The sequence below is a fragment of the Lentzea rhizosphaerae genome (genome assembly GCF_042649515.1).
In the GTDB taxonomy this organism is placed as follows: Bacteria; Actinomycetota; Actinomycetes; order Mycobacteriales; family Pseudonocardiaceae; genus Lentzea; species Lentzea aerocolonigenes.
In genome coordinates this window covers 613,102-668,665 of the sequence record NZ_JBHRZI010000015.1, presented here as the reverse complement: position 1 = coordinate 668,665, position 55,564 = coordinate 613,102, and the positions used below count along the sequence as shown (strand labels likewise).

General features: G+C 69.0%; 55 protein-coding genes (1 of these 55 cut by a window edge). 29 read left to right on the top strand and 26 right to left on the bottom strand.

Annotation, left to right across the window (positions count from 1 at the left end):
- From glgB to ACFOWZ_RS20175, 4 genes are all read right to left on the bottom strand, one after another.
- Nucleotides 1–1,433 carry the 5' portion of a 1,4-alpha-glucan branching protein GlgB gene (gene glgB, locus ACFOWZ_RS20190; protein ID WP_382374614.1) on the bottom strand. The gene continues 742 nt to the left of window position 1, outside the view, so 1,433 of the gene's 2,175 nt are visible here — the first part of the coding sequence; its start codon is at nt 1,431–1,433; its stop codon lies off the left edge, out of view.
- A gap of 3 nt (nt 1,434–1,436) precedes the next feature.
- Nucleotides 1,437–2,747: a maltokinase N-terminal cap-like domain-containing protein gene (locus tag ACFOWZ_RS20185; protein WP_382374612.1), complete on the bottom strand. Its 1,311-nt coding sequence runs from the start codon at nt 2,745–2,747 to the stop codon at nt 1,437–1,439.
- A gap of 7 nt (nt 2,748–2,754) precedes the next feature.
- The gene (treS, locus tag ACFOWZ_RS20180; RefSeq protein WP_382374610.1) at nt 2,755–4,563 is read right to left on the bottom strand and encodes a maltose alpha-D-glucosyltransferase; all 1,809 of its coding nucleotides are present in this window, start codon (nt 4,561–4,563) and stop codon (nt 2,755–2,757) included.
- Between the two features lie 80 nt (nt 4,564–4,643).
- Nucleotides 4,644–6,620 (bottom strand): alpha-1,4-glucan--maltose-1-phosphate maltosyltransferase, encoded by a 1,977-nt coding sequence (locus ACFOWZ_RS20175; RefSeq protein WP_382374608.1) that lies wholly within the window; start codon nt 6,618–6,620, stop codon nt 4,644–4,646.
- A 228-nt stretch (nt 6,621–6,848) separates the two neighbouring features.
- Between ACFOWZ_RS20175 and ACFOWZ_RS20170 the strand changes: the two genes are divergently transcribed.
- The 4 genes from ACFOWZ_RS20170 (at nt 6,849) to ACFOWZ_RS20155 (ending at nt 13,267) form a co-directional block, all read left to right on the top strand.
- Nucleotides 6,849–8,408 (top strand): serine/threonine-protein kinase, encoded by a 1,560-nt coding sequence (locus tag ACFOWZ_RS20170; RefSeq protein ID WP_382374606.1) that lies wholly within the window; start codon nt 6,849–6,851, stop codon nt 8,406–8,408.
- Between the two features lies 1 nt (nt 8,409).
- Nucleotides 8,410–9,753: a serine/threonine-protein kinase gene (locus ACFOWZ_RS20165; RefSeq protein ID WP_382374604.1), complete on the top strand. Its 1,344-nt coding sequence runs from the start codon at nt 8,410–8,412 to the stop codon at nt 9,751–9,753.
- Nucleotides 9,754–9,824: 71 nt separating this feature from the next.
- A complete protein-coding gene (gene glgP, locus ACFOWZ_RS20160; RefSeq protein ID WP_382374602.1) occupies nt 9,825–12,416 on the top strand; it encodes an alpha-glucan family phosphorylase in 2,592 nt (863 codons plus the stop codon).
- Between the two features lie 302 nt (nt 12,417–12,718).
- On the top strand, nt 12,719–13,267 hold the full coding sequence (locus ACFOWZ_RS20155) for a hypothetical protein (protein WP_382374600.1): 549 nt from the start codon (nt 12,719–12,721) through the stop codon (nt 13,265–13,267).
- Between the two features lie 231 nt (nt 13,268–13,498).
- Here the strand turns inward: ACFOWZ_RS20155 and ACFOWZ_RS20150 are convergent, their stop codons facing one another.
- From ACFOWZ_RS20150 to ACFOWZ_RS20140, 3 genes are read right to left on the bottom strand one after another with little or no spacing between them, the layout of a single operon-like run.
- Nucleotides 13,499–14,620 (bottom strand): hypothetical protein, encoded by a 1,122-nt coding sequence (locus ACFOWZ_RS20150; RefSeq protein ID WP_382374598.1) that lies wholly within the window; start codon nt 14,618–14,620, stop codon nt 13,499–13,501.
- Nucleotides 14,621–14,658: 38 nt separating this feature from the next.
- Nucleotides 14,659–15,048 carry a rhodanese-like domain-containing protein gene (locus tag ACFOWZ_RS20145; RefSeq protein WP_382374596.1) on the bottom strand — a complete coding sequence of 130 codons (390 nt, stop codon included), beginning with the start codon at nt 15,046–15,048 and terminating at the stop codon, nt 14,659–14,661.
- A complete protein-coding gene (locus ACFOWZ_RS20140) occupies nt 15,045–15,632 on the bottom strand; it encodes a cysteine dioxygenase (RefSeq protein WP_382374594.1) in 588 nt (195 codons plus the stop codon). The genes ACFOWZ_RS20145 and ACFOWZ_RS20140 overlap by 4 nt, the downstream gene beginning before the upstream one ends.
- 315 nt (nt 15,633–15,947) lie before the next feature.
- Between ACFOWZ_RS20140 and ACFOWZ_RS20135 the strand changes: the two genes are divergently transcribed.
- Nucleotides 15,948–16,178, top strand: a complete 231-nt coding sequence (locus ACFOWZ_RS20135) for a PIG-L deacetylase family protein (RefSeq protein ID WP_382374592.1) — start codon at nt 15,948–15,950, stop codon at nt 16,176–16,178.
- 117 nt (nt 16,179–16,295) lie between these two features.
- Nucleotides 16,296–16,469 (top strand): hypothetical protein, encoded by a 174-nt coding sequence (locus ACFOWZ_RS20130; protein ID WP_382374590.1) that lies wholly within the window; start codon nt 16,296–16,298, stop codon nt 16,467–16,469.
- On the opposite strand, the gene glgX is transcribed toward ACFOWZ_RS20130, so the two are convergent.
- Nucleotides 16,446–18,560, bottom strand: coding sequence for a glycogen debranching protein GlgX (gene glgX / locus ACFOWZ_RS20125; RefSeq protein ID WP_382374588.1), 2,115 nt, complete (start codon nt 18,558–18,560; stop codon nt 16,446–16,448). The two genes, ACFOWZ_RS20130 and glgX, sit on opposite strands and share 24 nt — an antisense overlap.
- A 135-nt stretch (nt 18,561–18,695) precedes the next feature.
- Between glgX and ACFOWZ_RS20120 the strand changes: the two genes are divergently transcribed.
- From ACFOWZ_RS20120 to ACFOWZ_RS20105, 4 genes are all read left to right on the top strand, one after another.
- Nucleotides 18,696–19,538 carry an ABC transporter ATP-binding protein gene (locus ACFOWZ_RS20120; protein WP_382374586.1) on the top strand — a complete coding sequence of 281 codons (843 nt, stop codon included), beginning with the start codon at nt 18,696–18,698 and terminating at the stop codon, nt 19,536–19,538.
- A 179-nt stretch (nt 19,539–19,717) separates the two neighbouring features.
- Complete coding sequence (locus ACFOWZ_RS20115) at nt 19,718–20,497, top strand: enoyl-CoA hydratase/isomerase family protein (RefSeq protein WP_030467818.1); 780 nt, start codon at nt 19,718–19,720, stop codon at nt 20,495–20,497.
- Nucleotides 20,487–21,443: a class I SAM-dependent methyltransferase gene (locus tag ACFOWZ_RS20110; RefSeq protein WP_382374584.1), complete on the top strand. Its 957-nt coding sequence runs from the start codon at nt 20,487–20,489 to the stop codon at nt 21,441–21,443. The genes ACFOWZ_RS20115 and ACFOWZ_RS20110 overlap by 11 nt, the downstream gene beginning before the upstream one ends.
- 1 nt (nt 21,444) lies before the next feature.
- Nucleotides 21,445–22,605 carry a THUMP-like domain-containing protein gene (locus ACFOWZ_RS20105; protein ID WP_382374582.1) on the top strand — a complete coding sequence of 387 codons (1,161 nt, stop codon included), beginning with the start codon at nt 21,445–21,447 and terminating at the stop codon, nt 22,603–22,605.
- Here the strand turns inward: ACFOWZ_RS20105 and ACFOWZ_RS20100 are convergent.
- Nucleotides 22,564–23,151 carry a TetR/AcrR family transcriptional regulator gene (locus ACFOWZ_RS20100; RefSeq protein ID WP_382374580.1) on the bottom strand — a complete coding sequence of 196 codons (588 nt, stop codon included), beginning with the start codon at nt 23,149–23,151 and terminating at the stop codon, nt 22,564–22,566. The genes ACFOWZ_RS20105 and ACFOWZ_RS20100 overlap by 42 nt on opposite strands.
- A gap of 91 nt (nt 23,152–23,242) precedes the next feature.
- Between ACFOWZ_RS20100 and ACFOWZ_RS20095 the strand changes: the two genes are divergently transcribed.
- Nucleotides 23,243–23,632: a DUF4267 domain-containing protein gene (locus ACFOWZ_RS20095; RefSeq protein ID WP_382374578.1), complete on the top strand. Its 390-nt coding sequence runs from the start codon at nt 23,243–23,245 to the stop codon at nt 23,630–23,632.
- A gap of 224 nt (nt 23,633–23,856) precedes the next feature.
- Here ACFOWZ_RS20095 and ACFOWZ_RS20090 read toward each other — a convergent pair whose 3' ends face one another.
- From ACFOWZ_RS20090 to ACFOWZ_RS20070, 5 genes are all read right to left on the bottom strand, one after another.
- Nucleotides 23,857–24,582: a nucleotidyltransferase domain-containing protein gene (locus ACFOWZ_RS20090; RefSeq protein ID WP_382374576.1), complete on the bottom strand. Its 726-nt coding sequence runs from the start codon at nt 24,580–24,582 to the stop codon at nt 23,857–23,859.
- 265 nt (nt 24,583–24,847) lie between these two features.
- The gene (locus tag ACFOWZ_RS20085) at nt 24,848–26,695 is read right to left on the bottom strand and encodes a hypothetical protein (RefSeq protein ID WP_382374574.1); all 1,848 of its coding nucleotides are present in this window, start codon (nt 26,693–26,695) and stop codon (nt 24,848–24,850) included.
- A gap of 41 nt (nt 26,696–26,736) precedes the next feature.
- On the bottom strand, nt 26,737–29,994 hold the full coding sequence (locus ACFOWZ_RS20080) for a GH92 family glycosyl hydrolase (RefSeq protein ID WP_382374572.1): 3,258 nt from the start codon (nt 29,992–29,994) through the stop codon (nt 26,737–26,739).
- Nucleotides 29,995–30,052: 58 nt separating this feature from the next.
- Nucleotides 30,053–30,889 (bottom strand): nucleoside hydrolase, encoded by an 837-nt coding sequence (locus ACFOWZ_RS20075; RefSeq protein ID WP_382374570.1) that lies wholly within the window; start codon nt 30,887–30,889, stop codon nt 30,053–30,055.
- Nucleotides 30,890–30,903: 14 nt separating this feature from the next.
- Nucleotides 30,904–31,179 (bottom strand): hypothetical protein, encoded by a 276-nt coding sequence (locus ACFOWZ_RS20070; protein ID WP_382374568.1) that lies wholly within the window; start codon nt 31,177–31,179, stop codon nt 30,904–30,906.
- A gap of 55 nt (nt 31,180–31,234) precedes the next feature.
- Between ACFOWZ_RS20070 and ACFOWZ_RS20065 the strand changes: the two genes are divergently transcribed.
- Nucleotides 31,235–31,996, top strand: a complete 762-nt coding sequence (locus tag ACFOWZ_RS20065) for an acyltransferase (protein ID WP_382374566.1) — start codon at nt 31,235–31,237, stop codon at nt 31,994–31,996.
- On the opposite strand, the gene ACFOWZ_RS20060 is transcribed toward ACFOWZ_RS20065, so the two are convergent.
- Genes ACFOWZ_RS20060 through ACFOWZ_RS20040 form a run of 5 tightly spaced genes read right to left on the bottom strand, consistent with a single transcriptional unit; the run spans nt 31,959 to nt 36,560 of the window.
- Nucleotides 31,959–32,714, bottom strand: a complete 756-nt coding sequence (locus tag ACFOWZ_RS20060) for an SGNH/GDSL hydrolase family protein (RefSeq protein WP_382374564.1) — start codon at nt 32,712–32,714, stop codon at nt 31,959–31,961. The genes ACFOWZ_RS20065 and ACFOWZ_RS20060 overlap by 38 nt on opposite strands.
- 48 nt (nt 32,715–32,762) lie before the next feature.
- Nucleotides 32,763–34,010 carry a glycosyltransferase family 4 protein gene (locus ACFOWZ_RS20055; RefSeq protein ID WP_382374562.1) on the bottom strand — a complete coding sequence of 416 codons (1,248 nt, stop codon included), beginning with the start codon at nt 34,008–34,010 and terminating at the stop codon, nt 32,763–32,765.
- Nucleotides 34,011–34,014: 4 nt separating this feature from the next.
- Nucleotides 34,015–35,478, bottom strand: coding sequence for a 1,4-alpha-glucan branching protein domain-containing protein (locus ACFOWZ_RS20050; protein ID WP_382374560.1), 1,464 nt, complete (start codon nt 35,476–35,478; stop codon nt 34,015–34,017).
- On the bottom strand, nt 35,475–36,203 hold the full coding sequence (locus ACFOWZ_RS20045) for a class I SAM-dependent methyltransferase (protein ID WP_382374558.1): 729 nt from the start codon (nt 36,201–36,203) through the stop codon (nt 35,475–35,477). The genes ACFOWZ_RS20050 and ACFOWZ_RS20045 overlap by 4 nt, the downstream gene beginning before the upstream one ends.
- Nucleotides 36,204–36,212: 9 nt before the next feature.
- Nucleotides 36,213–36,560 carry a hypothetical protein gene (locus tag ACFOWZ_RS20040; protein WP_382374556.1) on the bottom strand — a complete coding sequence of 116 codons (348 nt, stop codon included), beginning with the start codon at nt 36,558–36,560 and terminating at the stop codon, nt 36,213–36,215.
- A 115-nt stretch (nt 36,561–36,675) separates the two neighbouring features.
- Between ACFOWZ_RS20040 and ACFOWZ_RS20035 the strand changes: the two genes are divergently transcribed.
- Complete coding sequence (locus ACFOWZ_RS20035; protein WP_382374554.1) at nt 36,676–37,344, top strand: TetR/AcrR family transcriptional regulator; 669 nt, start codon at nt 36,676–36,678, stop codon at nt 37,342–37,344.
- Here ACFOWZ_RS20035 and ACFOWZ_RS20030 read toward each other — a convergent pair whose 3' ends face one another.
- A complete protein-coding gene (locus ACFOWZ_RS20030; RefSeq protein ID WP_382374552.1) occupies nt 37,345–38,187 on the bottom strand; it encodes a DegV family protein in 843 nt (280 codons plus the stop codon). It lies immediately after the preceding gene.
- 336 nt (nt 38,188–38,523) lie between these two features.
- Nucleotides 38,524–38,775, bottom strand: coding sequence for a hypothetical protein (locus ACFOWZ_RS20025; RefSeq protein WP_382374550.1), 252 nt, complete (start codon nt 38,773–38,775; stop codon nt 38,524–38,526).
- A gap of 3 nt (nt 38,776–38,778) precedes the next feature.
- Between ACFOWZ_RS20025 and ACFOWZ_RS20020 the strand changes: the two genes are divergently transcribed.
- The 4 genes from ACFOWZ_RS20020 (at nt 38,779) to ACFOWZ_RS20005 (ending at nt 41,447) form a co-directional block, all read left to right on the top strand.
- Nucleotides 38,779–39,453 carry a hypothetical protein gene (locus tag ACFOWZ_RS20020; protein ID WP_382374548.1) on the top strand — a complete coding sequence of 225 codons (675 nt, stop codon included), beginning with the start codon at nt 38,779–38,781 and terminating at the stop codon, nt 39,451–39,453.
- A complete protein-coding gene (locus ACFOWZ_RS20015) occupies nt 39,450–40,007 on the top strand; it encodes a hypothetical protein (RefSeq protein ID WP_382374546.1) in 558 nt (185 codons plus the stop codon). The genes ACFOWZ_RS20020 and ACFOWZ_RS20015 overlap by 4 nt, the downstream gene beginning before the upstream one ends.
- Before the next feature lie 10 nt (nt 40,008–40,017).
- Nucleotides 40,018–40,572, top strand: coding sequence for a hypothetical protein (locus ACFOWZ_RS20010; protein ID WP_382374544.1), 555 nt, complete (start codon nt 40,018–40,020; stop codon nt 40,570–40,572).
- Nucleotides 40,573–40,643: 71 nt separating this feature from the next.
- Nucleotides 40,644–41,447, top strand: a complete 804-nt coding sequence (locus ACFOWZ_RS20005; RefSeq protein WP_382374542.1) for an isocitrate lyase/PEP mutase family protein — start codon at nt 40,644–40,646, stop codon at nt 41,445–41,447.
- On the opposite strand, the gene ACFOWZ_RS20000 is transcribed toward ACFOWZ_RS20005, so the two are convergent.
- Together ACFOWZ_RS20000 and ACFOWZ_RS19995 are read right to left on the bottom strand one after the other, a co-directional pair.
- Nucleotides 41,444–41,593 carry a hypothetical protein gene (locus tag ACFOWZ_RS20000; protein ID WP_382374540.1) on the bottom strand — a complete coding sequence of 50 codons (150 nt, stop codon included), beginning with the start codon at nt 41,591–41,593 and terminating at the stop codon, nt 41,444–41,446. The genes ACFOWZ_RS20005 and ACFOWZ_RS20000 overlap by 4 nt on opposite strands.
- Nucleotides 41,594–41,661: 68 nt before the next feature.
- Nucleotides 41,662–42,504, bottom strand: a complete 843-nt coding sequence (locus ACFOWZ_RS19995; protein WP_382374538.1) for a DegV family protein — start codon at nt 42,502–42,504, stop codon at nt 41,662–41,664.
- 216 nt (nt 42,505–42,720) lie between these two features.
- Between ACFOWZ_RS19995 and ACFOWZ_RS19990 the strand changes: the two genes are divergently transcribed.
- The 9 genes from ACFOWZ_RS19990 (at nt 42,721) to mnmA (ending at nt 51,311) form a co-directional block, all read left to right on the top strand.
- A complete protein-coding gene (locus ACFOWZ_RS19990; RefSeq protein ID WP_030467843.1) occupies nt 42,721–43,503 on the top strand; it encodes an electron transfer flavoprotein subunit beta/FixA family protein in 783 nt (260 codons plus the stop codon).
- A 13-nt stretch (nt 43,504–43,516) separates the two neighbouring features.
- Nucleotides 43,517–44,470 carry an electron transfer flavoprotein subunit alpha/FixB family protein gene (locus ACFOWZ_RS19985; protein ID WP_382374536.1) on the top strand — a complete coding sequence of 318 codons (954 nt, stop codon included), beginning with the start codon at nt 43,517–43,519 and terminating at the stop codon, nt 44,468–44,470.
- Between the two features lie 254 nt (nt 44,471–44,724).
- Nucleotides 44,725–45,249, top strand: coding sequence for a hypothetical protein (locus ACFOWZ_RS19980; RefSeq protein WP_382374534.1), 525 nt, complete (start codon nt 44,725–44,727; stop codon nt 45,247–45,249).
- 243 nt (nt 45,250–45,492) lie between these two features.
- Complete coding sequence (locus ACFOWZ_RS19975) at nt 45,493–46,062, top strand: hypothetical protein (RefSeq protein ID WP_382374532.1); 570 nt, start codon at nt 45,493–45,495, stop codon at nt 46,060–46,062.
- A gap of 70 nt (nt 46,063–46,132) precedes the next feature.
- On the top strand, nt 46,133–46,906 hold the full coding sequence (locus ACFOWZ_RS19970) for a GNAT family N-acetyltransferase (protein WP_382374530.1): 774 nt from the start codon (nt 46,133–46,135) through the stop codon (nt 46,904–46,906).
- The gene (locus ACFOWZ_RS19965; protein ID WP_382374528.1) at nt 46,903–47,775 is read left to right on the top strand and encodes a lysophospholipid acyltransferase family protein; all 873 of its coding nucleotides are present in this window, start codon (nt 46,903–46,905) and stop codon (nt 47,773–47,775) included. The genes ACFOWZ_RS19970 and ACFOWZ_RS19965 overlap by 4 nt, the downstream gene beginning before the upstream one ends.
- Complete coding sequence (locus ACFOWZ_RS19960; RefSeq protein ID WP_382374526.1) at nt 47,732–49,075, top strand: MFS transporter; 1,344 nt, start codon at nt 47,732–47,734, stop codon at nt 49,073–49,075. The genes ACFOWZ_RS19965 and ACFOWZ_RS19960 overlap by 44 nt, the downstream gene beginning before the upstream one ends.
- The gene (locus ACFOWZ_RS19955; RefSeq protein ID WP_382374524.1) at nt 49,075–50,244 is read left to right on the top strand and encodes a cysteine desulfurase family protein; all 1,170 of its coding nucleotides are present in this window, start codon (nt 49,075–49,077) and stop codon (nt 50,242–50,244) included. Before ACFOWZ_RS19960 ends, ACFOWZ_RS19955 begins: the two co-directional genes overlap by 1 nt.
- The gene (mnmA, locus tag ACFOWZ_RS19950) at nt 50,241–51,311 is read left to right on the top strand and encodes a tRNA 2-thiouridine(34) synthase MnmA (RefSeq protein WP_382374522.1); all 1,071 of its coding nucleotides are present in this window, start codon (nt 50,241–50,243) and stop codon (nt 51,309–51,311) included. Before ACFOWZ_RS19955 ends, mnmA begins: the two co-directional genes overlap by 4 nt.
- Nucleotides 51,312–51,567: 256 nt before the next feature.
- Here mnmA and ACFOWZ_RS19945 read toward each other — a convergent pair whose 3' ends face one another.
- Nucleotides 51,568–52,419, bottom strand: a complete 852-nt coding sequence (locus ACFOWZ_RS19945; protein ID WP_382374520.1) for a serine/threonine dehydratase — start codon at nt 52,417–52,419, stop codon at nt 51,568–51,570.
- Nucleotides 52,416–52,919 (bottom strand): DUF6584 family protein, encoded by a 504-nt coding sequence (locus ACFOWZ_RS19940; RefSeq protein ID WP_382374518.1) that lies wholly within the window; start codon nt 52,917–52,919, stop codon nt 52,416–52,418. The genes ACFOWZ_RS19945 and ACFOWZ_RS19940 overlap by 4 nt, the downstream gene beginning before the upstream one ends.
- Nucleotides 52,920–52,955: 36 nt before the next feature.
- On the opposite strand from ACFOWZ_RS19940, the gene ACFOWZ_RS19935 reads away from it, so the two are divergent.
- Both ACFOWZ_RS19935 and ACFOWZ_RS19930 read left to right on the top strand, forming a co-directional pair.
- On the top strand, nt 52,956–54,098 hold the full coding sequence (locus ACFOWZ_RS19935) for a hypothetical protein (protein WP_382374516.1): 1,143 nt from the start codon (nt 52,956–52,958) through the stop codon (nt 54,096–54,098).
- Nucleotides 54,095–54,532 (top strand): hypothetical protein, encoded by a 438-nt coding sequence (locus tag ACFOWZ_RS19930; protein WP_382374514.1) that lies wholly within the window; start codon nt 54,095–54,097, stop codon nt 54,530–54,532. Before ACFOWZ_RS19935 ends, ACFOWZ_RS19930 begins: the two co-directional genes overlap by 4 nt.
- On the opposite strand, the gene paaI is transcribed toward ACFOWZ_RS19930, so the two are convergent.
- Nucleotides 54,465–54,857, bottom strand: a complete 393-nt coding sequence (paaI, locus tag ACFOWZ_RS19925) for a hydroxyphenylacetyl-CoA thioesterase PaaI (RefSeq protein ID WP_382374512.1) — start codon at nt 54,855–54,857, stop codon at nt 54,465–54,467. The two genes, ACFOWZ_RS19930 and paaI, sit on opposite strands and share 68 nt — an antisense overlap.
- A gap of 318 nt (nt 54,858–55,175) precedes the next feature.
- Here paaI and ACFOWZ_RS19920 point away from each other — a divergent pair, with 318 nt between their 5' ends.
- The gene (locus ACFOWZ_RS19920) at nt 55,176–55,343 is read left to right on the top strand and encodes a hypothetical protein (RefSeq protein ID WP_382374510.1); all 168 of its coding nucleotides are present in this window, start codon (nt 55,176–55,178) and stop codon (nt 55,341–55,343) included.
- Nucleotides 55,344–55,564: the final 221 nt, after the last annotated feature.

Below are 55,564 nucleotides of genomic sequence, written 5' to 3'. Positions count from 1 at the left end.
TCGTGCATCCAGCCCATGTTCCACTTGAACCCGAACCCGAGCCCGCCCAGGTGCGTCGGCCGCGTGACGCCGGGCCACGCCGTCGACTCCTCGGCGATCATCACCACGCCGGGGTGACGGCGGTACACGGTGGCGTTGAGCTCCTGCAGGAACCGCACCGCGTCGAGGTTCTCGCGCCCGCCGAACTCATTCGGCAGCCACTGGCCCTCCGGCCGCGAGTAGTCGAGGTAGAGCATCGACGCGACGGCGTCCACCCGCAGTCCGTCGAGGTGGAACTCCTCGATCCAGTACAGCGCGTTCGCGACCAGGAAGTTGCGGACCTCGTTGCGCCCGAAGTCGAAGACGTACGTGCCCCAGTCGAGCTGCTCACCGCGGCGCGGGTCGGCGTGCTCGTACAGCGGCGTGCCGTCGAACTTCGCGAGCGCCCAGGCGTCCTTCGGGAAGTGCGCGGGCACCCAGTCGACCAGCACGCCGATGCCGCGCTGGTGCAGCGTGTCGACGAAGTACCGGAAGTCGTCCGGCGAACCGAACCGCGAGGTCGGCGCGTAGTACGAGGTGACCTGGTAGCCCCACGAGCCGCCGAACGGGTGCTCCGCCACGGGAAGCATCTCGACGTGCGTGAAGCCCATGTCCTCGCAGTAGTCCGCGAGCTCCGTGGCCAGCTCCCGGTAGCCGAGACCCGGCTTCCACGAACCGAGGTGCACCTCGTAGATCGACATCGGCGCGTTCGCCCACTGCGTCGCCTCGCGCCGGGCCTCCCACTCCGCGTCGTTCCACTGGTACTCGGACCGCGTGACGACGGAAGCGGTCTGCGGCGGGGTCTCCGTGGCGAACGCCATCGGGTCGGCCTTCTCGTGCCACACGCCGTCCTGGCCGAGGATGCGGAACTTGTACCGCGACCCCACGGGAACGTTCGGCAGGAAGACTTCCCAGACACCGCTGGAACCCATGGAGCGCAACGGGTTCGCCCGCCCGTCCCAGCCGTCGAAGTCACCCGTGACGCGCACGCCGCGCGCGTTCGGCGCCCACACCGCGAACGAGACACCGGTGATGTCGCCGGTGATCGTTTCGTAGCAACGGACGTGCGCGCCCAGCACGTCCCAGAGCCGTTCGTGCCTGCCCTCACCGATCAGGTGCAGGTCCAGCTCGCCGACCGTGGGCAGCCACCGGTACGGGTCGTCGACCTCGACCGTGTGATCGCCGTAGGACACCAGCAGCCGGTAGTCGCCGGGAGCTTCCGGCAGCTCGCCCTCGAACAACGCGTCGGCGATGCGTGGCAGCTCGACCTGCTTGTCACCCCACGACACCGCCACCGAGGTCGCGCCGGGCCGCAGCGCCCGCGCGATCACCTGATCGCCGACGGTGTGCACACCCAGCACCGAGTGCGGGTCGTGGTGCGCACCTGACAGGAGCCGGTCCAGGTCGGCCTTCACGGCTTACTCTCCTCCGCTGGTCATCCGGGCGATCGACGACAGCGGAACCGTCAACCACTCCGGCCTGTTGGCGTGCTCGTAAGCGACCTCGTAGACCGCCTTGTCCAGCTCGAACGCGCGCAGCAGGTGCGTGTTGTCCCGCGGGTCGGCCGCCACCTCGGCGTAGCCGTCGCAGAACGCCGCACGGTTGCGCTTCGTCCACTCCATCGCGCGGTAGGCGAGCTGGTCGTCGTCGGGCTGACCGATCAGCAGCTGCCGTGCCGCGTAGTCGAACGACCTCAGCATCCCCGCCACGTCGCGCAACGGCGACCGCAGTGCGTTGCGTTCGGCGACACCGGCGGCCGGCTCGCCCTCGAAGTCGATCAGCAGCCAGCCGTGCACGGTCCGCAGCACCTGACCGAGGTGCAGGTCGCCGTGGATGTGCTGGATCGGGATCTTCCCGATGTGCTGGCGGGCTTCGTCGAACGCGGCGCGCAACGGTTCCTCGTACCGGGTCAGCTCCGGCACCGCCTCCAGCACGGTGTCGAGCCGCCGCTGCATGCCCGCGATGGCCTGGGCGATCGCGTCGTCGTCGGCGAGCCGCGTGCCCAGCGCTTCGGCGAGGTCGGCGTGCACCTTCGCCACGGCGTGGCCGAGCCGTTGGGCCTCACCGGCGAAGTCGCCGCCCACCTCGAACGCGTGCAGGTCGGCTTCCGCCATCAGGTCGCGCACCGAGGTCTTGGCCATGTCCCAGCCCTCGACGGCGTCCGGCAGGAACTCCTGCAGCATCGCGAGCGTCACCGGTTCGCCGTCGAGCTCGGTCGAGATCGAGCCGAGCGGCAGCGCGATGTGCTCGCAGCCGACGGACCGCAACGCCCGGTGCAGCACCAGGTCGCGGTTCTCGCCGCGGGAGAGCTTGCGGAAGATCTTGAGGATGTACTGCTGGCCGTAGATCAGCGAGGTGTTCGACTGCTCGACGCCGATCGGCCGGCCGCGCAACGATGTGCGCAGCTCGACGCCCGGCTCGTGGGCGAACGTGATGCCGCCGACCTGTTCGCCGGCGGCGATCTTGGTCAGCAGCAGGCCGTTCCGCTCGGGATCGGACGTGGCGTCGTAGCCGTCCGAGTGCTCGCTGATGATCAGCTGGTAGGCCTCGGTGCGGCCGGGCTGCTCGACCTCGACGATCGCGTGCGCGATGTCCTCGGCGAGCGGCGTCGTCCGCAGTGGACGGACAGCGGTGATCGGACGGTCCTTGCCTCCGAACCAGCGCAGGGTCGGGAGGACGTCGGGCAGGGTGGTGACCAGCTTGTCGGTGAGCTCGTCGGGGTCGATCACGCGCGATTCACCTCATTTCGCTGTCGTCGCCCGCCTCTACCAGCTGGAACCAGTAGAAACCGTGACCGGGAAGGGTCAGCAGGTAAGGGAGTTCCCCGATCGCGGGGAATTTGACACCTCCGGTGAGCTCCAGCGGCGTGTAGTCGCGGTGCTCGGAGAGGTCAAGCTCGACCGGTTGCGGGAAGCGTGACAGGTTGTTCACGCAGAGCACGATGTCCTCGCGCCCGTCCGGCCGCTTCCACAGTCGCTTGTAGGCGAGCACGCTGGGGTTCGAGCCGCCGAGCTCGCTGAAGTCGCCCTCGGCGAACGCGTGGTGCTGCTTGCGCACCTCGATCATGCGGCGGGTCCAGTTGAGCAGCGACGACGAGTTGTTGAGCTGCGCCTCGACGTTCAGGCCCTGGTAGCCGTAGACCGGGTCCATGATCACCGGCAGGTAGATCCGGCCGGGATCGCACGCGGAGAAGCCCGCGTTGCGGTCGGGAGTCCACTGCATCGGCGTGCGCACGGCGTCGCGGTCGGCGAGCCAGATGTTGTCGCCCATGCCGATCTCGTCGCCGTAGTACAGAACCGGAGAGCCGGGCAGCGACAGCAGCAGCGCGGTGAACAGCTCGTGCTGGTTGCGGTCGTTCTCCAGCAACGGGGCCAAACGCCTGCGGATGCCGATGTTCGCCTTCATCCGCGGGTCCTTGGCGTACTCCGCGTACATGTAGTCACGTTCTTCGTCCGTGACCATTTCCAGCGTCAGCTCGTCGTGGTTGCGCAGGAAGATGCCCCACTGCGCGTTCTCGGGGATCGACGGCGTCTGCGCCAGGATCTCCGAGATCGGGAACCGCGACTCGCGCCGCACCGCCATGAAGATGCGCGGCATCAGCGGGAAGTGGAACGCCATGTGGCACTCGTCGCCGCCGATCTCCGGGTCACCGAAGTACTCGACCACGTCCGACGGCCACTGGTTCGCCTCGGCGAGCAGCACCCGGCCGGGGAACTCGTCGTCGACGACCTTGCGGCAGCGCTTGAGGAACTCGTGCGTGCGCGGCAGGTTCTCGCAGTTCGTGCCTTCCTCCTCGAAGAGGTACGGCACGGCGTCGAGGCGGAACCCGTCGATGCCGAGGTCGAGCCAGAACCGCAGGACGTCGAGCATCGCCTCCTGCACTTCCGGGTTCTCGTAGTTGAGGTCCGGCTGGTGGCTGAAGAAGCGGTGCCAGAAGAACTGCCCGCGCACCGGGTCGTACGTCCAGTTCGACGACTCCGTGTCGACGAAGATGATCCGCGCGTCGCTGTAACGCGAGTCGTCGTCGCTCCACACGTAGTAGTCGCCGTACGGACCCTCTGGGTTCTGCCGCGACTCCTGGAACCACGGGTGCGCGTCGGAGGTGTGGTTGAGGACCAGGTCGGTGATCACGCGGATCCCGCGCCGGTGCGCTTCCTCCAGCAGGTACACGAAGTCGTCGACGGTGCCGAACTCCGGCAGCACCGCGCGGAAGTCGCTGATGTCGTACCCGCCGTCGCGCAGCGGAGAGGCGTAGAACGGCGGCAGCCAGAGGCAGTCGACGCCGAGCCACTCCAGGTAGTCCAGCCGGGAGGCGAGTCCTCTGAGGTCACCCGTCCCGTCGCCGTTCGAGTCGCTGAACGCGCGCACCAGCACCTCGTAGAACACGGCGCCCTTGAACCAGCTCGGGTTCGCCGACGCCGGCTTCGCCGACTTGAAGTCCTCTGACTGGGGTTCGACGAGCATTCCCTGGGCGTCGACGGCCTCACCGGTGTGCGGGACGCCTTCCAGCCCCAGCGCCGCGTCCGGACGGGTGTCTTCGTTCATGATCTCCCACCTCGTCGGGGGTTGGTCTCGATGAACGGCGCTTTCGTTCACCTCAGGTGGACAAATGCGCCGTTCATCGATCAGCTGAAGCGGCGCTGCAGGCTCACCACGTGTGCGGTGGCGCGCCACGGTTCGAGGCGGACGTAGTTGGCCTGTCCCCAGTCCCAGGTCTCGCCGGTGACCTCGTCGTGCGCGATCACCCGCTCGTGCCAGTCGAACCCGAGCTCCGGCAGGTCGAGGTACAACGTCCCCTCCTGCGCGTTGTGCGGGTCGAGGCTGACCACGACCACGACGGTGTCGCCGGTCTCCGGATCGCGCTTGGAGAAGGCGAGCATCGCGTCGTTGTCGGTGTGCTGGAACTTCAGCGTGCGCATCTGCTGGAGTGCCGGGTGCGCCTTGCGGATGTGGTTCAGCTTGCGCAGCCACGGTTCGAGCGAACGCCCGTCCGCGAGGGCACGGGCGTAGTCACGAGGCCGCAACTGGTACTTCTCGGAGTTGAGGTACTCCTCGCTGCCGGGCTTCACGGCCTCGTGCTCGAAGAGCTCGTAGCCGCTGTAGACACCCCAGCTCGGCGCGAGCGTGGCCGCGAGCGCCGCACGAAGCCCGAACATACCGGGACCTCCGTGCTGCAGCGACTCGTGGAGGATGTCGGGGGTGTTCACGAAGAGGTTCGGGCGCGCCTCGTCCCAGTGGTCGCGCAGGTCCTCGCCGAACTCGATCAGCTCCTGCTTGCCCGTCCGCCACGTGAAGTACGTGTAGGACTGGGTGAAGCCGAGCTTCGCCAGCCCGTAGAGACGGGCGGGCCGGGTGAAGGCCTCGGACAGGAACAGCGTGTCCGGGTAGACCTCCTTGACCTTCCAGATCAGCCACTGCCAGAAGTCCGGCGGCTTGGTGTGCGGGTTGTCGACCCGGAAGATCCGCACCCCGTGCTCGGCCCAGTGCAGCATCACGCGCAGCACCTCGTGGTAGAGGCCCTGCGGGTCGAGGTCGAAGTTGATCGGGTAGATGTCCTGGTACTTCTTGGGCGGGTTCTCCGCGTACGCGATCGTGCCGTCCGGCCGGGTGGTGAACCACTCCGGGTGCTTGAGCACCCACGGGTGGTCCGGCGCGCACTGCAGCGCGAAGTCGAGCGCGACCTCCAGGCCGAGCTCGTGCGCACGCTCCACGAGCGCGTCGAAGTCCTCGATCGTGCCGAGCTGCGGGTGGATCGCGTCGTGCCCGCCCTCGTCCGCGCCGATCGCCCACGGCGAGCCGGTGTCGTCGGGACCGGCGACGAGCGTGTTGTTGGGGCCCTTGCGGTTGACCCGCCCGATCGGGTGGATCGGCGGGAAGTAGACGACGTCGAAGCCCATCGCCGCGACCCGGTCGAGCTCCTTGGTGGCCGTGGCGAACGTGCCGTGCACCGCCTGGCCGGTCTCGTCGATCCCGCCGGTGCTGCGCGGGAAGAACTCGTACCACGAGCCGTACGCGGCCTTCTTGCGGTCGCACCAGATCTTGTGCGTCTTGCCCTTGGTGATCAGCTCGCGCACCGGGTGCTCGAACATGACCTTCTGCACTTCGTCGGCGAAGGCCTGCGCGACGCGTTCGGTCAGCGGCCGGTCCTCGTCCCGCAGCGCTTCCGCGGCGGACGTGAGCAGTGCTCGCTCTTGCCTTCGATCGGGTCGACGTGCCACCCGATCGAGTAGCTGCGCACCGATTTCGAGGTCGTTTGCGAGATCACCGGGGCCTTGGCCGGCCGCGATCTTCACCTCAACGGCGTGGTTCCAGGTGCCCCAGGGGTCACTCCACGCATCGATCCGGAACGTCCACGCGCCCTGGTGGTCGGGAACGATGGTCGCTCCCCACCGGTCGAGGCCGATGCCGACCTCGTGCATGCGTGTCTGGCGAGCGACTCGGTCGTTCGGCCCGCGCCACGTGACTGTGGCCGCGAGTTTGTCGTGTCCCTCGCGCCACACCGTGGCCTGAACCGGAATGTGTTCTCCCACAACGGCTTTGGCTGGATACCGTCCAGCCGAGACCACCGGGGATACGTCGTCGATACCGAGCCGTCCACTCATCGGCAGCGCCTTTCCGCCGTGTCGCTCCGCGTAGCTCGCAATCCTGCCTTGCTCGATCAAGCACCCTGTCAGCGGGTTACCCCATCCAGATCCGTACCCCTTCGGTGTCGATCGCACACCTTGAGCCGCACGTGTGTCCAGGGTCTCGGCCCACGAGGTGTCGAAAGCATTGGACCGTTCCCAGGCAACTCACATCGTTGCGAACGTGCTACAGGTAGCCTCCCGCGCGTGAACAAGCTTGGCGACCGTTACGTCCTGCTCGACCAGCTCGGCGCCGGAGCGATGGGCGTCGTGTGGCGAGCACGCGACGAACTCCTCCACCGGGACGTCGCGGTCAAGCAGCTGCTCCTCAACGAAGTGCAGCCGAACGAGTTCCACGAGGCCGTCCAGCGCGCCATGCGCGAGGGCCGCATCGCCGCGCGCCTGCAGCACCCGAACGCGATCGCGGTCTACGACGTCGTCGTCGACAACGGCAAGCCGTGCCTGGTCATGGAGTACCTGCCGTCCCGCAACCTCTCGGCCGTGCTGGACGAGCGCGGTCCGATGCCGCCGATGGAGGCCGCGCGGATCGGTTCGCTCGCGGCGTCGGCGCTGGCCGCCGCCCACGGCGCGGGGATCGTCCACCGCGACATCAAGCCCGGCAACGTCCTGATTGGACGTGACGGCGCCGTCAAGATCACCGATTTCGGAATTTCGCGTGCTTTGGGCGATGTGGCCGTGACGAAGACCGGCATGCTCGCCGGCACGCCCGCGTACCTCGCGCCGGAACTCGCCCGCGGTGCCGAGCCCGCGTCGCCCTCGGACGTGTTCTCGCTCGGCGCGACGATCTACGCGATGACCGAGGGCGAGCCGCCGTTCGGCAAGAGCACCAACGACCTCGGCCTGCTGTACAAGGTCGCGCGGGGCGAGACGCGCCCGCCGATGCGCTCCGGTCCGCTCACCGGGTTGCTGGTCCGCATGCTCGCCAACGAGCCGTCGCAGCGCCCGACGGCGGCCCAGGCGGTGGAGGAGCTCAAGGCGATCGCGTCCGGCGCCCCGGTCCCGGTCACCAGGGTGATCCCGCCGCGGCCGATGACGCCGCCGTCCGGCACGGCCGTGATGGGAGCGTCGGGACCGGGCACGCAGGGGCCTCGCCCGGTGCCGCCCCCGCCGCCGCGCACCCGGCCGCCCGCGCCGTTGATGGAGCCGGAGCCGTACGAGCCGGAGCCGGAGCCGAAGAAGAACCGCGGCCTCGCGATCGCCGCGGCCGTCCTCGCGGTGCTGCTGGTCTCGGGCATCGCGTACGCGATCATCGACCGCAACCGCGACGACACCAGCGCGAACCCCGGCACCTCGACGCCGGAGACCTCGTCCCAGACGCAGGACCCCAGCCCCACGAAGGACACCAGCGCCCCCACGACGACGACTCAGAAGCCGACGCAGTCGCAGACCTACCAGAGCCCGCCGCCGTCGTCGAAGCCCGCCGGCAGCAAGTTCACGACCGCCCAGGTCACCCAGTTCGTGAAGCAGCACTACGGGAAGTTGCCGCAGAACCTCGACGCCGCCCGCGCGGACTGGGACCCGGACCAGGCACCCAGCCCGTCCACCGACAAGGAGTACTGGGGCAACTACACCAAGGTCGCGATCAAGGGCACGCCGCTGGTCAAGGCCAACGGTGACAGCTTCACCGTCACGACGGCGCTGCAGCTGACCGAGGCGGAGACGAACAACAACACGACCGAGGAACACACGCTCACGATCTCCGGCAAGGGTGAGCAGCTGCGGATCATCGGCGAGGAGAAGGGCTGACGTGCAGACCTTCGCCGGCCGGTACGCCCTGCTCGAACGCCTCGGCAGCGGCGCCATGGGTGTCGTGTGGCGCGCACGCGACGAGCTGCTCCACCGCGAGGTCGCGATCAAGCAGCTGCTCCTGCCCGAACTGGAGCCGAAGCAGGTCGAGGAGGCCTGCCAGCGGGCGATGCGCGAGGGCAGGATCGCCGCTCGGTTGCAGCACCCGAACGCGATCGGGGTCTTCGACGTCGTGGTCGAGGACGGCCGACCGTGCCTGGTGATGGAGTACCTGCCGTCCAGGAGCCTATCGGCGGTGCTGGCCGAGCGCGGCACGCTGCCGCCGGAGGAGACCGCGCGGATCGGAGCGGAGGTCGTCGCCGCGCTCGCCGCGGCGCACGAGGCGGGGATCGTCCACCGGGACGTCAAGCCCGGCAACGTCCTGATCGGACACAACGGCAAGGTCAAGATCACGGACTTCGGCATCTCGCGTGCGGCCGGGGACGTGGCGGTCACCAGGACCGGGATGCTGGCGGGCACGCTCGCCTACCTCGCGCCGGAGCTGGCTCGCGGCGCGGACCCCGATCCGGCGGCGGACATGTTCTCGTTCGGGGCCACGCTCTACGCGATGATGGAGGGGCAGCCGCCGTTCGGGCGCAGCGCGAACGAGTTCGGCCTGCTCTACAAGATCTCGACCGGGCAGCTCGTGCCGCCGACCAGGTCCGGACCGCTGACGCCGCTGCTGACCCGGCTGCTGGCCATCGAGCCGGCGGAGAGGCCGACCGCCGCGCAGGTCGCCGAGGAGCTGGCGGCTCTCACCGGTCCTGCGTCCGCCACCGTGTCCGCCACCGCGATCCAACCCGTCCGCCGAGCGCGCCGGGCCGGGGCCCTGGCCGCTGCGGCCGTGTTGCTCGTCGCGATGGTCGTGACCGCGTCCTTCCTGGTCAACCGCTACCAGGCCGTCGGATCGGGCACCCCGTCGACGAGTCAGAGCACGACGGCATCCCCCGCCGCCCTCACCACCAAGGACGTGGACGCCTTCGTCCAGCGGCACTTCGCCAAGCTGCCGAAGGACCCCGCGGGTGCGCGCCAGGACTGGGCTCCCGAGTTCCGGCCCGCCGAGCAGGCCGACGACCAGTACTGGAAGCAGTACGAGGTGGTCGCGATCTACGGCGAGCCCCGGATCAGCGGCACCGCGCAGGACGACGAGAGGTTCGCCGTCGAGCTCGACCTCACGCTGCGCAAGCACGGCGCCCCCACGAGCGACTTCCCGGGGAAGAACGTGTCGATCGTGGGTTTCCGGCTGGACCTGGTGGTCCGGGACGGCGAGTTGTTCATCGCCCACTCGCGCGAACTGGCCAATTGAGCCGCAAGTCGTTGCAGGTGTGACCGGGAACGTTGTCAGGCCCTCGGGGGTGGCAGGTAAGTTCGCTCGTCATGCGAGCACTTCGCCGGTTCACCGTCCGAGCCAGCCTGCCGGAGCCCCTGTCCGCGCTGAGCACGCTCGCCACCAACCTGCGCTGGACGTGGCACCCGCCCACGCAGGACCTCTTCGCCTCGATCGACTCGCGCGTCTGGTCCGAGGTGGGTGGCGACCCCCTGCGCCTGCTCTCCGTCGTCGACGCCGGGAAGCTGGAGTCACTCGCGAGAGACGAACAGTTCCTGCTCAAACTCCACGCCCTCGCTTCCGACCTGGAGCGATACGTCAACGGGCCGCGCTGGTACCAGCGGCGCCAGGACGAGATCTCCGGTCGCAGGGAGCGCGGGTCGAGCGACACACCACTGCCCACGAGCGTCGCGTACTTCTCGATGGAGTTCGGCGTGCACGAGGCGCTGCCGAACTACTCCGGCGGTCTCGGCATCCTCGCCGGCGACCATCTCAAGGCAGCCTCTGACCTGGGCGTTCCGCTGATCGCGGTCGGTCTGCTCTACCGGTCCGGGTACTTCCGCCAGTCGCTGTCGCTCGACGGCTGGCAGGTCGAGCACTACCCGGTGCTCGACCCGCGCGGCCTGCCGCTGGAACTGCTGACCGAGCCGTCCGGGCTGCCGCTGCTGGTCCACGTGGCCATGCCGGGTGACCGGATGCTGCGCGCGAAGATCTGGAAGGCGCAGGTCGGGCGCGTCCCGTTGCTCCTGCTCGACTCCGACGTGGAGCAGAACGACGACGACCTGCGCGGCGTCACCGACCGGCTCTACGGCGGCGACCAGAACCACCGGATCCGCCAGGAGATCCTCGCGGGCATCGGCGGCGTGCGGGCCGTCCGCACGTTCTGCGAGCTGACCGGGCACGCGCAGCCCGAGGTGTTCCACACGAACGAGGGCCACGCGGGCTTCCTCGGACTGGAGCGGATCCGCGAGTACATCACCAACGACGGCCTCGACTTCGACCAGGCGCTCACGGCGGCCCGCGCCGGTGCCGTGTTCACCACGCACACGCCGGTGCCCGCCGGCATCGACAGGTTCCCGGTCGACCTGGTCCAGCACTACTTCGGCGCCGAGAACCTGGTGCCGGGCGTGAACACCCAGCGCATCCTCGCGCTGGGCGCCGAGGACAACCCCGGCATGTTCAACATGGCCCACATGGGCCTGCGGCTCGCCCAGCGCGCGAACGGTGTGTCCAAACTGCACGGTGAGGTCAGCAGGGACATGTTCCGCGGCCTCTGGCCGGGCTTCGACGCCACCGAGGTGCCGATCGGCTCGGTCACCAACGGCGTGCACGGGCCGACCTGGGCGGCGACCGAGATGAGCAAGCTGCTCGGAGCGTCCGAATCAGACGCAGTGGACAACAAGATCGGACTCGGCATCGGCGCGTTCGAGCCGGTCACCGACGCGGGCCTGTGGGAGCTGCGGTCGACGTTGCGCGGTCGCCTCGTGCAGGAGGTGCGCAGGCGTTTGCGCGAGTCGTGGCTGCAACGCGGTGCGTCCGCGCTGGAGCTGGGCTGGACCGACTCGGTGTTCGACCCGAGCGTGCTGACCGTGGGCTTCGCACGGCGCGTGCCGACGTACAAGCGCCTCACGCTGATGCTGCGCGACCCGGAACGGCTGCGTTCGCTGCTGCTGCACCCCGAACGGCCCGTGCAGCTCGTTGTGGCGGGCAAGTCGCACCCCGCCGACGACGGTGGCAAGGCGCTGATCCAGCAGATCGTGCGCTACGCCGACGACGCGGGCGTGCGGCACCGGATCGTGTTCCTGCCCGACTACGACATGTCCATGGCCCGGTACCTGTACTGGGGCTGTGACGTGTGGCTGAACAACCCGATGCGCCCGCTGGAGGCCTGCGGCACGTCCGGCATGAAGGCGGCGCTGAACGGCGGCCTCAACCTGTCCATCCGCGACGGCTGGTGGGACGAGCTGTACGACGGGTCGAACGGCTGGGCCATCCCGACCGCGGACGGCGTCAACGACCCGATCCGCCGGGACGACCTCGAGGCCAACGCCCTGTACGAGCTGCTCGGCTCGCAGGTGGCGCCGTTGTTCTACGACCGCGGGGAGGACGGCGTGCCGACCCGCTGGATGTCGATGGTCCGGCACACGCTGGCCTCGCTCGGGCCGGTCGTGCAGGCGTCCCGGATGGTCCGCGAGTACGTGGAGACGTACTACGCGCCGGCCGCCGCGTCCGCGCAGAACGTCGTCGGTGAGGGCTACCGGGGTGCGAAGGAGCTGTCCTCGTACCGGCACCGGCTGCGCGCGTCGTGGACGCGGGTGCGGGTGCTCGACAGCGACCTCGTGCTCGGTGGCTCGTCCGTGCCGGTGCTGGGCGCGCCGGTCATCGTGCGGGCACGGGTGGAGCTGGCCGGGCTGGAGCCGTCCGAAGTGGACGTTCAGGTCGTGCTCGGCAAGGTGTCCCACGACTCCGACGAGCTCAAGGACGTCGTGACGGCGCCGATGAACTACGCGGGCAACGGCAACTACGAGGCGGAGGTGCCGCTGCCGCACGCCGGTGCGCTCGGTTACACCGTGCGCGTGCTGCCCCGGCACGGCCTGCTGGCCTCTCCCGCCGAGCTCGGCAGGGTCGTTCTGGCCAGCTGACCAGGTCAGTTGGATCAACACAGGGCATCCAGTTCGCCTTCAAACGGCGGGCTGGATGCCCTGATGTGTTCGTCTTCTTTGTTTCCTGTTAACTGCTCGTGACCTCGCTCAGGCGCGTGCACGATTCAGGGCCTTCCCTCATTCGAATGAGCACTTTTTCGAGTGGGTGAATTCGCGATCTCCGCTGGTAGGGGTGCGTGCCCGGGCTTACGCTTCATCGCATGGAATGAACCGCACCAGAATTCCCGCTAGGCATTTCCGGCGCGGCTCCAGCGAATTGCGCATTGAGGAAGAAGGTAGCCGTGAAGAAGACGATTACCGCACTCTCGCTCGTCGCAGCACTGTTCACCGCCTCATCAGTCCCGGCTGCCAGTGCGACGCCCGCCGCGCCAGAACTCCCAGCCGCCTGCGCCGCGATCGTGACCGATCTCGCCGGGAAGCTCACGAAAGTCGTCAGCAGCCTGTTGCCACTTCCGAACGTCGGCGCGGTGACACCGTTGATCGGTGACCTGCTCGGCCTGGTGACCGCGCTGCAGAGTTCCGGGTGCCTGCCGGCGTTGCCGACCAGCGGGCTGCCGGTGCCGGTCCCGGTGAAGGGCGTCGCCTACGCGGGCCCCGTCGACCAGTGCCTGCCGGTCGTGATGAACCTGATCTCGTCCATCGCCGGTCTGGGCGGCACGATCCTCGGCGCCGCGAGCGGTGGCCTGCCCGACGTCGGCAAGATCACCGGAATCCTGACGACGTTGCTGAAGACCGTCACCGACCTGCTGCAGAAGTGTGGTCTGCCGGCTCCGCCCGGTGGCCTGCCCGCGCTGCCCGGCCTGCCCTCGCTGCCGGTCGAGAACAGCTGATCTGAAACGCGGGGTGGAAAAGGGCCCGTCACCGGTCTCGGTGACGGGCCCTTTGCCGTGCGCGGTGCGTAGTATTCCGGGCTGCGCGGAATGTCGGTGGCGAGCTGGCCGGTCACCCGTTCGTTGCGGTTCAAGCCTTTTCCGGGAATGCACACAATGGGGCGACCGATTCGTTTTCGGTCGTGAGGTGTGGTTAGCCTGCGGATTGGTGGCGGCGGCAACTGTCCGGGGTCAGCTGATCTCCAGACGGGCGCGGGTCGCCGCCACCCGCGGGCTCCACCCGGCGAGGGCGGTCGCCTCGGCCGTGAGCTCGCGGGCCTTCGCGTTGTTGCCGTCGGCCATCCACGCCCGCGCGATCGTGATCAGTTCGTCGGCGCGGTCCAGCGCGTTCTCGCTCGACTCGGCCGCGTAGCCCGCGAGCTGCCTCGCCTTCGCGGTGTCGCCTTCGATCAGCGCGATGACCGCGAGCACCCCGTTCGACCGGTGCTTCGGATACCCGGCCTCGTAGGCGTTGGCGAGCATGCTCTTCGCCGTCTCCAGCCCGACGTCGGCGGGGAACTGCCCGGCCTCCACCGCGGCCGCGGCGACCGCGGCCGTCGTGGCCATCACGAACGCCAGCTCGCGCGTGCCGAGGTCCTGCCGCCTGCTCAACCCGACGACGGTCTGCAACGCCTCCAGGTACCGCTCGCGGGCGCACGCGGTCACGACCTTGAGCCCGACCACGGTGAGCAGGTCGGGGTGGTCGCGCACCAGCTCCTCGTGGATCCGCTCGGCCTCGTCGATGTCGCCGCGGTGGTAGGCGTCCATGCCGGCGACGACCTGCGGCCGCGCCTCCAGTTCGCCGAGCCGCCGGCCGGTGAGCTTCGGCAGCCCGAAGACGAACCACCCGAGGCTCGTGTGGCCAGGCTTCTCGACGGGCACGAGCTGGAGCAGGAAGCACGCGGTGGCGGCCAGCGCCAGGCCCTTGCCGAACGCCGCACCGGTGGCGAGCCACGTGGCCGCCGCGACCACCGCACCGAGGAGGATCGCGAACGCTCCGGTGAGGACGGTCCGCCTGCGCACACCCGGCTTCAGCCCGGTGATGCCGATCGTCGCGAGCACCGGCAGGGTCCGCAGCACGATCCGCTGGTGCGTCCTCGTCCACGACTTCAGCTCGCTGCCGATGCCGATGATCACGTGCGTGACGCGGAGTCCGAAGAGGACGGCACCGAGCGCCAGCCCGGCCTGCGCCAGCGTCAGCTCCAGCAGCAGTCCCACCAGTGCCCCGGCGAGTCCGGCGAGGAGGTCGGGGTAGGTCCAGGCGATCGTGCCCGCCACGACCAGGGCCGTCACGACCCAGCGCACAACTGTCACGATCACAAGACGCTACCGGCGTGACAGCGGTTCCACGGTCACACGACGGCCTGCGTGCCACCTTCCCTGATCGGCAGTCCCGCCGCGCGCCAGCCCCGGTACCCGCCGACGAGATCCGTGGCGTTGGGCAGGCCGATGCGCTGGAGGTCGCGGGCGGCGAGCGAAGAGGCCCAGCCCTCGTTGCACACCACGACGACCGTCGTGTCCGCGGTGAAGCCGGGCAGCCGCCACTCGCCGGCCGGGTCGAGCCGCCACTCCAGCACGATCCGCTCGACCGCGACGGAGTTCTCGATCTCGCCCTCCGCCAGCCGGTTGTGGTGCGGCCGGATGTCGACGACGAGAGCGTCCTCCAACCGGTGCAGCTCGTGCGGTTCCAGCCGCTTCAGGTGGGACCGCGCCTCTTCGAGGATGATGTCGACGGTGCTCACGGGCCCTCCTGGTCGGCCAGCTGACGCAGTTCGGACAAGGGCAGGCGCTGGGCGGGCAGCGGCGGGATCGAGTCGGGGATGTCGAGCAGTGACGCGTACTCGCGGGTCGGCACGAGCGGCGGCGAGTAGGCGTGCACGGTCGCGGCAGGCACCTCGAACGGGTTCAGCACCTGGTGCGCCCGCCCGGAACCGAAGCCCAGCGCGTCACCGGTCTCGCGGACGGCCGACCGCACCGGGCCGGCGGGGTAGCGGTAGTCCTCCCGCAGCCGGCCGGTCAGCACGGTGAACGACCCGGCGGACCCGCCGTGGTCGTGCGGCTCGGTGCCCTGGCCGGGCAGCCACGACAGCAGCCACAGTTCCACGCCCTCGGTCAGCCCCAGCCGCGCCCACCAGCGACGTTCCGGGGAGTAGTCGAGGATCTCCAGCAGCCCGGTCGTGAGCTCGCTCGCCACGAACGAGGTCAGGTCGCGCAGTTCGCGCGGCGTCCACAGGGATCGGGACGGGTGGATCACGTCACGCAGCAGCTGACTGTCCAGCCGCGGGTGCAGGTCGAATTGATCTTGCTCGGCAAACGTCGAAGTCACCGGCTCGCTCCAGATCGCGTTGGCTTTGGGTCGACACGCTTTTTGTCGACCCAAAAGACGGCCCCATGATTTGGGGGTGTCACTGATACGGGGTAGCGATCAAGACGCAACGCAGCTGCTCAGCGCATGCGTCGCGTCGAGCTACACCCGCACGACGCCACGAGCACGAGGTCGATCGTGCGGTCGGTCCAGCAGTAGACCAGCACGCCGTGATGGTGCCAGACGTTCTCGGAGAGTGGCTAGAGCGTCCAGTGGATGATCTGTGGTCCACACCAGTGCTTGTTTCGCCCGGTGACGCGCAGTAGGCACCAGAGCATGGAGCTCAGCCGGCGCAAAGCACTCGCTCTCGGTACCGCCGCGGCCCTGCTGCCCACCGGCACCGCGGCCACGGCCCGTCCACCCGCGATCTTCTACTCGCCGCACCAGGACGACGAGTCGCTCGCGATGGCCGGGTCGATCCGCCGGTGCAGAGAGGCGGGACGGCGGGTGGTCCTCGTGCTGCTCACCCGCGGTGAGAACGGCGGGTTGCTCGACATCCGAACCTGACCCCACAAGGCGTGCCGCGAGGCAGCGGAGGGTCTGCCCGGGCTCGACTTCCGCTTCCACTGGGTCTACGGCTACACGTGGCCCCAGGAGCAGCGGACGGCCGACCAGGTGATCGCGTTGAGCGACAGGCAGTTCGCCCGCAAGCGGCAGGCGCTGGCCGAGTACGGGCGCTGGGACCCGGAGCGCGGCAGGTACGCGCTCGGCCACCACAGCGTCGGCAAGCTCATGATCGACCCGGCCGCGGCGGACCCGCACGAGTACGTCGATCTACCTCGGCACGCGCAGAAGTAGCAACGAGCGCGCTTCCACCGTCACCTTCGCGCGCGGCGGCAGCGAACCGGGGGCGGCGGGCGAGCCGTCCGCCGTCGTCGTGTCCAGGTACGGGTCGTAGGACGGCCCGTACCGCTCGTGCGGCAGCGTCACGGTGATCGGGTCCGCACCGGCGTGCATCAGCAGCAGCCACGAGTGGTCCGACACGAGTTCGCCTTCCCGCGTGCGCGACAGGCAGTTCGAGCCGTCGATGAACATGCCGAGCGTGCGGCGGCCCTCGTCGAACCAGTCGGTCTCGGCCATCTCGTGCCCGTCCGGCCGGAACCACACCAGGTCCGGGTTGCCGCTGGGCGTCGTGCGGCCCTCGAAGAACTCCGGCTGGCGCAGTGCGGGGGAGGAGGAGCGCAGGTCGATCAGCCGCTGGGTGAAGCCGAGAATCGCCTTGCTCGCGTCGGTCTCCTCCCAGTCGACCCAGGAGACCCGGTTGTCGAGGCAGTACGCGTTGTTGTTGCCGCGCTGGGTGCGCCACATCTCGTCGCCCGCGACCATCATCGGCGTGCCGGTGGACAGCAGCAGCGTCGCGAGGAGGTTCCGCGCCTGCTTGGCCCGCAGCGCGAGGACGTCCGGATCGGACGTCTCGCCCTCGGCGCCGCAGTTCCACGACCGGTTGTCGTTCGTGCCGTCGCGGTTGTCCTCGCCGTTCTCCTCGTTGTGCTTGTCGTTGTACGACACCAGATCCCGCAGCGTGAACCCGTCGTGCGCGGTGATGAAGTTGATCGACTGCCACGGCCGGCGCAGGTCGTCCGCGTACAGGTCCGACGACCCGGAGAGCCGGTACGCGAGGTCGCGCACGGACGTGTGGCCGCGCCAGAAGTCCCTGACCGTGTCGCGGTAGCGGCCGTTCCACTCCGCCCACTGCACCCCGAAGTCGCCGACGCGGTACCCGTCGCCCGTGGCGTCCCAGGGCTCGGCGATCAGCTTCGCGCGGCACAGCACCGGGTCCGTCGTGATGGCCGTCAGCAGCGCGGAGTCGCGGTCGAAGAACCCGCCGCCCGGCCTGCCCATGGTCGACGCGAGGTCGAACCGGAAGCCGTCCACGCCCATCTCGTCCGCCCAGTACCGCAGCGAGTCCGTGACCAGCCGCACGACCTGCGGCGACCCGGCGTCCAGCGTGTTGCCGCACCCGGTGATGTCGACGGTGCTGCCGCCGCCCGCGTGCAGGTAGTACCCCGGCGCGTCGAACCCGCGGAAGCAGATCGTCGGCCCGTCCGGCCCGCCCTCGCAGGTGTGGTTGTAGACGACGTCGATCAGCACCTCGATGCCCGCGGCGTGCAGGGCCGAGACCATCGTCCGGAACTCCTGCACCTCGTTGCCGGGCTCGCTCGCGTAGCCCGCGTGCGGAGCGCAGTACCCCAGCGGCGAGTAACCCCAGTAGTTGACCGCTTTGCGGCCGATGAGCGACGGCTCGTCCTGGAACGCCTGCACGGGGAGCAGTTCGACGCTCGTGACGCCGAGCCGCGTGAGGTGCTCGACCGCCGCCGGGTGCGCCAGGCCGAGGTACGTGCCGCGCAGCCGTTCGGGGATGTCCGGGTGGTTCTTCGTGAAGCCCTTGACGTGCAACTCGTAGATGACGGCCTCTTCGAACGGCACCTCGGGCTTCACGCCCGTGTCCGCGCCGCCCGGCGAGCTCACGACCGAGAGGGGAACGCTGCCGAGCGAGTCGACCGCGGACGGCGGCCCGTGCATCGGGTCGCCCACGTACCCGAGGGCGGCCTCGACGTCCGTGATCCGCCCGGTGATCTGCCGCGCGTACGGGTCGACCAGCAGTTTCGCCGGGTTGCACCGCAGCCCGCGCCCCGCGTCGTACGGGCCGTGCACCCGGAAGCCGTACTTCTGGCCGGGCGTCACGCCGGGGACGAGGCCGTGCCACACGCCGAACGTTCGTTCGGTCAGTTCGACCCGCTTCTCGGCCCCGTCGTCGTCGACGAGACAGACCTCGACCGCGTCGGCGACGTGCGACGTCACCGCGAACCGGACACCGCCTGCTTCGGCGTGTGCCCCCAGTGGGAACGGTCGGCCTGCCAGCACCTCGGACTCCGGTCGCATAGCCATACCTCCGATCTTGGCATCCGGCACCGACAAAAAACTTGAGAGTTCACACAGGCGGCGCAGCCCGGAGTGCACGCGGGGAGCTTTCGTACTCTCCTGGCGCACGTAGCGTCCCCGCGTGTCGTCTGGAGACCCCCGATGGAGGGGTTGGGGAAGGCCGTTCGGAACAATGGAGGCGTGGCGGACGTCGACGTGACAGATCTGGTCGTGCACATGGCGGGCGTGTCGGTCCGCCGAGGGAAGAACACGCTGGTCGGCAACATCGACTGGAGCGTGGAACTGGACGAGCGCTGGGTGGTGCTGGGCCCGAACGGTGCCGGCAAGACGACCCTGCTACGGCTCTCCAGCGCGGAACTGCACCCCACGAGGGGCAAGGTCCACCTCCTGGGTGAACGCCTGGGCAAGACCGACGTCCAGGAGCTCAAGCCCCGCATCGGTCTGTGCTCGGCCGCGCTGAACGGCCGCGTCCCCGGTGACGAGAAGGTCGTCGACCTGGTCGTCTCCGCCGGTTACGCGGTGCTCGGCCGGTGGCGCGAGGAGTACGGCAAGGAAGACACCGACCGCGCCCGCGAGCTGCTCGGCACACTGGGGATGGAGCACCTCGCCGACCGCCTGTACGGCACGCTGAGCGAGGGTGAGCGCAAGCGCACGCTGATCGCCCGCGCGTTGATGACCGACCCCGAGATGCTGCTGCTCGACGAGCCCGCCGCCGGCCTCGACCTGGGCGGCCGTGAGGACCTCGTCGCGAAGCTGTCCGAGCTGGCGATGGACCCGGACGCGCCCGCGATGGTGCTGGTCACGCACCACGTCGAGGAGATCCCGCCGGGCTTCACCCACGCGTTGCTGCTGCGTGAGGGCTCGATCGTGGCGCAGGGTCTGCTCGACGACGTCCTGACTGAGGAAAACCTCTCAAAGACGTTCGGGCAGGACCTGGAGCTGCAAAAGTCGGGGGACCGGTTCTTCGCCCGCCGGAAGGTCTGAGAAGCTACCGCCGGGTAACGTGAGGCTGATTGAATTCGCGAGTTCGTGTCGGTCGTCCGGGTTCCTCTTCGGGTCAACCGCCGCAGGCGATTCGGGCCGAAGCGGAGCCCGGACGACCGACTTGAAGACGAACTCGCCGCCGTCTGCGGAGCAGCGGCCGAGGATACGGAGGGCGCTGCGTGGCTGAGTTCGTGAGGCTCGAGGTCGAGGACGGGATCGGCACGATCCGGCTGGACCGGCCGCCGATGAACGCCCTGAACCGGCAGGTGCAGTCCGAGCTCCAGGCCGCCGCCAAGGAGGCCTCCGAGCGCTCGGACGTCTACGCGGTGATCGTCTACGGCGGCGAGAAGGTCTTCGCCGCCGGCGCGGACGTCAAGGAGTTCGCGCAGATCTCCCACGCCGAGATGACGTTGCGGGCGAAGGGCCTGTCCGACGCTCTCGGTGCACTCGCTTCGGTGCCGAAGCCCACGGTCGCCGCGCTGACCGGCTACGCGCTGGGCGGCGGCTTCGAGGTCGCGCTGGGCTGCGACCGGCGCATCGCCGGCGACAACGTCAAGGTCGGCCAGCCCGAGATCCTGCTCGGCCTGATCCCCGGCGGTGGCGGCACGCAGCGCCTCGCCCGGTTGATCGGTCCGTCGAAGACCAAGGACCTGCTCTACACCGGCCGGTTCGTCGGCGCCCAGGAGGCGCTGGAGATCGGCATGGTCGACGAGGTCGTCGCTCCCGACGACGTCTACGCGGCCGCGGTGCGCTGGGCGAAGCAGTTCGTCAACGGCCCGGTGCTCGCCCTGGCGGCGACCAAGGCGGCCGTCGACGGTGGCCTCGACACCGACCTGGAGTCGGGTCTGAAGCTCGAAAGCCACCTCTTCGCGGCCCTGTTCGCGACTGAGGACAAGAAGGCCGGTGTGGAGTCGTTCATCGAGAACGGCCCAGGGAAGGCGAAGTTCAGTGGCAACTGATCCGGCACCGAACCCGCACGCGACCGCGGAAGAGGTCGAGGCGGCCTACAAGGACACCAAGCTCGCGCAGGTGCTCTACCACGACTGGGAAGCGGGCACGTACGACGAGAAGTGGTCGATCTCCTACGACGACCGCTGCATCACCTATGCGACGGACCGCTTCCGGGCCGCCGCCGGTGACGTCGGACCGTACGAGCACGCCCTGGAACTGGGCTGCGGCACGGGTTTCTTCCTGCTGAACCTCATGCAGGGCGACGTGATCAAGAAGGGCTCGGTCACCGACCTGTCGCCCGGCATGGTCGAGGTCGCGCTGCGCAACGCGAAGCACCTCGGGCTGGACGTCGACGGCCGGGTCGCCGACGCCGAGCGGATCCCGTACGACGACAACACGTTCGACCTCGTCGTCGGACACGCGGTGCTGCACCACATCCCCGACGTCGAGGGTGCGATGCGCGAGGTGCTGCGCGTGCTGAAGCCGGGCGGCAAGTTCGTGTTCGCGGGCGACCCGACGAACATCGGCAACTTCTACGCCCGCAAGCTCGGCCAGGCGACGTGGTGGCTGACCACCAACATCACCAAGGCCGTGCCCGCCCTGGGTGGGTGGCGTCGCCCGCAGGAGGAGCTCGACGAGTCCTCCCGGGCCGCGGCGCTGGAAGCCGTCGTCGACCTCCACACGTTCGACCCGGACCAGCTGGAGGCCACGGCCCGTCGCGCCGGTGCCGTCGACGTGCACGCGGTGACCGACGAGCTGTCGGCCGCGTTGTTCGGCTGGCCGGTGCGCACGTTCGAGGCCGCGGTGCCGCGCGAGAAGCTGGGCTTCGGCTGGGCGATGTTCGCCTACCGCACCTGGCAGAACCTCTCGTGGGTGGACCAGAACGTGCTGTCGAAGGTCCTGCCGCGCGAGGTCTTCTACAACGTGTCGGTCACGGGCAAGAAGTCTTCCTGAGTTGGGCTACGCGTTCACCCCCGCCGACGTGGCGTTCCTGCGTTCCGGCGCCGGAGCCGCCGCGCTGGCGGAGGTGGACGCGTTGCCGTTCTCGGACGCTTCCCGGCTGCACGACGTCGGTGTGGCCCGCAAGTTGCTGGGGGAGTCGTTCGCCCCGGTCGTGGAAACCGTGCTGCTGCGCCGTCGTGCGGTGTCCAAACTGGACTCTTCTGGTTCGTGGCTCTTCACCGACGACGCTCTCCAGCAGGCCACGGCTTCGGCCGTCGCCCGTCACCGCGCTTCGCGGTTCGCCGGCCGGGACGTTCACGACGTCACGTGTTCGATCGGCGCGGACCTCTTCGCCTTGAGCGCTGTGGCCTCTCGCTGCATCGGCTCCGACCTCGACCCGGTCCGCCTCGCCATGGCGCGCAACAATGTTCCGGGTCAATTGGTGGTCCAAGCCGACGCGTTGCGGCCGGTGTCGCGGGCCGGCGCGGTCACCGCGGATCCCGCTCGCCGTGACTCGTCCGGCCGCCGCAAGTGGCATCCCGCGGACTTCGTGCCGCCGCTGGACGAGCTGGCCGAGGTCTACGCGGGGGTGGATCTCGCGGTGAAGTGCGCGCCCGGCCTCGACTTCGCGGTCGCGCCGTGGGCGGACGAGATCGAGGTCGTGTCGCTGGACGGCGCGGTCCGCGAGGCGTGCCTGTGGACGCGAGGCCTTGCCACGCCCGGGGTTTCGCGCCGTGCCACCGTTCTGCACGGGGGCGCCTCGTGGAGCGTGACAGATGCTGAGCCCGACGACTGTCCGGTCGCTGCACCCGGCGCGTGGCTCATCGACCCGGACGGCGCGGTGGTGCGCGCGGGTCTGGTGCGGCACTACGCGGCGCGACACGGCCTGTGGCAGCTCGACGAGCGCATCGCGTACCTGAGCGGTTCCGAGCCGCCTCCGGGCATCCGGGCGTTCCGCGTGCTCGAACACGGCCACTACACGGAGAAGTCGCTCAAGTCGCTGCTCCGGGCGCGCGGCATCGGCAGGTTGGAGATCCTGGTGCGCGGCCTCGACGTCGACCCGAACACGTTGCGCAAACGCCTGAAGCTGGCCGGTTCTCTTGAGCGCACGGTGGTGCTGACGCGGATCGGGTCACGGCCGTTCTTCGTGCTGTGCGAGGCTGAGCGCACCTAGCAGGAGGTCGAGCCGGGTTTCGTCGAGTTCCGGGCGGAGTCTCTTGCCCTGAACGAGCGTCGCGATGCCGTGCAGCGAGCTCCAGAAGACCTCCGTCAACGCTTCCAGGTCTCGTTCGCCCCGGACGGGTTCGACGGCGGCGACGAGCTCCCCGAAAGCGTCGAGCAACTCCTGCGGCACCTCTCCCGTGCCCCACGGGATGTCGGACTGCTGCACGAACATCGCGTCGTAAAGCGCAGGCCTCTCTCTCGCGAACCGCAGGTACGCCTCCGCCGCGACCCGCAGCCGCGACTCCCCTCGTGAGGGACGGGCCTTCCGCAGCAACCGCGCCAGCTCACCGCACCCGTCGATCGCGACCGCGCGCACGATCGCGTCCTTGCCCTTGAAGTGGCTGTAGAGCACCGGCTGGCTGTACTCGACCTTGTCCGCGAGCCGACGCGTGGTGACCGCGTCCCACCCTTCGGCCTCGGCCAGCTCCCTGGCCGCGTCGATGATCAGCTGATGCCGTTCCGCGCGTTCACGTTCACGCCGGTTCTGAATGCTCACGCTCCCAAATCTAGCACCGCTAGACATTCAAGCGCTTCTAGTGTTAGCGTCGCTCCCATCGCTAGCAACGCTAGAAATCCTGGAGGGCGAAATGCGTTTCACCACGGTCATGGCCTGGCTCGTCGTCGTGGCGGGTTTCTACTTCGGCCTGAGCTACCTGCTGAACGGTGAGGGCTCCGCCGCAGGCTTCGGCATCGTCGACCCGGCCGGCTACTACGTCGTGAAGGGCGTGCGAGACCTCGCTTACGCCCTGACAGCCCTGATCCTGCTGGTGATGAAGCAGCGCCGAGCTCTCGGCTGGGTGGTCCTGGCCGACGCGATCATCCCGATCGGCGACTGCCTGGCCGTGATGACGCACGGCGGCACAGTGGCCTACGCCCTCATGGTGCACGGCTCGGCCGCAGTCCTGGTGCTGCTCACGGCGTGGCTGCTGCTGCGGGAAAAGGCGCCCGCGCAGCCGAAGCCGGCACCGGTGGGCTGAAGGCAGCGCCGAGGCGATCTCAGGCGGTGCCGGCGGGCAGCGGTCCAGAGGACAACGCGCAGCTTCAGCCACCGCTGGCCGGTGGTCTCGAAGCAGCACCCACCGCGCACCTCGAGCGCTGGTCCCGAAGGCCCCCACACTGCGCGCTCACGACCCGAGGCTCACCTCCGCACGCCAGGCCCCAACCCAGCGCCACGCCCCAGCCCGGTCGCCGCACCCTCCCCTCAGTCCCGCGCACCAACCCCGTCGGCCAACGCGCGCACCACCTCCGCCACCCCCGAGTCCTCGATCTCCCCCACCAACAACCCGGTCAACACCTGAAAAGCCCGCCCCAACTCCTCAACCCGAGTGGACAACGCAAGCGTCCCCGCAAACACCTCCACCTCCGGCACGTCATCCACCCCGCGCCCCTGCACCGCATTGACCCCGCAACGCAAGCACCACAACGACATCACGTGATCCCGCATCCCGTTGAGCATGTACAGCGCCTGCCACACCCGCCCCCGCGCGAGCGCCGACCGCACGTGCAACCCGTACAACCAGGCGAGCCCAACGAGCTCATCCCGATCCGGCTGACCCGCGGGCGGCAACGAGTTCGCCTCACCGAACAGCAGCCGGAACGTCGGCCCGGTAGCACCGAACTCGGACGAGGGCCAGAACGCGACGTCCACCTGCAACGTCGACCGCATCAGGAACACCCGGAACAGCACGGCCCCGCGCCGCACGTCGAGATGGCTGACCGCCCCGCGCGAGTACATCAGCGCGGTCCAGTCGCTCACGATCGGGTCCAGCGAACCGTCAACGGACAGGGCGAGGTCGATGTCGGACCAGCGGTCTTCCTCGCCCACCGCCAAAGACCCCGTCAACGCCGCCCCGACCACACGCGGGTCGGACTCGGCGGCGGAGACGAGGTCGCGGCGCAGCTGGTCACGTTCGGAGACTGTGAACACAACCCGACACTATTGGCCGCGACTCGCGGGGTCGACACGGGCGAACCGTCGCAGGTCGAGCCGAACTCGCGCAGTTCCGGCACCGAGTCGAGCACCGGGATGCCCGTCGCCCTCGCGACTGACTGTCCGGACGGCGGCGTTGTCTCCCTTGAGGTTCGCCCGGTGGGAGGACCTCGCCATGCTGTGCCCGAACCGGCAGCACGCGCCTGTCCTCGACGTCCGCGGACGAAGAACCATGCAGGGAAAGCGAAACTCTCACGCCACGTCAGCTCGGCTTGCGCACCAGGTTCGTGTACCCGGCCAGCGCCAGCGTCGCCAACCCCCACACCGCGAGCTGCACCAACCAGACCGCGGCCGTGAACGCCTGCCCCCACCCCGTGCCGGTGTCGAGATCGCACCTCGTCCGCATGCCCGTCATCGCGAGCGGCAGCCCGCGATCCAGCCCGAGCCCGACCAGTTCCACCGTGGAGCAGGGAATTCCGGCCGCGGACGTCGAAGAGGTGACGCGTTCGGCGGCCAGGTGCCCTGGACGCGTGGTGACCTGGCCCGCCCACCAGCCGAGCACACCGGCCGTGGCGAGCACGAGCACCAGAGCCAGCGCGGTGCGGCGGGCCTGGTAGCCGTAGCCGGCCAGCACTCCCCACAACCAGTGGAAGAGCCGCGTGAGCCGGTTGCTCAGGGCGTCCGGGTTGCGGCGGCGCAGGTCGGTCTGCTGCGCCATCAGGATCCGGCGCACGGTGCCGTCGTGCCCGGCGGCCCGCTCGACCGCGGCCAGGCGCTGGTAGGCGGAGGCGTGATACGCGGGCGTGTGGCAGCGGATCAGGTGCAGCCACTGCCGCCAGTCCGTTCCCTCGCCGAGGTTGCCGTACGTGAACTCGTCGAGCCGCACCAGTCTCTTGTTCTCGCACGTCGTGCTGATCCCGTTCTCGGGGCACACGAGGCCGGGCGGCAGGTGGACGGTCGTGCCCACGGAAGTGTTGCGCAGATCGAGAACCAGACCGGATCCCGTGGCGATCCGCACGTCGGCGTCTGCGCTCCTGATGCCGAACGCTCCTCCGACGTGGGTGTCGCGCAGCAAGACCGTGCCGCTGGCGTCGTTGCCGGAGAACTCGACTCGCTTCTCCAGGTAGACGCCGACCTCGACACGTGCCCGAACCATGCAGAGCGCAGGCCCGGTCGTGTTCGTGATCCGCACGTCCTTGAACTCGATCTCCTGGTGCAGCGCGGCACCGATCAGGTCGATCGCGCCACGGGGACCCTCTCCCGAGAGCTCGATCCCGTCGCGGAAGAAGACGCTGCCGGTGACGTCGATGCCGTTCAGGTAGAGGGCGGGTCCGTCGGAATTGGTCACCTCCACACCGCGGTACAGCGAGAAGTACTTGGAGATCCTGGCGTTGAGCAGGTTGATCCCGCCGAACCGGCCGTGCCCGGCGAACCGGGCGTTGTCGCGTGCGGACACCGCGCCGTCGACGCGCACGTCCTCGCAGTCCCAGGCAGGCCCCGCGTTGTTGCGGACCTGCACGTCGTTCAGTTCGAGCTTCCCGCCGATGTGGGCGCCGATCATGTTGATCGCGCCGAGCTCGCTGTGCCCGGTGATCCGTGCCCCGCCGCGTACGAACATCGAGCCGTCGACGCGCAGGCTGTCGGCTTTGACCGCGGAGCCCGTGGTGCAGGTGACCTCCACACCCTCCAGGTCGAGATCTCCGCCGATGTGCGCGGCGTGCAGCCGGATCACGGCGTCGTCGCCTCCGGCGAACTTGACGCCCTCGCGCAGGTACAGCTCCCGGCGAACGCGCGCGGCGCCGGCGTACAACCCCGCGAGCTGCCCGCCGATGATCATCAGGTGCGGTATCTCCGCGTCGTAGGCCAGAATCGGCCCGTCGAACACGCAGTCGGTGAAGAGCATGCCGACGACCACCTTCGCGCTGTCGAGGTCGAGCGTTCCCTCGATCCGCACGCCCTCCAGCCGCAGCCCGCGCGGGTGCAGGTCGCCGTGGTGGCCGAGCAGCAGCTCTCGCAGCTGCTCGGCGCGCACGACCTGGTCAGGCGTTGTCCCGGTGAAGCGATCGCCGTTCTTGGCCGCCTCGATCAGCTGCTGCTCCGACTCGATCACAGACCGATCATGCCCGTTGCGGCCCACCCGCGGTTGACGAACTAGCCCAGCGCCACCGCGAAGACGTGCAGGTCGCCGTCCTCCGGCAGCACGATGCTCGCGAGCGTCTTGCCCTCCGGCGCCACGTACGTCTTCGTCGCGAAGATGTGCGTGGCGACCTTCTCGTTGCCGCCGCCGAGCTGGTTGCGGTACGGCGTGTTCGCGACGATCACGTTGCCGTAGCTCGGTGTCTGCCCGCCGCCGCCGAGCGTCCAGTCGCTGAAGCCGATCTCGACCGGCGCCGTGGTGCCGTCCGTGAACGTCACCGTGGCGGTCCTCGTCCGCCCGCCGTTGGCCGCCGAGCCGAGGAACGCGAGCCGGGTTCCGGACAGGGCAAGCGTTTGCTTCGCCCCGGTCGCGTTGTCCGGCCTGCCGGCGGGGGAGTTCGGCCACGTGAACGTCAGGCCGTCGACCGTGCCCGTGCCGCCCGGCGCGAGCCCCGCCGTGGCGAGCGCCTCGCGCGAGTAGCTGTAGCCGCCGCCGTCGAAATCGCCGTCGCCGTCGGCATCGGCGGACGCACCGACGTTGTTCACGGCGGCGAGCATGCTGCCCGCAGGGGCGACCTTCACCGTCTGCGGCAGCACGACCGGCTTCGCGGCGCCCTCGACGTTCACCGTGACGGTGAAGTCGTAGAAGCCCTGCGCGGTACCGGCTTCCGCCGAGATCGTGAACTCCGACGGCACGGCACCGGTGGTGGGCGTGAACTTCAGCGCCTCCGGTCCGGTGATCGTGTAGGTCGCCTTGGGGTCGCCGTCGTACAGCTTGACGGCGTTGACCTTCGCCGTCACCGACTTGCCCGGCTCGACCACGAGCTGCCGCGGCTCGACCGTGAGGTAGTAGGGCTGGTCGTGTTCGATCGGCTGCTCGCCGTCGCGGAACGACGGCGGCGCGTCCGACGCACCCGTGCCCCACGCGGCGGGCGACTTGCCCAGCACGAAGTCCAGCTTGCCGCCGCGCTCCACGAACGACTCGGGCAGCCAGGTCTTCGACGACGCGCGGCCGTTGACCTTCAACGACTGCACGTACTTCGTGACGGTGTTCGCCTGCGGAGCGTTGATCGTGATGTCCTTGCCGGCACCGCGGTTGATCTTCACCGACGTGAACAGCGGGCTGCTCAGCACGAGCTCGGCGCGCGACGGCACCTGCGGGTAGATGCCCATCGAGGTGAAGACGTACCAAGACGACATCGCGCCGAGGTCGTCGTTGCCGGGAATGCCACCGGGGGCGTTCTTCCACAGCGTGTTGATCGTCTCGCGCAGCGTCTCCTGCGTCTTGGCGGGCTGGCCGGTGTAGTTGTAGAGCCACGGCACGTTCACCGACGGTTCGTTGTCCAGTTCGGACTTCGCACCGCCCTTGCCGGTCAGCGCCCAGCTGCCGTCGGCGTTGTGGAAGAAGTCGTCCAGCCGCTTGTTCGCGCGTTCGCGACCGCCCAACGACTCCACGAGCCCGGCGACGTTGTGCGTGACCATCCACGTGTACTGCGCGCTGCTGCCCTCGACGAACCCGTTGCCGGTGTCGGGAGTGAAGTCCTTGACCCAGCTGCCGTCGGCGTTGCGGTTGCGGATGTAGCCGCCGGTCTTGTCCGCCACGGGGTCGAAGTTGTTCTGCCACCACTGCGCGCGTTCGGCGAACGTCTTTGCGGTCTTCTTGTCGCCCGTGCGCGCGGCCAGCTGGCTGATCGCGAAGTCCGCCGCGGAGATCTCCAGGGTCTCCGCCGCGCCACCCCACGCGTTCGACACCGACGGCATGTACTGGTGCTTCAGGTACTTGTCGAGCGACGGCCGCTGCCCGACCGACATGACGGCCCAGCCGTCCTTGCTCAGGTCGAGCGCGGTGGGCACGGTTGCGGCCTTCACCAGGGACTTGAGCGACGACTTGATGTCGTACTTGTCGCCGCCGAACGCCGCGACGGCGGCCAGCGCGATGGGCGCCGGGTCGCCGTTCATCACGTGTGTGCCGCCGCCGTTGTGCGTCCAGCGGTCCCACACGCCGTTGTTCTGGTCGGCCTGGTTGAGCAGCGACTGCGCGATGTCCGAGCCGATCTGCGGTTCGAGCAGCGTCACGAGCTGCAGCTGCGAGCGGTAGACGTCCCAGCCGGAGAAGGTGCCGTACTGGGCCTTCTGCCTGCGCTTGTCGATCTTGTGCGTCTTGCCGTCGAACCCGGCGTACTCGCCGTTGACGTCGCTGAACAGGTTGGGGTGCAACAGGGAGTGGTACAACGCGGTGTAGAACTTGGTCCGCTCGTCATCGGAGCCGCCGCCGACCTCGATGCGCCTGAGCTGCTTCTGCCACGCGATGTACGCGTTGTCCCTCATGTCCTCAATGGACTGACCCTTGTTCTCGGCCTCGAGGTTCTCGCGCGCGTTGTCGAGGCTGACGTAGGAGATGCCGACCTTGACGCCGACCTGCGAGCCGGGCGCGAAGCCGAGGTAGGCGCCGGAACCCTTGCCCAGCACCGGCCAGCCGTTCGTGCCGTACGTCGTGCCGCCCTTGGAGGAGGTGGAATCGGGCGTGACAACGTTGTCTTGATACGTGCCGACCTCGGTGAAGTCCTGGTCGAACTCCGCCACGAAGTGCAGCGTGTAGTAGCTGCGGCGGCCGACCTGGTTGATGTAGCCGCAGAAGTTGCCGGACGTGACGCTGCCGGTGATCGTCCGCTTGGCCCTGTCGATCACGGTCTGCGCGTCGGTGCTGCCGACCTGCGACTTCGACGTGTTGATCAGCACCGTCGCCGGCTTGCCCGCGGGGAAGCTGAACCGCGCCGCACCCGTGCGTTCCGTGGCGGAGAGCTCGGCTTTGGCGCCCGACTTGAGGGTCACGTCGTAACGGCCGGGCTTGGCGACCTCGTCCGCGTGCGCGAACTCGCTCGCGTAGACCTCGTCCTTCGCGTCCGTCGTCGGGCTGGTCGTGACGGTCCCGACGTGCGGGAAGATCGGGATGTCACCACTTCCGCCCGCGCATCCGGTCCCGGACATGTGGGTGAGGCTGAAGCCGCGGATCTTCGTGGCGTCGTACCGGTAGCCGCCGGGAGCCGCGGCGCGCAGGGTGTTGCCGCGGGACGCCTCGGGGCTGAAGGAGAACATGCCGAACGGCACGACCGCGCCGGGGAAGGTGTTCCCGAGGTTGGTCGTGCCGATGAACGGGTTCACGTGTGCCGCGGGGTCCGGCACCACCTGGATCTGGGGCTGAGCGGAGGCAGGGACCACTCCGAACGTCATGGCCACCGCCACCGCAGCTGTCGTGAGGACTCTTCGCTGCATGGTCGCGGACCCTACTTTCCGTGCCCGCCCAACCCCAGAGAGCGACGCGAAGTTGTCGTCAAACGGACAACCGCTGCTCCATGAAGGCCCTCAACGCGGGCCAATCGGTGTCCTCCGCGACCTCTACCTGGTGGTTTCCGTCGACGAGCGCACCTTCGTCGTCGACGTCGAGCCGGTGGGTCTTGGTCTTGAGCGCACCGGGAACGATCGCCTCGGCCACCGCGACCGCGTCGTGGACGTAGATCCCCTGGTTCTCCGACCGGTTGGCGAGGTACGCGCGGTAGGTGCCGGTGAAGTTGCTCAGCACGGGGTCGACCTTGGCGAGGAACTCGGTGTCGGCGATGCAGCGGTGCGTGAGGTTGAGCGGCACGACGACCGGGTTGCCCTTGCGGATCACGGTGCGCGCCGCGGCGGGGTCGGCCCAGAAGTTGAACTCGGCGCGCTCGGTCGTGTTGCCGACGTCGAGCCCGCCACCCATGACGATCAGCCGGGGGAACACGATCCCGGCGTCGAGCGCCCTGGCGATGTTGGTCTGCGGCCCGATCGCCACCACCACGGTCTCCGGCGTGAGGTGCTCGCGGTAGAAGCCGGTCACGTCGTCACCGAAGAGCTCCCGGCCGTTCTCGGGCAACGTGTGCGCCTGCCCGCCGAGCCCGTCCTCGCCGTGCACGTCCGCCGCCCCGCTGGGCCCTTCCGCCCCCTTGGCCACGGGCACGTCCGTCCGGCCGAGGTAGGCGAGCAACCGCTGGGCGTTGCGGGTGGTGAGGTCGAGCCCGACGTTGCCGAACACGGTCGTGAGGCCCACGAGCTCGACCTCGGGGCTGCGGGCAGCGAGCGCGATCGCGAACGCGTCGTCGACGCCGGGGTCGGTGTCGATGATGAGAGGAGTCGCCATGCCTCCAGGGTGCCTCAGTTGAAGAACAGCATCGTTTCCAGGCGCGCCTCGGTCACGTCGTCGAACTCGCCGCTCAACACGACTTGCAGCATTCCGTTGCCGTGATCACGAGCAACCGACAGCGTGATGCCTTCGATCGCATGCGCGAACCACGATGGAGCGTGCGCGTTCGAGGCCGCGGCGCCCGCCTCGATCGGCCCGGTGTCGAAATAGCCCCACTCGTATCCCACGAGCAAGGAGACGTACAGGGCGACCTGCTGCAGGTTGCCCTCGTGGATCCAGCCGCTCACCTCTCGCACGGTCCGCATGATGCCGCATGGCGCACACGATTTAGAGTTTCAGCCCATGACTTCGATGTGGGGAGCACCCGTCTGGACTAGATGGGCCAGGTCGCGCCGGGACCCGCAGCAGGCGCGCTTTCTCACGGTCGCCTCCCTGCGCTGGGTCCTGCGCCACCGCGCCTACACCCCGTGGTACCTCGTCCGTTACTACCGCCTGCTGAAGTTCCGCCTGCTCAACCCGCACGTGGTGCTGCGCGGCATGGTGTTCTTCGGCAAGCGCGTCGACGTCATGGCCCGCCCCGGCTACGGCCGCCTGGAGATCGGGCGCTGGGTGCACATCGGTGACGGCAACGCGATCCGGTGCCACGAGGGGTCGTTGCGCATCGGCGACAAGGTCGTGTTCGGCAAGGACAACACGGTCAACTGCTACCTCGACATCGAGATCGGCGCCTCCAGCCTCGTCGCGGACTGGGTCTACATCTGCGACTTCGACCACAAGACCGAGGACATCACCCTGCCGATCAAGGACCAGGGCATCGTGAAGTCGCCGGTCCGCATCGGGCCCGACTGCTGGCTCGGGGCCAAGGTGACCGTGCTGCGCGGCACGCGGGTCGGGCGCGGGTGCGTGCTCGGGGCGCATGCGGTGGTGCGTGGGGACGTGCCGGACTTCAAGATCGCGGTGGGCATGCCGGCCCGGGTCGTGCGGGACCGGCGTGCCGACTACGAGGCCGATGCCCAGCGGCGGGCGGACATCGCGGACATGGCGCGCAAAGCCAAGGAGGCGCTGGCTAAGCGAGCGGAAGAAGCGTCGGACGCTTCGGCCTGAACCCGTCGCCCGGCTGCCGGCCGATCAGCTTGTTGCGCGTCCGCGTGTACGCCACCGGCAGCACCTGGTCGCGCAGCCACCGCCAGTGGTCCAGCAACGACGCCGGCGCCGCGGCACCGTCCAGCGGCGCGAGCCACGAGGAGGCGAACGGGATCTCCAGCGCCGACAACAGGTGCCCGGCCAACCGTCGGTGCCCCAACGACGACAGGTGCAGGCGGTCCGGGCCGAAGTAGCGCGAGTCGTGCACGCACTCGTCGGCCTCGACGTCGACCAGCAGAGCGCCGTACTGCACAGCAGCAGCACGAACGGCCGCGTTCAACGCCTCGATCCGGGGCCTCACGCGCCAGCCGAACGGCATGCGGTGCGAGACGTCGCTCAACGTGAACACGGCGACGGTCGGCGCGAACGACGTCACGGCACGAACGAGCGCATCCACCCGTTGCTCGATCTGAGCAGCGGACGCGCCGGACATCACGTCGTTGCCGCCGCCGAACACCGCCACCAGGTCCGGCTTCAACGCCGCGGCGGACGGGACCTGCTCCACCAGCATCTGGTCGAGGCGACGGCCGCGCACGGCCAGGTTGGCGTAGCGGAAGCCGGGCGCGTCCAGCACGGACGCGACGCGGTCAGCCCAGCCGCGGTACCGGCCGTCGGGAAGCAGGTCGTCCAGGCCCTCGGCGCAGCTGTCTCCGATGGCCACGAAGCGTTGGTATTTCATTCGGTCCTCGGTCACCTGTTGTTCACGGGACCGGCGACTGTAGCGGATCTAGGTGAACAGATTTCCGGTCGCGATCTTGGGCCGGCCGAGGACGCGTGGCTCGCGCACGACGGCGGACGCGTAGACCTCCGCCGTGTCGGACGCGATGCTCGCCCAGTTGAAGTCCGTGGCCAGCCGGGCTTTCGCGGCGCGGGCGCGGGTGGCGGCAGCGGTCGGGTCGGACAGCACGTCGCGCACGGCGCGAGCGAGACCGTCCACGTCACCGGGGGCGAACGACAGACCCGTCACGCCGTCCAGGACGACCTCGCCGAGGCCTCCGGCGGTGGACGCGACCAGGGGCGTTCCCGCCGCCGCTGCCTCCAGGGCCACGATCCCGAACGGCTCGTAGCGCGACGGCAGCACGACGGCGTTCGCGGCCGTGAGCAACGCCGCCAATGCCCTGTCGGAGAGGTGCCCGACGAACTCGACGGCCCGCAGCACGCGGTGCTTGCGCGCCTGCTCCTTGAGCCACTCGGTCTGCGAACCTCCACCGGCCACGACGACGCGGGTGCCGCGGAACGTCCGGCGGATCCGGGGGAGCGCGGCGATCAGGTCCTGGATGCCCTTCTCCCACTCGATCCTGCCGAAGAAGAGCAGCAGCGGATCACCGTGCGGTGAGTATGTGCGCCGTGCGGCACCGACGTCCTTCGCGCGCACCTTCCAGCCGCCCGGCTCGATGCCGTTGTGCAGCACGGAAACGTCGGCGGTGTCCACATCGAACAGATGCGCCACCTCACGCCGCATGGCCGACGAGCACGTGATCAGCGAGTCCGCGCGGTTCGCGAGCCACCACTCCACCGAGTGGACCTGCTGGTTCAGCGGGTGGGACAGCCAGCCGGAGTGCCGTCCGGCCTCGGTCGCGTGGATCGTGGCCACCAGCGGCACGCCGAACGCCTCCGCCAGCGCCACCGCCGGGTGCGTGACGAGCCAGTCGTGCGCGTGCACGACGTCCGGCCGCCACGAGCCCAGCGAGAGCCCCGCGCGGGTCATCGCGTGGCCCATCGCGAGCGTCCACGCCACGAGGTCCTTCTCGAACACCAGGTGCGCGGGGTCCTCGGCGACGCGGATCAGCCGCACGCCCTCGCTCACCAGGTCGGTGGTCGGGTGCGTGACCGCGTCGGTGCCGGCCTCCTGACGGCAGAGCACGACGACCTCGTGCCCCTGCGCGGCCAGCTGTGTCGCGAGCGCGTGGACGTGCCTGCCCAGTCCGCCGACGACCACCGGCGGGTACTCCCACGACAACATCAGCACGCGCATCCCGTTACCTCATTCCTCGCGCGTCCAGATGCCCGAACGGGCCGTCCGCCGCGCGGAGTTCCGCCGCTCTCGCACGTCCACGACCGCTCCGCGTCAACGCCGCGAGCTCGCTGAAGCGATCGCTGTGAATCTTCGCGCGGTAGCGGGCGTAGTCGGCGGCCGAGTCCTTCGTGACCATGAAGGCCCAGTCGCTCGACAACGCCAGCAGCGCCTCGCGCACCGCCTGGTCCAGCACCGGATCCCGCACCTCGGAAGAGAAGTCCAGGCCCAGCAGTTCCCGTTGCACCGACTCGTTGAGCGACACGATGTCCGACACCTGCGCGCCGTCCCACACCCGCCAGTCCTTGCCGCTGCCCCACGACGACGCCGGCAGCTCGACCGGCGCACCCACGTGTCCGGCCTCGACCGCGCCCCGCAACGTCGTCACGCGCACGCCCGCTTCCGGCAGCGCGCGCAGCACGGCCTCCAGCCACAACGGACCTTCGTGCCACCAGTGCCCGTAGAGCTCGGTGTCGTACGCCGCGACGACCAGTCCGCCGTCGATCGCCCGCAACCGCCGCACGACGGTCTCGACGAAGTCCTCGACGTGCCGATCGATGGCCTCGCGTGCCAGCAGAGGGTCGTAGGGCCGCTTGTCCTCCGGCGCCACGTGCTTGCCGGTCACCCGCGACGGCTTCAGGCCCGTGGGGTGGTCGTAGGTGTGAAAATCCCGGTACGCGGCATCGCCCGGATAGCCGACCTTCGGCGACCAGACCCGGTACGAGACCTCGAGATCACGCCCGAACGCCAGCACGTCCGACGATCCGACGGGATGTGCCGACGAGGTGTCGCCGTGCAGCGCGGGCCCGTCGACCATGAACCGCCGCACGCCCGCCGCCGCGTACCCCGCCTCCATGCCGGGCGAGTAACCGCACTCCGGCGCCCAGATCCCTTCCGGCGCACGGCCGATGCGCAACGCGGTGTCGTCCAGGCCGGTCCGCAGTGCGAACGACCGCACTTTCGGGTCCAGCAACGGCTGGAAGGGGTGTGTCGCCGGCCCGCCGAGCAGCTCGATCGTCGAAGAGTCCACAAGGGACCGGAGCACGGGCGAGAACCCGTGGCGCCACTGGGTTTCGAACTTCTCCAACGCCCAGGACGACGCGCGGTGCTCGTACGTGGACAGCTCCGGCAGCCGTTCTCCCGCGTAGTGCGAGCGCAGGTGCCAGTTGCCGAGCCAGTCGTGCATGCCGCGTAAGCAGTACGGGTCGTCCAGCTGTGCCGCCAGGATCGGCGTGACACCCAGCGTCAGGACGTCCGAGCGGCCCTCGTCCGCGAACCGGCGCAGCATGTCCACGACGGGCAGGTACGAGTGGGCCCACGCCTGGTAGAGCCACTCCTCGCCGACCGGCCACGCGCCGTGGTGCGCGAGCCAGGGCAGATGGCTGTGCAGGACCAGGCAGAACGTTCCTTCTGTTTTCTGTCGGGTCACGCGCGCACCGCCACGGCCACGAGGTCGAGGCTGGTGTCCATGTCCTCGGGCGTGATGTCGAAGTCCTCCACCGTCACCGACTCGACAGCCTCCTTCAGCTCGGCCGGCCACGGCGCACCGGACAGGGCGACTTCGACCTGTGCGTCGATGATCTGTCCGTTGAGGAGAGAGTCAAGCCTCTTTCCGTGACGCAGCCCCGTCAGTTCGTCAACCCGGAAACCAGCCTCGCGCAGCATCTCGTCCAGTTCGGACGGTGCGAGCTCCCTGGTGTGGAACGGGTTCAGCGGGGTGTCCTGACCGGGGGAGAACGTCAGTCTGTTCGGGGTGGTCACGATGAGCGTCCCGCCGGGACGCAGCACCCTGTGGCACTCCGCCAGGAACCCCTCCTGGTCCCACAGGTGCTCGATGACCTGCAGGTTCGCCACGACGTCGACGCTGCCGTCGCGCAACGGCAGCGTCGCGAGGTTGCCGCGCAGCACGTTCAGCTGCGGGTACGCGCGGGCGACGTGCTGCGAGGTGAGCTCGTCGTAGTCGAGCGCGACCACCCGCCGCGCGACCGTGCGGATCAGCTGGGCGCCGTAGCCCTCGCCGCAGCCCGCCTCCAGCACGACGGCGTCCGCGCAGTGGCCGATGAGGTGCAGGTATGCGGCCTCGTGGCGGCGGAACCAGTAGTTCTCCTCGGCGATGCCGGGCACCGTGCGTTCGCCGGTCAGGGGGAGGGTCACGCGGCCAGGTTACTTGCCAGTAGAGCGCCTGCGAACTACCTGGTGCGCGATGGCTGCCGCGATTGAGGTTCCGGCGAGCAACGCGGTCGTCGCCGGGTTCATGTACTTCGACAGGCTCGGCGCCTCGCTCGGCCCGGCGAGCCACATCGTCAGCGGGGTGGCGCAGGCCAGCGCGAGGGCTCCCGCCCACCAGCGCAGTGCTGTCGAACGGCGGTCGCGCAGGCTCGCGACGAGCACGACGGCGATCGGAATGCCGGAGAGCAGGCCGAACTCGCCGATCACCACGACCGGAACGGCCCAGGCCGCGACCAGGGTCGACGTCGACGGAGTAGCGGAAGTGCGGATGTTGACAGACATGGTCTCCCCTTCGTTACGGGCGGTCGCTGTAGTTATAGCCTCTAACTACTGTGATAGGTTGAAGCTAGGCTGACGCGCCTGTGAGTGTCAATAGCGAATGTGAGAGGGTCTAACCATGGCGGAGTCGGTGCAGAAGCCGCGCGAGCGCTATCGGGCTCAGGTGCGCGATGAGGTCAAGCGGCACGCGTGGGCGCAGATCGCCGGAGCAGGGGTGACAACGTTGTCGCTCAACGCCATCGCCAAGGAGATGGGCATGAGCGGGCCGGCCCTCTACCGGTACTACTCCGGTCGCGACGAGCTGATCACCGAACTCATCCGGGACGCCTACCGCAGCCTCGCCGACACCGTTCGCGCCGCGTTCGAGGCCGGCACCACCGTGGTGGCGCTCGCCGCGGTGATCAGGAAGTGGGCTCTGAGCGACCCGCACCGGTACCTGCTGATCTACGGCACGCCGGTGCCCGGCTACCACGCGCCCGACGAGATCACCGCGATCTCGAACGAGATCCTGGCGGTGCTGCTGGAGGTGTGCGCGGATCCGTCGGACCAGCCGAAGACGCCGTTCGACGTGCTGCTCAGCACGAACCGCGAATGGGCGAGCGCTCTCCCCGCGTCGTCGCCGACCGTGCACCGCGCACTGTCGTTCTGGACGCGTCTGCAGGGCGTGCTCTCCCTGGAGCTCGCCGGTCACTTCGGGCCGATGGGCTTCGACCCCGGACTGCTCCTCGCGGAGGAAGTCGCAGAGTTGTCTTCTGGGTTGTCTTCTGGGTTGTCTTCAGGTCTGTGATCAGAACGGCGAGATCGTCACGGCCAGCGCGCCCGGCCCCACGTTCGCGCCGATCGCCGCGCTGACCTGCGTCAGGACGATGTCGCGCGCGTGCGGGATCCGCTTCTGCAGCAGCTGGAGGAGCTGGTGGCCCTCCTTCTCCGCGGCGAAGTGCTCCACCGCGAGGTCCACGTCGCGCCCGTACGCCAGGGCCGCGGCCTTGTCGACGAGCTTCGCCAGCGCGCGCTCGCGGCCCACGACCTTGTCGAACGGCTCCACCTCGCCGTTCACCACGGTGAGCAGCGGCTTCACCGAGAGCGCGTCGCCGAAGAGCTTCGCAGCCGCGCTGACCCTGCCCGCCTGACGCAGGTACTGCAGCGTGTCGACGTAGATCAGCACGTGGGCGTCGCGCCCGCGCTGCTCGGCGACGCTGCGCGCGTGCTGGACGTTGCCGCCGGTCTGCACGATCCGCGCCGCCGCGAGCGCGGCGAACCCGAGCGTCATGCCCGAAGAGTGCGAGTCGACGATGAACACCGGCACGCGCGACTTGGCCGCTGCCACCTTCGCCGCGTCCGTCGCGGGGGAGAGTTTCGGCGTCACGTGCACCGACACGATCGTCTCCGCGCCCTTGGCCCACGCGTCCTGGTAGGCCCAGAAGAACGCGTCCGGGGCCGGCGGCTGGGTGGTGATCGGGATCTGCGCCTCCATCGCCTGCAGCAGGCGGTCCGTCGGCACGTAGGCCTCGTCGATCAGCTCGGACCCGATCTTCAGCTGCATCGGCACCGTGATGATGTTGAACCGCTCCGCCAGACGGGTCGGGAGTGACGCGGTCGAGTCGGTGACGACGGCTACTCGTGAGGGCACGAACGAGAAGGTTAACCAAGGGTGATCGAAGTAGCCACGACCGATCGATGGCAATTCGTGTGATCTACGCCTGGATGGTTGCATTCCGTACACGGCGAACGCGCGGAGTGATCCCCTCGGAAAGGCGTCCTACTTGACACAATCGGGTGACTGCCCGTTGTTTGGAGTTGATCTTAAACTGCCTTGTTTGTGCAGGAAAGGGACGTTATTCCACGTGTTACAGGTACCCGTTCCGTCCACTGTCGACGCTGGTTGGCGGTACCGGCCGTGGGTAAGCTCGCACAATCTTCAGCCTGGTTGAGTGAGTAGGTGACCATGGGTGCAAAAGAGCAGGAACTAGTTCCGCTGCACGCCGCTTTCGACGTTGTGTACCGAGGTTTTCATCGACGTCAGGTCATCGAGCACATCGAGAATCTCGAGGAGCAGCTGCGCTTCACGAGTCTCGACCGGGCCGAAGCTCTGGCGCAGGCGGCCGATTTGCGCAAGCTCCTGGAAATGACGCGTCAGGACCTCGAGGAGGCGCGCGCCAGGATCGAACGCCTGGAACAGACCTCCGGCTCGCACGCCAGCGCCACCGAACGGATGCACCGCATGCTCCGCCTCGCCGAGGACGAGACCGCGGAGATGCACCTGCAGGCCGAGCGCGAGTGCAACGACCTCCGCGCCCGCACCGACGTCGAGCTGGCCGCGTTGCGCGCCGAGGCCGAGCGCGAGGCGGCCGCGATGCGGTCCGAGGCCGAGTCCGAGCTCTACGCGTCCCGTCAGGACTGCGCCTCCCGTGCTGCCGCGATGGAGCGCCGTGAGATCGAGATGGAGCGCCGCTGCGCCGATCTCGAAGCCCAGCACCGCCAGCGCGCCGACGAGGTCGAGCGCGAGTGCACCGAGGCGGTCGCGCAGGCCCAGGCCGACGCCGACATGCTGCTGCGCGAGACGGCCCTGCAGTGCAACTCGCTGGAGGCCGACTCCGAACGCAAGCGCGAGAAGGCCCAGCAGTTCTTCGAGCTCACCATGACGCGCCGCCGCAACGAGGCCGCGCAGCACCTCCAGGAACAGGAGGCGCTCGCGAAGGCCCGCGCGGAGTTCGTGGTGAAGGTGGCGTGCCGCGAGGCGAACCGCCGCCTGGCCGAGGTCGCCGAACGGACCGACGAGCTGCACGAGCTCCGTCGCGTCGTCCACTCGCAGCTGTCCGCAGCCCGCGCGGCCCTGTCGGTGGCCGCCGACCGCGTCGCGCCGGTGCACATCCCGGAACAGGTGGCCGCGTCGTGAAGCGCTGGGTTCCGCTGGTCGTCGGCGCGCTGATGGTGCCCGCGTCGGTGACGGCGTTCGGGTTCTCCGTGTACGGCGAGGAACTGGAGACGGCGCTCTCGTCGTCTCCCGCCGTGCCGGCCGTGCGCAGCGGCCCGGTGCAGATCTGGGACTCCCTGCCACCGCAGCGGATGCAGCCGCCCGCACCTGTGCTGGTGCCGGCGGCCACCGCGCAGCAGAACGTGCGCGACCTGTTCACGTCGCACGCCGTCAAGGGCATCACGTTCGCGCCGGGCACCGCGTCCCTCGTGGGCCGCGGCGAGGACGTGCGCCGGAGCCTGGCCAGCGTGCTGCGCAACGTCTCCGGCGGCGCCGTGACCCTGGTCTCCCACGCGTGGAACGGTGAGACGGCCTCGCACCGCTGTGACGTGCTCGCGATGGAGCGCGCCGGCCTGGTGCGGGACTACCTGGCCGCGCAAGGGGTGGAGAGCGTCATCACCACTCGGGTGATCGTGGACCCCGTCTGGGGCCCGCCCTCGGACTTCGGACCTCAGGTCGACGTCCTCGTCAGCTAGGAGCCTTCGCATGGCAGGGGCCGTCGGAATCGTCTTCGGTTTGTGCGTGCTGTCCTTCACGTTGGGGGCGGCCCTCATGTACGTGGTGCTGAGACGCCGCGAAGACGCCGCATCGCCTTCTCCTTCGGACGCGCCGGTAGAGCGGACGTGGGTGGAGAAGCCCGCGCTCGTGGAACCGGTGGAGGACGACTACGACTCGCGCCCGATCCACCGCAACCCGGTGGTGGGGCTGCCGCAGCTGGAGCCGGCGCTTTCGGTGCTGGCGGTGCCGGTCGCGGAGCCGGAGCCCGTGGCTGAGGTAGAGCCGGTGGCCGAGCCGGAGCCCGAGGCGGTCGAGGTCGAACCGGAGGCCGTTGAGGTCGAGAGCGAACCGGAGCCTGTTGAGGCGGAGGTTGCCGAGGTCGAGGAATCCGAACCGGAGCCTGACGTCGTCGTGGAGGCGACGCTGCCTCCTCCCGCCGAGCCTCAGCCGGTCGAACACACGACGTGGGTGGAGCGCGAGGACTTCCGGCAGCGCTACCTGCGCACGTTCGAAGAGGTTCGCCGCAAGGCCGGCAGCAACTAGTGTCCGAAAGTCTTCGGTTCCCGTCCGAAACTCGCCGGACTTTCACCGCCACGTGCTGATATCACTCGATCATGACTTCTGCCGCTGACCGCACCGCGCTCTTCCACGCCCTCCACCAGCCCGGCCCGCTCGCCCTCCCCAACGCCTGGGACGTCGCCTCCGCCCTCATCGCCGAGGCCGCCGGTGCCAAGGCCGTCGCCACCACCAGTGCCGGCGTGGCGTGGACCCTCGGCGCGGCCGACGGCAACAAGGTCGACCGCGACCTCGTCATCGATCTCGTCGCCAGGATCGCCAAGGCGGTCGAGGTTCCGGTGACGGCGGACATCGAGTCGGGCTTCGGCGACACAGCCGAAGAGGTCGGCGCGACCGCCAAGGCCGTCACCGAGGCGGGGGCGTCCGGGGTCAACATCGAGGACGGGCTCGGCGGCGTGCTGCGGGACGTCCAGGAGCAGAAGGAACGGCTGCAAGCGGCACGTGAGGCCGCGCCGGACCTGTACATCAACGCTCGGATCGACGTGTACCTGCGCGGCATCGGCGAGCCCGAGAACCGCCTCAAGCACACCCTCGACCGTGCCGAGGCCTTCCTCGAGGCGGGGGCCAGCGGCATCTTCGTGCCGGGCGTGACCGACCTCGAGATCGTCACCGAGCTGGCCAAGGGCATCAACGCGCCGCTCAACGTTCTGGTGGGGCCGGGCGCGCCCGCCGTCGACGAGTTGGCGAAGGCGGGCGTCGCGCGGGTGAGTCTCGGGTCAGCGGTCGCCGAGGCTGCCTACGCCGTCGCAAAAAAGGCAGCCGAAGAACTGTTGACCAGCGGCACGTACGGCAGTGTCGAGGGTGGCATCGAGTACGGCGAACTCAACGCCCTGTTCAACTAGTGCTTCCTGCCGCGGAGCTTGCGCAGCAGCTGCTCGGCCTGCGCACGCTTGCGCGGGTCCTGAGCCATCTGCCGCGCCTTGGCTTGGAGCTTGTGGCCCTGCGGGCTGCGCAGGAACCTGGTGATCTTGTCCATGAACGAGGCCATCTGAGGTCCCTCCAGGTGTCCGTTACGTCCAGTTCAACGGACGCAACAGCACCCGGAGTTCCCGAAGATCAGACCGGCGAAACCGTGATGCCCAGCGCACCGGGGCCCACGTGGGCGCCGATCGCCGAGCTGACCTGCGTCAACATGAACTGGCGGACGTTGGGCACGCCCTTGCGGAGCTTGCGCAGCAGCCGGGTGGCCTTCTCCTCCGCGTCGAAGTGCTCGACGGCGACGTCGACGGGGTCGTTGCCCGCGCGCTTGATCGCGATGTCCAGCATCCGGTTGAGCGCGCGGTCGGCGCCGATCACCTTGTCCAGCGGGGTGATCTGGCCGTCGGCCATGGTCAGCAGGGGCTTCATCGACAGGACGCCGCCGACCAGCGCCGCCGCGGCACCGATGCGGCCGCCGCGCCGCAGGTACTCGAGGGTGTCGACGTAGATCAGCTCGGTGGATCTGTCGAACCGGCGCTGGGCGGTCGCGAGCACTCTCTCGAGGTTGCCGCCCGCCTCGGCCACCTTCGCGGCGGCTTGCACTGCGTAGCCGATGCTCATCCCGCAGGTCTGGGTGTCGATGACGTGTACCGGCACGCGGACCTGGGCGGCGGCGGTGCGGGCCGCTTCCACGGTCGCGGACTGTCGGCTCGACACGTGGATCGACACGATCGAACGGACGCCCTGTGCGGCCAGCTCGTTGTACGTCCAGAAGAACGCCCCGGGATCGGGCGGGATCGTCGCCACGGGCACGTTGGCACGCATGGCGGAAACCAGCTCGGGGACCGGGATGCGGGACTCGTCGTCGGTGTGGTCGCCGATCCGGACCTGGATCTGGACCACTTCGATGCCGAGTTGATCAGTCAGCTGCGCCGGGAGACAGGCCGTGGAGTCGGTCACGATTGCAACTCGCCGGTACATGTCGGCGCAGCCTAGTCGCCCGAATGGGTTACGTCTCAAAAGGTGTCGTCAACGGGTGACAACTGTCACGCTAGCGGGGTGCTTGCTGCCGTTTGCAGGGGTGCTACTGGCGGGTAACATCCGGGTGATGGCAGGGTCGTGAACACCCGGCGGCGCAGTCCCTAGAGTCCTCCGCGCAAGCGTCGCCGCCCGTCCGCAGGAGGTCGAAGAGGACCTATGAACATTGTTGTCCTGGTCAAGCAGGTGCCTGACACCTGGTCCGAGCGCAAGCTCACCGACGCCGACCACACCCTTGACCGCGAGTCCGCGGATGCCGTGCTCGACGAGATCAACGAGCGCGCCGTCGAAGAGGCCCTGCAGCTGCAGGAAGCCCACGGCGGTGAGGTGACCGTGATCGCCATGGGTCCCGACCGCGCCACCGACGCCATTCGCAAGGCGCTGTCCATGGGTGCCGACAAGGCGATCCACGTGAGCGACGAGGCGCTGCACGGTTCGGACGTGCTGGCCACGGCGAAGGTCCTGGCGAAGGCGATCGGCACGGTCGAGAACGTCGACCTGGTCATCGCGGGCAACGAGGCGACCGACGGCCGCGCGGGCGCTGTGCCGGCGATCCTCGCCGAGCTGCTCGGCCTGCCGCAGGTCACCCAGCTGCGCAAGGTCACCGTCGAGGGCACGACGATCAAGGGTGAGCGCGAGACCGACGAAGGCGTTGCGTTCCTCGAGGCGTCGCTGCCGGCCGTGGTCTCCGTGACCGAGAAGATCAACGAGCCGCGTTACCCGTCCTTCAAGGGCATCATGGCCGCGAAGAAGAAGCCCGTCTCCACCGTCACGGTGGCGGACCTGGGCATCGACGCGTCCGAGGTCGGCCTGTCCGGCGCGTACACCCAGGTGCTGGAGGCGGCCCCGAAGCCGCCGCGCAGCGCGGGTCAGCGCGTCGAGGACGGTGGCGACGGCGGATCCAAGATCGCCGAGTTCCTCGTCGGCCAGAAGCTCATCTGAGGGAGGGGAAGTCATGTCTGAAGTTCTGGTTCTGGTCGACCACGTCGACGGCGAGGTCAAGAAGGTCAGCTACGAGCTGCTGACGGCAGCGCGCCGCCTCGGCACGCCGTCCGCGGTGGTCGTGGGTGCGCCCGGCACCGCGTCGAAGATCCGCGAGTCGCTCGGCAAGTTCGGCGCCGCGAAGGTCTACGCCGTCGAGTCCGACGACGCCGTCAACTTCCTCACCACCCCGAAGGTCGACGCCCTGGCCGCGCTCGCCCCGAACGCGTCCGCGGTGCTCGTCTCCGCGACCGTCGAGGGCAAGGAGGTCGCGGGCCGGCTCGCCGTGCGCATCGACTCCGGCTGGCTGGTCGACGTCGTGGACGTCGAGGCCGACGGCACCGGCGTGCAGTCCGTCTTCGGTGGCGCGTTCGTCGTCAAGGCGAAGGTCAGCAAGGGCACCCCGGTCATCACCGTCCGCCCCGGCGGCGTCGAGGCCGAGGAGTCCCCCGCGGACGCCGTGCTGGACGAGTCGGTCTCCATCTCGGTGGACACCGCCAAGGCCGCGAAGGTCACCAGCCGCGAGGCCGTCGTCGGTGGCGACCGCCCGGAGCTGACCGAGGCCTCGGTCGTCGTCTCCGGTGGTCGTGGCGTCGGCTCGGCGGAGAAGTTCTCCGTCGTCGAGGAGCTCGCCGACTCGCTCGGTGCCGCCGTCGGTGCCTCGCGCGCCGCGGTCGACTCCGGCTACTACCCGCACCAGTTCCAGGTCGGCCAGACCGGTAAGACGGTCTCGCCGCAGCTGTACGTGGCGCTGGGCATCTCCGGTGCCATCCAGCACCGTGCGGGCATGCAGACCTCGAAGACGATCGTCGCGGTCAACAAGGACCCCGAGGCGCCGATCTTCGAGATCGCCGACTTCGGTGTCGTGGGCGACCTGTTCAACGTCGCGCCGCAGCTGACCGGCGAGGTCAAGAAGCGCAAGGGCTGAACAAGGCCGTAGTTGTGAAAAGGGTGTCAGGATTCGGTCCTGACACCCTTTTTCGTTGCCGGAACTCGGGCCAGAGCAAGATCGATTCGACTGTTCGGCGGTACCTCTTGCCGTCGTGACCCGGAATTGTCGCATCTGCATTGTTGTGGGGGCGATGCTCACTGGGGTCAATTCTGGGGTGTCTTCCTCGCGCAATGCTTCATCCGCACCTGTTCGGTGCGCTACTGGGGAAAGACTGAGGGAGAACACACTCCATGGGGAACAGGAAGTCGTCGTTCATCGCGGCAGCCGTGCTGGCCGTGTCGGCACTGATCACGACCACCGGGGTCGCGTCGGCGGCCGAGGAGGCCGAGTCCGCGGCGCCGTCCGTCGTCGACAGCGCGCAGCCGGGCGAGCTGGAGATCACCGCGGTGTCCGACGGTGACGGTCTGAGCGCACAGGCCGTGATCACGTGCCGTGGCAACACGGACAACCCGCACAAGTCGCACACGGACTCACGCAGGGCGAACGTGCACGTCAACATCACGTGCACGTCGAGCGTCCCCAGGATCGCGGTGCGCGGTGCGATCTACCGCGACGGCAGGCTGGCCGGCACGTCCGCGCGCAACAGCGTGGCGACGGGTCGCAACAAGGCGACCAACCACGCCAACACGGCCTGCGTCAACAACCGCGTGTACGACAGCTGGGTCGGTGGCGAGATCACCTTCCCACCCGGCTACCGGCCGGCACGGGGCAAGATCAACGCATTCGGCCGCAGCGCCCGCATCACCAACTGCTGAGACGATGAGGGCATGACGACAAGTCCCGTTGGCGGCGCACCGAAGCCGGCACCGGCGGCGACAGCTCACGCTTCCGCGTGGGTTGTCGCCGGTGTCCGAAACTTCGACGGCACGGTCGGATCGATTGTGCCGTCGGTTTTCCCGGCCTACGCACGCGTGTTTCACCCCGCGTATCGCAGAATCGCGGAAAACGGTGTCGAACGGGTGCGGTGGAGCGAAATAGCAGAAGCGCACCAACGGGTCATGCATCCACTCGCGCAGTGGCGGCAGATCAATCCGCCGTTGCCGGGCGAAACGACGAATCCCGAAAAATGGGGCAGAGACCTCAGCAGCCTTCCCGCCCGCACGGGGGTGTGGGACGACGAACCGGTGCTGGGTGCGATGCCGACCTCCGTTGCCGCCCGCCTCGCCACGCTGCTGACCAGGCACACCGGTACTCCCGGCCGGTGCTGGCTGGCGGTCTGGGAGGGCTACGGAGACCTGGCCGGGCGCTGGACCGCCGGGCCTCGGTTCGACGTGCCCGACCGCGGTCTGCACCTGCTCGTGGGCCCGGTGGCGTCGGCTGCGTTCCCGCTGGCCGACGAACGCTGGCCGGTCGCGGAACCCGATCGCCAGCTGCACCCGAACCTGTGGTGGCCCGCGGACCACGCGTGGTGTGTCGCCACGGACGTCGACATGATGACCACCTACGTGGGCGGCAGTGCCGGAACCGTCGCCGCCGTGCTGGCCGACACCGGGCTCGAGGCGCATCCCGTCACGGCCGACGACGCCGTCACGTGGGACTCGGACACGATCAACCGCACCACGGGTTAACCCGACTGCCACTGAGGCGTCATCGTTCTGACCTGCTGTCATTCGCCTGCCCGGCTTCACCCTGGTTCGCATGACGCAGCCGCAACTGCTTGTCAGCACCCCCGCCCAGCAGGGCGAGGACACCCCTCACTACTCCCTCCTCGTCGCCCGTGACAGCGAAGAAGTCGTGGCCGCGCAGAAGCTGCGCTACGAGGTGTTCGCCGGCGAGATGGGCGCGACGCTGCACACCGCGGTGCCCGGTCACGACGTCGACGAGTTCGACGAGCACTGCGACCACCTCGTGGTCCGCGACGACCGCACCGGCCAGATCGTCGGCGGCTACCGGATGCTGCCGCCCGAGCGCGCGCGGGAAGCCGGGCGGCTCTACAGCGACGGCGAGTTCGACCTCTCGAACCTCGACGGCATCCGCCACACCACGGTCGAGACCGGACGTTCTTGCGTGCACCCCGACCACCGCAACGGTGCCGTCGTCAGCCTCGTCTGGGCGGGCATCGCGCGGTACATGCTGCTGAGCGGCCACAAGTGGCTCGTCGGGTGCGCCTCGATCCCGTTGCAGGACGGCGGCAGCCTCGCGGCCGGTGTGTGGGACGCGGTGCACGCCAAGCACTACGCGCCCGAGCAGTACCGCGTCACGCCGCACCACCCGTGGGACGTCGACGCGATCGCGCGGCCTGCGAAGACCGTGATGCCGCCGCTGCTCAAGGGCTACCTGCGGCTCGGCGCCAAGATCTGCGGACGGCCCGCGCTCGACGCCGACTTCGGGGTCGCGGACCTCTTCATCCTGCTCGGCATGGACCACGTCGACCAGCGCTACCTCAAGTTCTTCCTGGGGGAGACGGCATGAGTCACGCCTGGATGCCCTCTTCGCCGTGTGGTGACGGCTGTGTCGGCGGCACGGTGGAAGAGGTCGGCAAGATCAGACAGATCTGGCGGGTGGTCACGGCGGTCACCGCGCTCCTGTGCGGCGCGGCGATCGCGGTCGCGCTGCTGTTGCCGGGCAAGCAGCGGGAGAACGCGATCCGGCTCTGGTTCCACGCCGTGCTCAGGGCGTTCGGCGTCAGGCTGGAGATCCACGGCGCCAGGAAGTTCCAGGAGGTGCCCCGACGCGGCGTGCTCGTCGCGAGCAACCACGTGTCGTGGCTCGACGAGCTCGCGATCGACTCGGTGCAGCCGATCAAGCTCGTGGCCAAGAAGGACATCAGGAGCTGGCCCGTCCTCGGCCCCGTCATCACCGCGGCGGGCACGGTCTACCTGGACCGCGAGAACCTGCGCGAGCTGCCGCGGACCGTCGACGAGCTGGCGGCGACGCTGCGCGGCGGCAGTGCGGTCGGCATCCACGCCGAGGGCACGACGTGGTGCGGGCTCGCGTCCGGGCACTACAAGCCCGCGCTGTTCCAGGCCGCGCTCGACGCCGGTGTGCCGGTGCGGCCGATCGTGCTGCGGTACCGGATCGGCGGCCACGTCACGACGCACCCAGCGTTCGTGGGCAGCGACACGCTCGTCGACTCGATCAAGCGCGTGCTCAGGGTCAAGGGCCTGGTCGTCGAGGTCCACGTGCTCGACGAGATCGCTCCCGGCCGTGCCGCGACGCGTCGGGAGCTCGCGAAACTTGCCGAAGAGCAATCAATCCGCTTGACCTCGACCGAACTGGAGATAGCACCATCTACGGGTGACTCTCACCGCCCCCGCTCCATCACGCCTCTGGTCGCCTGACCGCCGCTGGCCCACGACGGGCATCCTGCTGCTGGTGACGCTGTTCGCCTTCGAGGCGATGGGCGTCGGCACGGCGATGCCCACCATGGTCCGCGAGCTGAAGGGCGAGGCGCTGTACGCGTGGCCGTTCCTCGCGAACCTCGCGGCGAGTGTCATCGCGACTGTCTTCTCCGGGCGGCTGTCCGACCGGCGTGGGCCGAAGCTCCCGATCCTGATCGGCGTGGTGCTGTTCCTCGTCGGACTGGTCGTCGCGGGCGTGGCCGGAACCATGACCGTCCTGCTCGTCGGCCGCGTGCTGCAGGGTTTCGGTGTCGGGTTCCTGATCGTCGCGATCTACGTGCTGATCGCCCGCGCCTATCCCGAGAGCGACAGGCCCGCGGTGTTCGGCGCGCTGTCCGCGGCGTGGGTGGTGCCGTCGCTGGTGGGCCCGGCGGTCGCGGGCTGGGCGACCGAGCACCTGACCTGGCGGCTGGTGTTCATCGGGATCATCCCGCTGGTGCTGATCGGCATCGTGCTGCTCGTGCCCGTGCTCAAGGGCCTGCCTCCGCACGACGCGACGCCGCCGCAACGCAAGTACCTCCCGCTCGCCGCAGTGGCGGCCGGGCTCGGTGTGGCGAGCCTGAGCTGGGCGTTGCAGCACCGCACGTGGTGGCTGCTCGCGGTGGCGCTGGTGTTGCTGGCACCGGCGCTGCGGATCCTGTTGCCGAAGGGCACTCTGCTCGCCCGGCGAGGCCTGCCGGTGACGATCCTCGCGCGCGGCCTGCTGGCGGGCACGTTCTTCGCGGTCGAGAGCTTCGTCCCGCTCACGCTGACCGTCGTGCACGGCTACTCGCCCCTCGCGGCGGGCATTCCGCTCACGCTGAGCGCGCTCGGCTGGGCCGGTGCGTCGATGTGGGCGTCGCGGCACCCGAAGATCGAGCGTCACACCCTGGTGCGGACCGGCTTCCTGTTCACCGCGGCCGGCATGGCGGCCGTGACGTTCATCGCACCGTCGTGGGGTCCTGCCTGGCTGACGCCGGTCCTGTGGGGCATCGCGGGCGCCGGCATGGGCATGGCGACCTCCAGCGTCGGCGTGCTGATGATGGCCGCGTCGCCCGAGGAGGACCGCGGGTTCAACTCCGCGGCGCTGCAGATCTCGGACATGCTCTTCTGCGCGACCATGATCGGACTCGGCGGCGTGGTGGTCGTGGCCACCGCACCGACCGCGGGCGTGGTGGTGCTGAACCTCTCGATGGCGGCGTTGGCGGTGGTGGGAGCGGTTCTGACCGGGCCACGCATGCGGGCTACCCTTGAGTCCTGATGGCTTATCTCGACCACGCTGCCACGACCCCCATGCACCCGGAGGCGGTCGCGGCGATGACCGAGGCGTTGTCCACCACGGGCAACGCCTCGTCGCTGCACACCTCCGGCAGGCGGGCGCGGCGTGCGATCGAGGAGGCCCGCGAGAACATCGCCGACGCCCTGGGCGCCCGGCCGTCCGAGGTGCTCTTCACCGGCGGCGGCACGGAGAGCGACAACCTCGCGGTCAAGGGCGTCTACTGGGCCCGTGAGCGGCGCCGGGTGCTCGCGTCCGCCGTCGAGCACCACGCCGTGCTGGACGCCGTCGAGTGGCTGGAGCAGCAGGGCGCGGACGTCACGTGGCTGCCGACCGACCGCTTCGGCCGGGTGTCCGCGGAGGCCGTCGCCGACGCCCTGGACGACGACGTCGCGCTCGTCACGACGATGTGGGCGAACAACGAGGTCGGCACCATCAACCCCGTGCACGACATTGCACGCGTGTGTCGTGAGCGCGGCGTGCCGTTCCACACGGACGCCGTGCAGGCCGTGGGCGCGGTACCGGTCGACTTCGCTGCTTCGGGCGCGTCCGCGTTGACCATGACGGGCCACAAGGTCGGCGGCCCGTACGGCGTCGGTGTGCTGCTGCTGGCGCGTGACGTGAAGTGCACGCCGTTGCTGCACGGCGGCGGCCAGGAGCGGGACGTGCGGTCCGGCACCCTGGACGTGCCGTCGATCGTCGGCCTGGCCCGCGCGGTGCGGATCGCGGTGGAGGAGCAGGAGGCTCGTGCGGCCGAACTCGTCGCGCTGCGCGAGGAGCTGATCGCCTCGGTGCGCGCGGTGGTGCCGGACGTGATCGTGAACGGCGACCCGGTGGACAGGTTGCCCGGCAACGCGCACCTGACGTTCCCCGGCTGCGAGGGCGACAGCCTGCTGATGCTGCTGGACGCGCGCGGGGTCGAGTGCTCGACAGGGTCCGCGTGCACGGCCGGCGTCGCGCAGCCGTCGCACGTGTTGCTGGCGATGGGCGTGGAACCGTCGCTGGCTCGTGGATCTTTGAGGTTCTCGCTCGGGCATACGTCGACCCGCGCGGACGTTGAGAAGTTGGCGACCGTGATCGGCCCGGTGGTCGAGCGCGCGCGTACGGCAGGACTGGCAGGCATGAGACGTTCCCGGAAGGTGGTCAAGCAGTGAAGGTCCTCGCGGCGATGAGCGGTGGTGTCGACTCCGCGGTGGCGGCGGCACGCGCCGTCGAAGCGGGACACGACGTGACGGGCGTGCACCTGGCGTTGTCGGCCAAGCCGGGGACGCTGCGGACCGGCGCCCGTGGGTGCTGCACGATCGAGGACGCGCACGACGCTCGTCGTGCTGCCGACCTGATGGGGATTCCGTTCTACGTCTGGGACTTCGCTGAGCGGTTCACCGAAGAGGTCGTCGAGGACTTCGTCGCTGAGTACGCGGCTGGGCGGACGCCTAACCCCTGCTTGCGGTGCAATGAGCGGATCAAGTTCGAGGCGTTGCTGGACAAGGCGATCGCGTTGGGGTTTGACGCGGTTTGCACGGGGCACTACGCGCGGCTTGAGGTTGTGGATGGGCGACCGGAGTTGCGGCGGGCGGTGGACATCGGGAAGGACCAGTCGTACGTGCTGGCTTCGTTGACGTCCGAGCAGCTGTCGCATGCCATGTTCCCGTTGGGGGACACGGTGAAGGACGACGTTCGGGTTGAGGCTGCTTCGCGTGGGCTGTCGGTGGCCAAGAAGCCGGACTCGCACGACATCTGCTTCATTCCGGATGGGGATACGCAGAAGTTCTTGGCCGGGCGGATGGAGACTCGGCCTGGGTTGCTCATCGATGATGAGACCGGGGCGGTGCTTGGGCGGCACGCTGGGGTGCATGAGTTCACTGTGGGGCAGCGCAAGGGGCTTGGGATTGACGGGCCTGCTCCTGATGGGCGGCCTCGGTATGTGCTGGCGTTGGAGCCGGTGTCTGGGAACGTTCGGGTTGGGTCGGTCGAGAAGCTTGCTGTGACTGAGATTGTTGCTTCTTCTGCCGTTGCTCATGTCGAGTTCGACGGGCCTGTTGAGTGTGTGGCTCAGGTTCGGGCGCATGGGGGGACTGCGCCGGCTGTTGCCGAGCTCGTCGACGGAGGGTTGCGGGTTTCGCTGCGGGAGCCGTTGAAGGGTGTGGCTCCTGGGCAGGCTGTGGCTGTCTACCGGGACGATCTTGTGCTTGCCAGTGCGACGATTGACTCGACCCGGTAGGGGCGCGTCGGTCGTGCTGCGGCTAAATCGGTTGTTGTGCCTGGTTGTGCTGTCTAGCTTCGTGTCGTGACGTTCACGGACATTGCGTTCTACGACGGGCTTGTCGCTGAAGCACGTGTCGCGTTCCGGTGCTTCGTTGCGCAGCGGAGGTCGTTGCGGGGGATCAGGAACGTGCTTCGGCCCGGCGGTGACTCCCGCCGAGCCGAGCTGCCGATGTGGGCCGTGCCGTTGCACCGGAGGGTGCACCGGATGCGGGCTAGCGCGGTTGCCACTCCGAGTTCGCTCCGCACAGGATCACGGCGGGCAGCTCGCCCGGCACATCGCCCCTGAGGAAGCTCGCGAAGGCGGCGGCTCCGGCTGGTTCTACTGCCAGCCGGAAGTCTGCCCAGAGGCGGTCGCGTGCCGCGAGGATTTCCTCGTCGGACACCAGTGCGGACGTGATGTTGTGGCGTTGCAGGATTTCCAGCGGCACTGAGCCTGCCTGGGTGGCGCCGAGGGCGTCTGCGGCGATCGAGTTCACGGGTGAGTCGACGGGCTGTCCTGCCTTGAGGGCGTTGTGCATCGCGCAGCAGTTTTCTGGCTCTACGGCGATGACGTGGCGTCCGCCGGAGGCCAGTGCGGCTCCGGCGACCAGTCCTCCACCGCCCACAGCCACGATGATCGAGTCGACGTCGGGCGCGTCCTCGACGATCTCCCGGGTCACCGTGGACTGGCCGGCGATCACGTCGGGGTCGTTGTAGGCCTCGATGTAGGGGAGGCCGAAATCGCGGGCCGCTGTGGCGGCTTCGGCGTAGGTGGTGCCGTGGCGGATCAGTTTGGCGCCCAGGGCCTCGATGCGGGAGGTCTTGGTTTCTGGGGCCGTCACGGGGACGAAGACTGTGGCGTGGGCGCCCAGGAGTTGGGCGGCTTGGGCTACGGCTATGCCGTGGTTGCCGCCTGAGGCGGTTACCACCTCTGAGACGTTGAGGGAGAGCAGTTTGGTGACTGCGCCGCGGATTTTGAACGAGCCGGTCAGCTGGAGGTGCTCCAGTTTGAAGACCAGAGGGCGGCCGTCTGCGGTGGTGCGCATGATCGGGGTGCGGCGGACGTACTGCGACAACGTTCTCATGTGAACAGCTTCCACAAGAACTGGGCGAGAGTCACGATGCCCAGTAGGAAGCACACGACCACGAAGGTGCCGCCGACCATGACTATCAGGCAGGCGCCCCAGGACGTCTCCTCGTGTGGGGTGGCGTCCAGTTCTCGTTGGAGCTCGATTCGGGCTTCCAGGTAGAGGGAGGCCAGGCGGGTTCTTGCCGTTTCGGTGGGAGCCTCGTCCACCCGGCCCTGCCAGCTCAGGGCGACCAGTCTTGCCTCGGCTCGGCGGTAGGCGCGTTCGAAGGCCAGGGTTTCTTCCGGGTCGCGGTCGTCGGAGAGGTAGGTCCAGCGGCCCGCTTGGGCCGGCTGGCCCAGGATTCGGTAGACCTCGGCGAGGCGTTCGCGCAGATCCAGCCGGTGCGGGTAGGTGCCGACGAGTCCGGCGACGCGCTGACGTGCGCGAAGCACGTTTGCGAGGTCGCCTCGCCGCAACTCCTCGGCCGCTTTGTGGAGCGTCAGCTCTACCGGCATGAAGATTAGTTTCGCAGGTAGGGCTAGCTTTGACCCGTGTTTGGCCTATCGCTGCTGGTCTCCGGCCTCGCCTGGTGGCTGGGGCTGTACCTGCTCGCCCGTGATCCGCGCAAGCCGCTGTTGTGGTGGGCGGGCGTCGGGATGATCGGCTATTCGGCGGCGGTCGTCGTGCCGCATTCCGTGCTCATCGGGGTACCTGCGCTGGCCTGGACGGGTGCGGTGCTGTTGCTCTCCCGGCCGGAGTTGATCAAGTGGTGGGCTGTTGCGGTCGTACCGTTCTTCGTCGCATCGGTCTGGGTGCCGTGGATCGTGTTGATCCCTTTGGCCGTGTCGACAGTCCTAGCCATAAGGAAACGTGCTTACTTTTCACTCGTTGGAGTGATGTTCGGCCTGTCGGCGGGCGCGTTCCTGCTGGGGCTGTTGCCGGACGCGATCACGTTGCCGTCGCTCGGTTTCGACGTGGTGGTCTTCGGGATCCTGGTCGCGGTCACCGACGCCGTGGAGGAGGGGGAGGCGATCCGCGCCGACATGCTGCGGTCGCTGGTGATCTCCGGGTTCACGGCGGTGCTGTTCGGGTCGCAGGTGATCTTCTTCGGCGGGCCGGTGCTGCTGGTGTTCACGACCGTGGCGGCGGCGATCGCGGTGCAGGTGCTCGCGAACCCGCTCGCGGCCGTGGTCGACCGGCTCGCGGTGCCCGGGGTGGCTGCTGAACGGGCCGAGTTGCGGGAGGCGGCCGAGTCGTTGCCGAAGAGGCGGCCGTTGGTCACCGAGGACGAGGCCGAGTTCGCTCGGCTGACGCGCAAGGCGTTGAGTCACTACGGGGATCTCGGAAAGCTCGTCGCGAGCCCGTTGATCGCGCTCACCGACGACGCTCCGCCGCTGGACCGGGCCGCGCAGTTGAAAGGCATGTTGCTCACGAGCATTCAACGGCTCAAGCCCGCGGACGGCGATTTCGGCACGAGCGACGAATGGCGTTATTACAACGCCCTCTACTTCTACTACGTCAAAGGAATTCGTCCGTACTCGGTCAGGACCAAGCGCGAGGACCTCGACGCCGAGGACCGGCGCGCTCTGCAGTGGTTCGTGACACAGGTGCCCGAGCGAACCCTCCACAACTGGCAGAACGCCGCCGCGCGCCTGGTCGCGGTGGACCTGATGGCAGGAGTTGGCAGCGCTTGACGTGGTTCTGGCAGCGTCCGGAGGGCGATGGTCGGGCCATGTTGAAATTCGCCTTGAAACTCGACGGTGTCGCTTCGTTCGCGCTGGGTCTGCTGACCCTGCTGGTCCGCCCGGAAGTGGGTATGCCGCTCGGCTGGCAGATCGGCCTCGGCTCTTTCTGCGTGGTTTACGGGATGTTCGTGTTCGGTTTGGGCACCCGCGCCACTCCGGACCGCCGAATGGTGCTGCTGATCATCATCGGCAATCTGGTCTGGGGTCTCGACAGCATTCTCACGGCCGCGCTGAAGTGGTTCCCGCTCACCGGCGTCGGCGTCGCGCTGGTCCTCGCTCAGGGGCTCGCAGTGATCGGCTTCGCGGTGCTGCAGTTCATCGGTCTTCGCGCAGCGTCCGCGAGCGACCGCGGAACTCCGCAACGGTCTCGGGCCCTCGCCTGACCGCGATGTCGTAGATCCCGCTGCGGCCGAACCGGGTCCGTTCCACCGCCTCCGCCACCAGCTCGTCGCCCTCGTGCACGGGCCGGATGAAGTCGATCTCCGCCGTGGCGGCGACGGTGACGGACCCGGCCCTGTTGCAGGCGCAGGCGAACGCCGTGTCCGCCAGCAGGAAGACGTAACCGCCGTGCGCGATGCCGTGACCGTTGATCATCAGCTCGGTGACCGTCATCCGCAGCAACGCGTAGCCGTCGCGCAGCTCGACGGGCTCGATGCCCAGAGCGTTGGACGCCTTGTCGGCGGCGAGCATCTCGGCAGGACCATTCATTCGTGGCAGCGTAATCACTCTGGCGGTGGTGTCACGCCGAGTTGAGCGCCCCTTACTGTCCGGATGCCTTGATCGCTCAACGTCGGAGGTGGTCGTCATGGGTGGTTGTTCTTGCTGCAGCTCGTGCACGGGTCCGAGCTGCGGGTGCTGCGGCTCCTGCTAGAAGTTCCGGACGAATGAACGAAGGCCGGTGCGGGGACGGAAGAACCCGCGCCGGCCTTTGCTCTCGCAGGACGGGCTCAGCCGGCGCATTCCGCGTAGGCGTCGTCCACCGCTGCCTGTTGTCCGGGCTCGCAGGGCGACTCCGGGGTGAGGAAGGTGTCCGCGTTCTGCTGCAGACCCGCGTGCACCGCGTTGGTGATGCGGGTCGGGTTGCCGCTCGTCAGCGCGTCGTTGATCTGCTGGTTCCGGTCCGCGGTCGTGGTGCAGCTGATGAAGATCCCGGACGTGACCTGCTCTCCCCAGGCCCGTTTGGCGCGAACGTGACATTGGGGCCGATAGATGGCCAGAACGTGCTTTTCGCGCCAAACAGGTCAGCGCGGTCGTGCCCGCGGTGATCGTGTACTTGCCCTGGTAGCCGGAGCCCCAGGTGGAGTCCTGGCTGTAACACCGCGGGCTCGCCGGCGGTGGAAGCGGGAGCGATGGCGACGAGTCCGGCGGCGAAGAGGGCGAAGCGGGCCATCGGGTGGTCCTTCCGGCAGGGAAGG

What these genes read in the sequence shown, in the direction of transcription:
- treS (WP_382374610.1), bottom strand. Translation starts at nt 4,563, where the DNA reads ATGAACGAAGACACCCGTCCGGACGCGGCGCTGGGGCTGGAAGGCGTC.
- ACFOWZ_RS20175 (WP_382374608.1), bottom strand. Translation starts at nt 6,620, where the DNA reads ATGAGTGGACGGCTCGGTATCGACGACGTATCCCCGGTGGTCTCGGCT.
- glgP (WP_382374602.1), top strand. Translation starts at nt 9,825, where the DNA reads ATGCGAGCACTTCGCCGGTTCACCGTCCGAGCCAGCCTGCCGGAGCCC.
- ACFOWZ_RS20135 (WP_382374592.1), top strand. Translation starts at nt 15,948, where the DNA reads ATGGAGCTCAGCCGGCGCAAAGCACTCGCTCTCGGTACCGCCGCGGCC.
- glgX (WP_382374588.1), bottom strand. Translation starts at nt 18,560, where the DNA reads ATGGCTATGCGACCGGAGTCCGAGGTGCTGGCAGGCCGACCGTTCCCA.
- ACFOWZ_RS20120 (WP_382374586.1), top strand. Translation starts at nt 18,696, where the DNA reads ATGGAGGGGTTGGGGAAGGCCGTTCGGAACAATGGAGGCGTGGCGGAC.
- ACFOWZ_RS20095 (WP_382374578.1), top strand. Translation starts at nt 23,243, where the DNA reads ATGCGTTTCACCACGGTCATGGCCTGGCTCGTCGTCGTGGCGGGTTTC.
- ACFOWZ_RS20080 (WP_382374572.1), bottom strand. Translation starts at nt 29,994, where the DNA reads ATGCAGCGAAGAGTCCTCACGACAGCTGCGGTGGCGGTGGCCATGACG.
- ACFOWZ_RS20075 (WP_382374570.1), bottom strand. Translation starts at nt 30,889, where the DNA reads ATGGCGACTCCTCTCATCATCGACACCGACCCCGGCGTCGACGACGCG.
- ACFOWZ_RS20065 (WP_382374566.1), top strand. Translation starts at nt 31,235, where the DNA reads ATGACTTCGATGTGGGGAGCACCCGTCTGGACTAGATGGGCCAGGTCG.
- ACFOWZ_RS20060 (WP_382374564.1), bottom strand. Translation starts at nt 32,714, where the DNA reads ATGAAATACCAACGCTTCGTGGCCATCGGAGACAGCTGCGCCGAGGGC.
- ACFOWZ_RS20055 (WP_382374562.1), bottom strand. Translation starts at nt 34,010, where the DNA reads ATGCGCGTGCTGATGTTGTCGTGGGAGTACCCGCCGGTGGTCGTCGGC.
- ACFOWZ_RS20040 (WP_382374556.1), bottom strand. Translation starts at nt 36,560, where the DNA reads ATGTCTGTCAACATCCGCACTTCCGCTACTCCGTCGACGTCGACCCTG.
- ACFOWZ_RS20035 (WP_382374554.1), top strand. Translation starts at nt 36,676, where the DNA reads ATGGCGGAGTCGGTGCAGAAGCCGCGCGAGCGCTATCGGGCTCAGGTG.
- ACFOWZ_RS20020 (WP_382374548.1), top strand. Translation starts at nt 38,779, where the DNA reads ATGCTCCGCCTCGCCGAGGACGAGACCGCGGAGATGCACCTGCAGGCC.
- ACFOWZ_RS20010 (WP_382374544.1), top strand. Translation starts at nt 40,018, where the DNA reads ATGGCAGGGGCCGTCGGAATCGTCTTCGGTTTGTGCGTGCTGTCCTTC.
- ACFOWZ_RS20005 (WP_382374542.1), top strand. Translation starts at nt 40,644, where the DNA reads ATGACTTCTGCCGCTGACCGCACCGCGCTCTTCCACGCCCTCCACCAG.
- ACFOWZ_RS20000 (WP_382374540.1), bottom strand. Translation starts at nt 41,593, where the DNA reads ATGGCCTCGTTCATGGACAAGATCACCAGGTTCCTGCGCAGCCCGCAG.
- ACFOWZ_RS19995 (WP_382374538.1), bottom strand. Translation starts at nt 42,504, where the DNA reads ATGTACCGGCGAGTTGCAATCGTGACCGACTCCACGGCCTGTCTCCCG.
- ACFOWZ_RS19990 (WP_030467843.1), top strand. Translation starts at nt 42,721, where the DNA reads ATGAACATTGTTGTCCTGGTCAAGCAGGTGCCTGACACCTGGTCCGAG.
- ACFOWZ_RS19985 (WP_382374536.1), top strand. Translation starts at nt 43,517, where the DNA reads ATGTCTGAAGTTCTGGTTCTGGTCGACCACGTCGACGGCGAGGTCAAG.
- ACFOWZ_RS19980 (WP_382374534.1), top strand. Translation starts at nt 44,725, where the DNA reads ATGGGGAACAGGAAGTCGTCGTTCATCGCGGCAGCCGTGCTGGCCGTG.
- ACFOWZ_RS19975 (WP_382374532.1), top strand. Translation starts at nt 45,493, where the DNA reads ATGCATCCACTCGCGCAGTGGCGGCAGATCAATCCGCCGTTGCCGGGC.
- ACFOWZ_RS19970 (WP_382374530.1), top strand. Translation starts at nt 46,133, where the DNA reads ATGACGCAGCCGCAACTGCTTGTCAGCACCCCCGCCCAGCAGGGCGAG.
- ACFOWZ_RS19965 (WP_382374528.1), top strand. Translation starts at nt 46,903, where the DNA reads ATGAGTCACGCCTGGATGCCCTCTTCGCCGTGTGGTGACGGCTGTGTC.
- ACFOWZ_RS19955 (WP_382374524.1), top strand. Translation starts at nt 49,075, where the DNA reads ATGGCTTATCTCGACCACGCTGCCACGACCCCCATGCACCCGGAGGCG.
- ACFOWZ_RS19945 (WP_382374520.1), bottom strand. Translation starts at nt 52,419, where the DNA reads ATGAGAACGTTGTCGCAGTACGTCCGCCGCACCCCGATCATGCGCACC.
- ACFOWZ_RS19940 (WP_382374518.1), bottom strand. Translation starts at nt 52,919, where the DNA reads ATGCCGGTAGAGCTGACGCTCCACAAAGCGGCCGAGGAGTTGCGGCGA.
- paaI (WP_382374512.1), bottom strand. Translation starts at nt 54,857, where the DNA reads ATGAATGGTCCTGCCGAGATGCTCGCCGCCGACAAGGCGTCCAACGCT.